47 protein-coding genes and 2 pseudogenes (2 of these 49 cut by a window edge) are annotated in these 57,671 nt (G+C 58.6%); 19 read left to right on the forward strand and 30 right to left on the reverse strand.

Annotation, left to right across the window (positions count from 1 at the left end; translation table 11 throughout):
• From LG383_RS14125 to phoB, 7 genes are all read right to left on the reverse strand, one after another.
• A protein-coding gene (locus LG383_RS14125; RefSeq protein WP_225759411.1) for a DUF3999 family protein crosses the window boundary here: on the reverse strand, positions 1 to 1,116 show its 5' portion. 270 nt of this gene lie to the left of the window's left edge; 1,116 of the gene's 1,386 nt are visible here — the first part of the coding sequence; it begins with the start codon at positions 1,114 to 1,116; its stop codon lies off the left edge, out of view.
• Positions 1,113 to 3,728: a DUF2339 domain-containing protein gene (locus LG383_RS14130; RefSeq protein WP_225759412.1), complete on the reverse strand. Its 2,616-nt coding sequence runs from the start codon at positions 3,726 to 3,728 to the stop codon at positions 1,113 to 1,115. Before LG383_RS14130 ends, LG383_RS14125 begins: the two co-directional genes overlap by 4 nt.
• A 91-nt stretch (positions 3,729 to 3,819) precedes the next feature.
• Positions 3,820 to 5,637 carry a maltodextrin glucosidase gene (gene malZ, locus LG383_RS14135; protein WP_225759413.1) on the reverse strand — a complete coding sequence of 606 codons (1,818 nt, stop codon included), beginning with the start codon at positions 5,635 to 5,637 and terminating at the stop codon, positions 3,820 to 3,822.
• Between the two features lie 131 nt (positions 5,638 to 5,768).
• Positions 5,769 to 7,142 carry a proline-specific permease ProY gene (proY, locus tag LG383_RS14140; RefSeq protein WP_225759414.1) on the reverse strand — a complete coding sequence of 458 codons (1,374 nt, stop codon included), beginning with the start codon at positions 7,140 to 7,142 and terminating at the stop codon, positions 5,769 to 5,771.
• Between the two features lie 80 nt (positions 7,143 to 7,222).
• Positions 7,223 to 8,542 (reverse strand): branched-chain amino acid transporter carrier protein BrnQ, encoded by a 1,320-nt coding sequence (gene brnQ / locus LG383_RS14145; protein ID WP_225759415.1) that lies wholly within the window; start codon positions 8,540 to 8,542, stop codon positions 7,223 to 7,225.
• Between the two features lie 409 nt (positions 8,543 to 8,951).
• A complete protein-coding gene (phoR, locus tag LG383_RS14150) occupies positions 8,952 to 10,247 on the reverse strand; it encodes a phosphate regulon sensor histidine kinase PhoR (protein WP_166181698.1) in 1,296 nt (431 codons plus the stop codon).
• 21 nt (positions 10,248 to 10,268) lie between these two features.
• Entirely contained in the window at positions 10,269 to 10,958 is a 690-nt protein-coding gene (gene phoB / locus LG383_RS14155) for a phosphate response regulator transcription factor PhoB (protein WP_032616792.1), read from the reverse strand.
• Between the two features lie 194 nt (positions 10,959 to 11,152).
• Between phoB and sbcD the strand changes: the two genes are divergently transcribed.
• On the forward strand, positions 11,153 to 12,358 hold the full coding sequence (sbcD, locus tag LG383_RS14160; RefSeq protein WP_225759416.1) for an exonuclease subunit SbcD: 1,206 nt from the start codon (positions 11,153 to 11,155) through the stop codon (positions 12,356 to 12,358).
• On the forward strand, positions 12,355 to 15,486 hold the full coding sequence (sbcC, locus tag LG383_RS14165) for an exonuclease subunit SbcC (RefSeq protein WP_225759417.1): 3,132 nt from the start codon (positions 12,355 to 12,357) through the stop codon (positions 15,484 to 15,486). Before sbcD ends, sbcC begins: the two co-directional genes overlap by 4 nt.
• A 97-nt stretch (positions 15,487 to 15,583) precedes the next feature.
• Here the strand turns inward: sbcC and mak are convergent, their stop codons facing one another.
• Positions 15,584 to 16,489 carry a fructokinase gene (gene mak / locus LG383_RS14170; protein WP_166181695.1) on the reverse strand — a complete coding sequence of 302 codons (906 nt, stop codon included), beginning with the start codon at positions 16,487 to 16,489 and terminating at the stop codon, positions 15,584 to 15,586.
• 124 nt (positions 16,490 to 16,613) lie between these two features.
• On the opposite strand from mak, the gene rdgC reads away from it, so the two are divergent.
• On the forward strand, positions 16,614 to 17,525 hold the full coding sequence (gene rdgC / locus LG383_RS14175; protein ID WP_106992793.1) for a recombination-associated protein RdgC: 912 nt from the start codon (positions 16,614 to 16,616) through the stop codon (positions 17,523 to 17,525).
• Between the two features lie 57 nt (positions 17,526 to 17,582).
• Here rdgC and ppnP read toward each other — a convergent pair whose 3' ends face one another.
• The 5 genes from ppnP to LG383_RS14200 form a co-directional block, all read right to left on the reverse strand.
• A complete protein-coding gene (ppnP, locus tag LG383_RS14180) occupies positions 17,583 to 17,867 on the reverse strand; it encodes a pyrimidine/purine nucleoside phosphorylase (protein ID WP_106992107.1) in 285 nt (94 codons plus the stop codon).
• A 72-nt stretch (positions 17,868 to 17,939) separates the two neighbouring features.
• Positions 17,940 to 18,617 (reverse strand): AroM family protein, encoded by a 678-nt coding sequence (locus LG383_RS14185; RefSeq protein WP_106992106.1) that lies wholly within the window; start codon positions 18,615 to 18,617, stop codon positions 17,940 to 17,942.
• Positions 18,618 to 18,860: 243 nt separating this feature from the next.
• Positions 18,861 to 19,052 (reverse strand): protein YaiA, encoded by a 192-nt coding sequence (gene yaiA, locus LG383_RS14190; protein WP_106992105.1) that lies wholly within the window; start codon positions 19,050 to 19,052, stop codon positions 18,861 to 18,863.
• Between the two features lie 47 nt (positions 19,053 to 19,099).
• Complete coding sequence (gene aroL, locus LG383_RS14195; protein WP_225759418.1) at positions 19,100 to 19,624, reverse strand: shikimate kinase AroL; 525 nt, start codon at positions 19,622 to 19,624, stop codon at positions 19,100 to 19,102.
• Between the two features lie 272 nt (positions 19,625 to 19,896).
• Positions 19,897 to 20,355, reverse strand: coding sequence for a YaiI/YqxD family protein (locus LG383_RS14200; protein ID WP_106992103.1), 459 nt, complete (start codon positions 20,353 to 20,355; stop codon positions 19,897 to 19,899).
• Positions 20,356 to 20,441: 86 nt separating this feature from the next.
• On the opposite strand from LG383_RS14200, the gene proC reads away from it, so the two are divergent.
• Positions 20,442 to 21,251 carry a pyrroline-5-carboxylate reductase gene (gene proC / locus LG383_RS14205; protein WP_225759419.1) on the forward strand — a complete coding sequence of 270 codons (810 nt, stop codon included), beginning with the start codon at positions 20,442 to 20,444 and terminating at the stop codon, positions 21,249 to 21,251.
• A gap of 14 nt (positions 21,252 to 21,265) precedes the next feature.
• Here the strand turns inward: proC and adrA are convergent, their stop codons facing one another.
• The 6 genes and pseudogenes from adrA to LG383_RS14235 all read right to left on the reverse strand — a co-directional run bounded on the left by adrA (position 21,266) and on the right by LG383_RS14235 (position 25,684).
• Positions 21,266 to 22,381: a diguanylate cyclase AdrA gene (gene adrA / locus LG383_RS14210; RefSeq protein WP_225759420.1), complete on the reverse strand. Its 1,116-nt coding sequence runs from the start codon at positions 22,379 to 22,381 to the stop codon at positions 21,266 to 21,268.
• Between the two features lie 90 nt (positions 22,382 to 22,471).
• Complete coding sequence (psiF, locus tag LG383_RS14215) at positions 22,472 to 22,792, reverse strand: phosphate starvation-inducible protein PsiF (RefSeq protein WP_106992101.1); 321 nt, start codon at positions 22,790 to 22,792, stop codon at positions 22,472 to 22,474.
• Between the two features lie 77 nt (positions 22,793 to 22,869).
• Positions 22,870 to 23,010 (reverse strand): annotated as a pseudogene (locus LG383_RS14220) (hypothetical protein); the annotation flags it as partial.
• A gap of 98 nt (positions 23,011 to 23,108) precedes the next feature.
• The gene (gene iraP, locus LG383_RS14225) at positions 23,109 to 23,369 is read right to left on the reverse strand and encodes an anti-adapter protein IraP (protein ID WP_106992100.1); all 261 of its coding nucleotides are present in this window, start codon (positions 23,367 to 23,369) and stop codon (positions 23,109 to 23,111) included.
• 238 nt (positions 23,370 to 23,607) lie between these two features.
• Positions 23,608 to 24,831, reverse strand: coding sequence for a multidrug efflux MFS transporter (locus LG383_RS14230; RefSeq protein ID WP_225759421.1), 1,224 nt, complete (start codon positions 24,829 to 24,831; stop codon positions 23,608 to 23,610).
• Between the two features lie 133 nt (positions 24,832 to 24,964).
• Complete coding sequence (locus LG383_RS14235) at positions 24,965 to 25,684, reverse strand: extensin family protein (protein ID WP_225759422.1); 720 nt, start codon at positions 25,682 to 25,684, stop codon at positions 24,965 to 24,967.
• A 106-nt stretch (positions 25,685 to 25,790) separates the two neighbouring features.
• Here LG383_RS14235 and ddlA point away from each other — a divergent pair, with 106 nt between their 5' ends.
• Positions 25,791 to 26,891, forward strand: coding sequence for a D-alanine--D-alanine ligase (ddlA, locus tag LG383_RS14240; protein ID WP_225759540.1), 1,101 nt, complete (start codon positions 25,791 to 25,793; stop codon positions 26,889 to 26,891).
• Here the strand turns inward: ddlA and LG383_RS14245 are convergent.
• A complete protein-coding gene (locus tag LG383_RS14245) occupies positions 26,888 to 27,106 on the reverse strand; it encodes a DUF2754 domain-containing protein (protein ID WP_106992097.1) in 219 nt (72 codons plus the stop codon). The genes ddlA and LG383_RS14245 overlap by 4 nt on opposite strands.
• A 247-nt stretch (positions 27,107 to 27,353) precedes the next feature.
• Here LG383_RS14245 and LG383_RS14250 point away from each other — a divergent pair, with 247 nt between their 5' ends.
• Positions 27,354 to 27,656, forward strand: coding sequence for a DUF2755 family protein (locus LG383_RS14250; RefSeq protein ID WP_106992096.1), 303 nt, complete (start codon positions 27,354 to 27,356; stop codon positions 27,654 to 27,656).
• On the opposite strand, the gene LG383_RS14255 is transcribed toward LG383_RS14250, so the two are convergent.
• A complete protein-coding gene (locus LG383_RS14255; protein ID WP_106992095.1) occupies positions 27,653 to 28,753 on the reverse strand; it encodes a DUF1615 domain-containing protein in 1,101 nt (366 codons plus the stop codon). The two genes, LG383_RS14250 and LG383_RS14255, sit on opposite strands and share 4 nt — an antisense overlap.
• Positions 28,754 to 28,767: 14 nt before the next feature.
• Entirely contained in the window at positions 28,768 to 29,988 is a 1,221-nt protein-coding gene (gene sbmA, locus LG383_RS14260) for a peptide antibiotic transporter SbmA (RefSeq protein WP_106992094.1), read from the reverse strand.
• A 287-nt stretch (positions 29,989 to 30,275) separates the two neighbouring features.
• On the opposite strand from sbmA, the gene ampH reads away from it, so the two are divergent.
• Positions 30,276 to 31,445: a D-alanyl-D-alanine-carboxypeptidase/endopeptidase AmpH gene (gene ampH / locus LG383_RS14265; RefSeq protein ID WP_106992093.1), complete on the forward strand. Its 1,170-nt coding sequence runs from the start codon at positions 30,276 to 30,278 to the stop codon at positions 31,443 to 31,445.
• Here the strand turns inward: ampH and LG383_RS14270 are convergent.
• Both LG383_RS14270 and LG383_RS14275 read right to left on the reverse strand, forming a co-directional pair.
• Positions 31,442 to 32,068, reverse strand: coding sequence for a helix-turn-helix domain-containing protein (locus LG383_RS14270; protein ID WP_106992092.1), 627 nt, complete (start codon positions 32,066 to 32,068; stop codon positions 31,442 to 31,444). The two genes, ampH and LG383_RS14270, sit on opposite strands and share 4 nt — an antisense overlap.
• A gap of 67 nt (positions 32,069 to 32,135) precedes the next feature.
• The gene (locus LG383_RS14275) at positions 32,136 to 34,910 is read right to left on the reverse strand and encodes an autotransporter outer membrane beta-barrel domain-containing protein (RefSeq protein ID WP_166181687.1); all 2,775 of its coding nucleotides are present in this window, start codon (positions 34,908 to 34,910) and stop codon (positions 32,136 to 32,138) included.
• A gap of 526 nt (positions 34,911 to 35,436) precedes the next feature.
• Between LG383_RS14275 and hemB the strand changes: the two genes are divergently transcribed.
• Together hemB and LG383_RS14285 are read left to right on the forward strand one after the other, a co-directional pair.
• Positions 35,437 to 36,411, forward strand: coding sequence for a porphobilinogen synthase (hemB, locus tag LG383_RS14280; protein ID WP_106992090.1), 975 nt, complete (start codon positions 35,437 to 35,439; stop codon positions 36,409 to 36,411).
• Positions 36,412 to 36,529: 118 nt separating this feature from the next.
• Positions 36,530 to 38,230 (forward strand): lysophospholipid acyltransferase family protein, encoded by a 1,701-nt coding sequence (locus tag LG383_RS14285; protein ID WP_225759423.1) that lies wholly within the window; start codon positions 36,530 to 36,532, stop codon positions 38,228 to 38,230.
• A 105-nt stretch (positions 38,231 to 38,335) separates the two neighbouring features.
• Here the strand turns inward: LG383_RS14285 and tauD are convergent, their stop codons facing one another.
• Genes tauD through tauA form a run of 4 tightly spaced genes read right to left on the reverse strand, consistent with a single transcriptional unit; the run spans position 38,336 to position 41,748 of the window.
• Positions 38,336 to 39,187, reverse strand: coding sequence for a taurine dioxygenase (tauD, locus tag LG383_RS14290; protein WP_106992088.1), 852 nt, complete (start codon positions 39,185 to 39,187; stop codon positions 38,336 to 38,338).
• A complete protein-coding gene (gene tauC / locus LG383_RS14295; protein ID WP_225759424.1) occupies positions 39,184 to 40,011 on the reverse strand; it encodes a taurine ABC transporter permease TauC in 828 nt (275 codons plus the stop codon). The genes tauD and tauC overlap by 4 nt, the downstream gene beginning before the upstream one ends.
• Positions 40,008 to 40,775, reverse strand: a complete 768-nt coding sequence (gene tauB / locus LG383_RS14300; protein ID WP_106992085.1) for a taurine ABC transporter ATP-binding subunit — start codon at positions 40,773 to 40,775, stop codon at positions 40,008 to 40,010. Before tauB ends, tauC begins: the two co-directional genes overlap by 4 nt.
• Before the next feature lie 10 nt (positions 40,776 to 40,785).
• On the reverse strand, positions 40,786 to 41,748 hold the full coding sequence (tauA, locus tag LG383_RS14305; RefSeq protein ID WP_225759425.1) for a taurine ABC transporter substrate-binding protein: 963 nt from the start codon (positions 41,746 to 41,748) through the stop codon (positions 40,786 to 40,788).
• A 290-nt stretch (positions 41,749 to 42,038) separates the two neighbouring features.
• Here tauA and LG383_RS14310 point away from each other — a divergent pair, with 290 nt between their 5' ends.
• The 7 genes and pseudogenes from LG383_RS14310 to LG383_RS14340 all read left to right on the forward strand — a co-directional run.
• Positions 42,039 to 42,668: a response regulator transcription factor gene (locus LG383_RS14310; RefSeq protein WP_166181682.1), complete on the forward strand. Its 630-nt coding sequence runs from the start codon at positions 42,039 to 42,041 to the stop codon at positions 42,666 to 42,668.
• Positions 42,668 to 44,209 (forward strand): MASE1 domain-containing protein, encoded by a 1,542-nt coding sequence (locus LG383_RS14315; protein WP_225759426.1) that lies wholly within the window; start codon positions 42,668 to 42,670, stop codon positions 44,207 to 44,209. The genes LG383_RS14310 and LG383_RS14315 overlap by 1 nt, the downstream gene beginning before the upstream one ends.
• A gap of 85 nt (positions 44,210 to 44,294) precedes the next feature.
• Positions 44,295 to 45,596, forward strand: a complete 1,302-nt coding sequence (gene uhpC, locus LG383_RS14320; protein WP_106992081.1) for an MFS transporter family glucose-6-phosphate receptor UhpC — start codon at positions 44,295 to 44,297, stop codon at positions 45,594 to 45,596.
• Between the two features lie 13 nt (positions 45,597 to 45,609).
• Positions 45,610 to 46,641: an ABC transporter substrate-binding protein gene (locus LG383_RS14325; RefSeq protein WP_106992080.1), complete on the forward strand. Its 1,032-nt coding sequence runs from the start codon at positions 45,610 to 45,612 to the stop codon at positions 46,639 to 46,641.
• 70 nt (positions 46,642 to 46,711) lie between these two features.
• Complete coding sequence (locus LG383_RS14330) at positions 46,712 to 48,790, forward strand: iron ABC transporter permease (RefSeq protein ID WP_106992079.1); 2,079 nt, start codon at positions 46,712 to 46,714, stop codon at positions 48,788 to 48,790.
• Positions 48,791 to 48,794: 4 nt separating this feature from the next.
• A complete protein-coding gene (gene fbpC, locus LG383_RS14335; protein ID WP_225759427.1) occupies positions 48,795 to 49,841 on the forward strand; it encodes a ferric ABC transporter ATP-binding protein in 1,047 nt (348 codons plus the stop codon).
• 368 nt (positions 49,842 to 50,209) lie between these two features.
• A pseudogene (locus LG383_RS14340) lies at positions 50,210 to 50,458 on the forward strand (hypothetical protein); the annotation flags it as partial.
• A gap of 168 nt (positions 50,459 to 50,626) precedes the next feature.
• Here LG383_RS14340 and mmuM read toward each other — a convergent pair.
• Together mmuM and mmuP are read right to left on the reverse strand one after the other, a co-directional pair.
• Complete coding sequence (mmuM, locus tag LG383_RS14345; RefSeq protein WP_225759428.1) at positions 50,627 to 51,559, reverse strand: homocysteine S-methyltransferase; 933 nt, start codon at positions 51,557 to 51,559, stop codon at positions 50,627 to 50,629.
• Entirely contained in the window at positions 51,546 to 52,943 is a 1,398-nt protein-coding gene (gene mmuP, locus LG383_RS14350) for an S-methylmethionine permease (protein ID WP_225759429.1), read from the reverse strand. The genes mmuM and mmuP overlap by 14 nt, the downstream gene beginning before the upstream one ends.
• A gap of 422 nt (positions 52,944 to 53,365) precedes the next feature.
• Here mmuP and LG383_RS14355 point away from each other — a divergent pair, with 422 nt between their 5' ends.
• The 3 genes from LG383_RS14355 to LG383_RS14365 form a co-directional block, all read left to right on the forward strand.
• Positions 53,366 to 54,475, forward strand: a complete 1,110-nt coding sequence (locus tag LG383_RS14355; RefSeq protein WP_225759430.1) for an AI-2E family transporter — start codon at positions 53,366 to 53,368, stop codon at positions 54,473 to 54,475.
• A 14-nt stretch (positions 54,476 to 54,489) separates the two neighbouring features.
• Positions 54,490 to 56,274: a diguanylate cyclase gene (locus tag LG383_RS14360; protein ID WP_225759431.1), complete on the forward strand. Its 1,785-nt coding sequence runs from the start codon at positions 54,490 to 54,492 to the stop codon at positions 56,272 to 56,274.
• Between the two features lie 172 nt (positions 56,275 to 56,446).
• A protein-coding gene (locus tag LG383_RS14365; RefSeq protein ID WP_225759432.1) for a DUF262 domain-containing protein crosses the window boundary here: on the forward strand, positions 56,447 to 57,671 show its 5' portion. It continues 461 nt past the right edge of the window; the window shows 1,225 of its 1,686 coding nt (coding positions 1-1,225); the start codon lies at positions 56,447 to 56,449; its stop codon lies beyond the right edge, outside the window.

The following is a 57,671-nucleotide window of genomic DNA, read 5'->3' on the forward strand; positions in this document are numbered from 1 at the left end:
CCAGGCGAGCACATACGGCGCTTTCCCCTGCGCGTTGAACACCAGCTCATAGCGGTCGCGATGCCCCATGACGCCCGGCAGGTATTCTGGCAAACGCGCATTCAGCGTCGTGATTTTTACCGCCTGCACCAGTCCCCCGTTAAGCGAAACCGGTGGAGACATTTTCCCTTCCAGACGGTAAAGGACCTCTTTTTTCAGCGGGTGCCATGCGTCTTTTTTGCTACTCCGCCACGCGATCTCCACGGGAAGGATGCCATCGCCATTCAGTGAGATGCTGACAGCACTCAGCGGCTGCGGTCGCGTCCAGTGCCACTGGACTTCACTTGTCGATAACTGTTCTCCTTCCCCTTCCAGGCTGATCTCTTCCGGGGCCGCCTGCGCAGGTGCGCTAATTGCATTTACGCCGGTCAGGGTTATCTTCTGGCTTTGCGTATTCAGCACCACCATGAGATAGCGATTCGCATCGGGAGATAAAACCATATCGGTATCGATCCGGTCGAGCTTAAGGCGATCCTGGCCGCTGACCACGTCCAGCAGAGGCATATCCTCGCGCAGGGTATACCACTGCTTAAGATCCTCGCTGTAATAAACCGACGCCGTTCCCTGCCACGGCGTCTGAGGGCTATTCCAGAGCAGCTGCAACTGGGACAGGGCCATCTCGCCCGTCGCCTGCTCCGGCAAGGTCAGCAGATAATGTTGCCCGGCTGCGGCGGCTTTTTGCCCCTCCAGTACAATCTCTACGCCGTTTCGGGAGCGGAGCAGGATTTTATCGCTATCCTCATCCCCGCGCGCAGGTGCGAGCGGCGAGGCGTCCAGAGTAAAGAGGCGAAGTGGTGTGGATTGCGCTGACGCTTGCGGACGCGTTACGGTGACCAGGCTGAAGGGAACCGACTCGCCCGACTGATTAAAGACGCGGACATCATGCAGATCGGGTGACGTGCTCTGCTCATAGACGGCGAGCGGGAGCGCGACCCGATACCACTGGGAAGGGGCGGACGTATCCAGTGAACGACCAAAGGCATAGTCCCGGGGCGATTCCGTTTGTCCCTCGTCGCAAAGCGCCGGGCCGGAAAGCACCAGCAGCGCGCTACACGCCACCGCTTTCATCCATTTCATTTTTCATCTCCTGTTTTGGGCGGCAGCGGTGAGAAATAACCTACGATCAGTACCAGGATTGCCACGCCGATAAACGCCACCGCGCGCGACAGCCCGCCTCCGCCCGCGCTGTCTACCAGCATCAGTTTAACCATCACGACACCCAGCAGCGCAGCGCCGCAGAGCCACTCCTGCCGGGAAGCCCGACGGGTGGCATGGATCATGACCACCAGCGCGCTCAGCATCCAGAACAGGGCAAAGCAGGTCTGGACAAGCCGGGAATCCCACAGCGATTCCATATTCCAGGCCACGTCACCATACCAGGCCAGCGCGCGCATTAGCGCACCGTTAAGCCACCAGAATCCAAACGCCATAAGCGCGACGGCAGGCCACGGGCGGGCTTGCGAAAGCAACGCGGGGTAGTAGCGATCCACCGCCCGATAAAAGATCACCAGCCCCAGCAGCGCGAACGCGGCCCCTTCCTCAAGCGGGTTCACCAGCGGTAGCCAGGTCTGGCGATAGACCACGCCGTCCTGGAAATTGGTCACGACCAATAACACCAGCAGCGCCACGACAACAGGGATCGGTGCCAGGCAGGCGTATAGCGCTGGCCACTCCCGGAACGGCCACCCGCGACGCCGTACCGCCGCAGAGAGCGCCATAATTAAACCGCCACCCGCGGCCATCGCCAGTCCACTGCCCCAGGCCGCCATCCCCCACGGCAACGACCGGGCAAACCAGTAAAGCTCGGCGGCCAGCGCCACTAAAACCATCCAGAACAGCGACAGATGCAGCCCCATCGCGATGCGCGGCTGGAGCCTTTTACCGTCGCGCCGCAGCAGCATCAGTGCGGCAGGAAGCGCAACGCACCAGGCCAGATTTGACCAGTCAGCGGCAAAGACCTGCTGATGCCAGAGCTGATAAGCCACCATCAGCAGCATCAGCGGCCACAGCAGCCATTTGCTGGCATCCAGCTCCCGCCACGCCAGACGAGCGGCCGCCTGCCGCCAGCCCAGGACCGAGACGGTCGAGAGCGCCAGCACGCCTGCCAGAACGGATAATTCCTGCTTCAGCATCAGCTGCGACGCCCCCAGCAGCGCCACTATCCAGAACAGCAGCCCGCCGGCCAGCAGTACCCAACTGACGGGCAGAACGATTTCCCGCCACAGCCAGGCCGCAGCCAGCCAGCAAAGGCTGAGGACGGCGAAGATAAGCAGCAGGCTCAGCGATGTCACACCGTTCGTTTGCGCCCACAGCGCGCTACCCAGTGCCAGCACCAGCAGCGCCGTCCCGCTATAGCTCATGCGCCGCTGCTGCTGTTGCACGCCCAGCCAGAGGATACCCAGCCCCTCCAGCCCCCAGGCCATCGCCGTCCAGCGAGCCGACAGCGCCAGCGGAATGGCGAGCGTGGCAAACCCGCCGCCGATCGCCAGCGCCGCCATGACCAGCGGCCGTCCGAGGGAGGGATAGCGCCGTAGCGCGAGGAACGCCAGCGAGAGGTAAAACGCACCGTACCCCAGCGCGCTGAGCGCCGGGCCGTAGGTCCAGTGCTGAGTCATGCCGTACTGCATTCCAAAACCAACCAGCGGCGGGGCAAACAGCAGCACGCCGTCAATAATCTGCTTCCCTTTCTCCTGCGCCCGCAGCGACAGCGCCACGCTCATCACGCCGAATATCAGCGTGTTGGCAATCAGGAACAGCTGGCAGATCCCATAGTCTTCAGGCCGGTAGTCGTTCAGTCCCCAAAGGCCGCCGACGCCGAATGTAAACAGCAGCCCGAGCAGATTCAGCTCGCGCCAGTGCTGCCAGATGCTGATCGCGAGAATGCCGATGGAAAGCAGAAGGTAGAAAGAGAACAGCGCCACAAAACTGCCGCCTCCGGTAGACAAGAGCAGCGGCGCAAGATACCCACCGAGACTTGCCAGCATAGCGAGGCTCAGCGCCCTCTGCAGCACCGCCAGCCCGACGCTCGCCGCGCAAATGACCACCAGCAGTGCAAAGGCCAGCGTCATCGGCAACATCTGCCAGAGCCGGAAGGCGCCAAAGACGGTCAGATAGAGGATGCCTGTCGCCCCACCCTGGAGGATCAGGGAATAGACGCGCTGTTTGTGCCGCAGCCGCCACCCGAAGACCAGCAGGACCATAGCAAACAGCGCCGTCGCGGCCAGGCGCAGCTCAAGCGGAAACAGGGAGTGCTCGACGGTATAGCGCAGGAGAAATGAAAGGCCGAGAAAGAGCAGCAGGATCCCAAGCTTCGCCAGCGGATTGCCCTGCATGAACCAGCGCACCAGCGACGTCAGTATGCCGCCAAAGGCAGAAGGCTGTTTTGCCGCGGGCGCAGGAGCCGGAGCAGGTGCTGCCGCGGCAGCGGGAATATTCGGGCGCCAGGGGTCGACAGGCGCGGGCGCGTCGTCAACCACCGGCTCGGCCACGACCACCGGCGCAGCAGCCTGTTCAGGTTCCGGCGCTTTTTCTGTCACGCCGCGCTGCTCAAGGGCCTCAATGCGCTGGCGCAGCCGGGCGATCTCCTGTTTCGCCGCCGTGCTTCGATTAAATCCGATAACCGCAAGCACGGGCGCAACCACCAGCGCAAAAATCAGGAACAGACAGCCAAGGATGTAAAGCTCGTCCATGTTTCCACCTTCACCGTTAACAATCCGTTAAGATTGACACAAATCGTTGCATTTACGCCATCTTAAAAGGTGGGAACCGTTCCGCCCGACATTAACTGCCGAACCAGACCGCAGCGGAGATCGCAGGAAGCGTGAGCACGCCGTCCTGGAACGTCGCTTTACCCTCTTTGCTCTTCCACGTTTTACCCGCCAGCAGCGGTGAATCTTCCAGCACCACCTCACAGGCATCACCCCGGTTAATGGCCACCAGCACCCGCTGCTGGTTGTAGACGCGCATAAAGACCACCACGTTGTCGTGGGCGTAGACCACCTGGCAGCCGCCGTAGCGCAGCGCCTGGCTCTGTTTACGCAGTTTGATCAGCCGCTGATAGAGCGTGAACAGCCCCTTGTCCTGCCTTTCGGCCTCCCACGGGAAGGTCTTGCGGCAGAACGGATCGTTATTGCCGTCCAGCCCCACCTCGTCCCCGTAGTAAATGCACGGTACACCGGGCCAGGTAAACAGCCAGGTCACCGCCAGCGGCAGGCGCGCCACGTCTTTGCCGAGCAGCGACTTAAAGCGGGCGGTATCATGGCTGTCGAGCTGGTTGAACATGCGTAACTGCTGCTGATGCGACAGGCTGGCGCGGTAGTTATCCATCCATTTCATGCAGGTTTCAGCGTCGATGTGCTGTGGATCGTAGGAGATATCGGTGTTGGCGAGGAAGCCCCACACCGGGAAGGTGAAACCGCGATAGTTCATCGCCGAATCTTCCGCATCGGCCTGCAGCCACTGGCGGGCATCACCAAAGTGCTCGCCAAAGACGAAGGCATCGGGCCGGGCCTGCTTCGCGGAACGGGTGATCCCGGCCACGTGCTGCAGGTTATGGCGTGCTCCGCCCCCTTCCCCGAGCATATGCACCACATCCAGCCGCCAGCCGTCCATATTCCACGGGGCTTTCAGCCAGTGGCGGACGATGCTGTCTTCGCTGCCGTAGATCTCGTCCACCAGGGTGGGTGACTGATAATCGAGCTTCGGCAAGCTGGCGTAGCCCAGCCAGTCCAGGGCCTGGCCTTCGTCGTCAAAGCTGTACCAGTCCCGCTGGGGCGAGTCCGGGTTATGGCAGGCGCCGCCCGTCCCGCGGTTATGGCGGTCGAACCAGGCGTGGGAATCGCCGCTGTGGTTGAACACGCCGTCGAGAATCAGGCGCATCCCTTCCCGGTGGGTATTTTCCCGCAGGCGTAACAGGGCCTCATCGCCGCCAAACTGCTCATCCACGTGGCGGTAATCTTCTGTGTCGTACTTATGCACGCTGGGAGCGACAAACACCGGGTTGAGGTACAGCGCCGTGACGCCGAGTTTTTTCAGATACGGCAGCTTCTCGCTGATGCCATCAAGATCGCCGCCGTAAAAGGTTGAGCCCCCCGCCTGGGCGGTGACCGGTTCATCCCATTGATGGAAGATGGTCTCGTGACCGGCGGCATGATGATAGTACGTTTTGTCCCGCTCCGGGTTGCGCTGCTGGCTGCGGGCGAAGCGGTCCGGGAAGATCTGGTAAAAGACCTGCTCGACCACCCATTCCGGCCCGGCATCCGGGTAATCGACGGCGAACTGCTCCAGGCGGGCGGGTGGGAAACGGCTGAACCCCTGCGGGGTAAACCACAGCTGGCGGTTATGCCAGAGCATTTTAAAGCTGTAGCGGTGCCGCGGCTGCCCTTTCGTTGTGTCGATAGTGGCCCGCCAGGCGGTAACGCCAGGCTGTGGCTGGCTGCGCAGCTTGTGCATCGGCAGCGAGGTCTCTTCATTATCGAATTCAGCGCGCATCGTTACCCGCTCAGGCAGGTTCTCTCCCGTCAGCCACAGCGTGATGACGAGTTTATCGTTGTTTTGCTTAACAAATGGGGCAACCGGCAGGTGCCATGCATTCAACATCTTTTATCCCCTATCCCAGAAATGAGGTCACCTTGCCACAGGGTAGTTGATGTTCACTCCTCACGATGAGGTTTATTGGGGGAGGAGGAAGGGGGAGGAGAAAAATGCCCGGCATTTGCCGGGCATTCTGATTACTGCGCTTCTGCTAACTGACGCTCGCGGCGGCGTTTAAACACCCAGCCCACCAGCAGCAGGGCAATCCACGCGAAGCCGACATACAGCGAGATGCGGGTTTCCGGGTGGTAACCAATCAGGCCGATAATAAAGACCAGGAAGATCAGGCCGACCACGGTCGTTGCCACCCCGCCCGGGACTTTAAACTTCAGCGCTTTCACCTCATCCGGCGACAGACGACGGCGGAAGCCAATCTGCGACATCAGAATCATGATCCACACCCAGACGGTGGCAAAGGTCGCAAGCGACGCAATCACCAGGAAGACGTTCTCCGGCATGATGTAGTTCAGATAGACCGACAGCAGCAGCGCCACGGTCATCACCAGTATTGTCACCCACGGCGTGCCGCGGCTGGAGGTTTTGGCGAAGGCCTTCGGCGCACTGCCCTGCTCCGCCATGCCGTGCAGCATACGCCCCACGCCGAAGACGTCGGCGTTGATGGCGGAGAGCGAGGCGGTCAGCACCACAAAGTTCAGGATGCTGGCGGCAAAGGTAATGCCCAGATGCTGGAAGGTGAGCACGAACGGGCTGCCGTTGGTGCCGACCTGGTTCCACGGATAAATGGACATGATCACAAACAGCGTGCCCACGTAGAAAATCAGAATACGCATCGGCACAGAGTTGATGGCGCGCGGAATAGACTTCTCAGGGTCTTTCGCTTCACCGGCGGTAATACCGATGATTTCGATCCCACCGTAGGCAAACATCACCATCTGCAGCGACATCACCATGCCGATCCAGCCGTTGCTGAAGAAGCCGCCGTTGCTCCACAGATTATGGATCCCGGTCGGTTGTCCGCCGTTGCCAATCCCCCAGATGATGATGCCGATACCAGCGGCAATCATGATGATGATGGTGGCAACTTTGAAGAAGGAGAACCAGAACTCCAGCTCGCCGAACACCTTCACGCTCATCAGATTGATGGCGCAGATGATCAGCACCACGCTGAGTACCCAGACCCAGTGCGGCACCGTCGGGAACCAGACGCCCATATAGATGCCGAAGGCCGTCACGTCGGCGATGGCCACAATCAGGATTTCGAAGCAGTAGGTCCAGCCGGTGATATACCCGGCCAGCGGGCCTAAGTTTTCCTGAGCATAGCGGGAGAAGGAGCTGGCTGACGGGTTATGAACGGACATCTCCCCCAGCGCACGCATGATGATGTAGGCGGCAACACCGCCAATAAGATATGCCAGCAGAACGCTGGGACCGGCCATTTTGATGGCATCTGCCGAGCCATAAAAAAGACCGGTGCCGATTGCAGAACCCAGCGCCATAAAGCGGATGTGGCGGGCGCTCAATCCACGCTTGAGTTTGTTAGTGCTTTCCATTTTTTGACTTGCCAATTGAGACTAAAAAAAACAAAAAACCACGGGGCATTACGCCCCGTGGTTTAACTTTCAGCCGTTGCTTAGTGCGCGTTCGAAGTAACCTGACGCCCTGCAGCACGATCCCAGATAATAGCCAGTACCAGTGCCACAACGGTAGGCATCAGCCACGCCAGACCCTGTTCAGACAGCGGCAGACGCTGTGTCCAGGCGGGCAGCATGGCGCTGATTGCCGATGCCTTAATGCCGTCAAGCATACCAAAAAGCAGACTGATAAACATGGCCGGGGCGATAATTCGTGTGGAATTATTCCACCAGCCGCGGGTGAAGCTCAGCACAACCAGCACGATGCACGGCGGGTAAATGGTGGTCAGCACCGGAATAGAGACCTGAATCAGGTGGCTCAGACCCAGGTTCGACACCGCCATCGAGAAGCCGCCGAGGATAAACACCAGCGTACGATAGGAGAGTGGAATGTACTGGGCGAAGAACTCTGCACAGGCACAGGTCAGGCCAACCGCGGTCACCAGACAGGCCAGGAAGATCAGGATAGCCAGCATCATGCTGCCCGCGCCGCCAAAGGTGTGCTGCACGTAGGCATGTAAAATAGCTGCACCGTTCGCGCCCTGGTCAACCAGCACGCTGCTGTCGGAACCCAGACGGAACAGCGCCAGATAGAGCAGTGCCAGACCCGCGCCCGCCATCAGGCCAGCCCAGACGGTGTAACGGGTCAGCAGACGCGCTTCGGTCACGCCACGGGAACGCGCGGCGTTAACGATCACGATCCCGAACGCCATCGCGCCCAGCGTATCCATGGTCAGGTAACCGTTCACAAAGCCGTTAGAGAAGGCCGCGTTTTGATAGGCTTCGGTAGCCGAGCTCAGCGGGCCAGCCGGCCAGACAATCGCCGCGACCGCCAGCACCACCAGCGCCAGAATCTTCAGCGGGGCGAGGAAGTTGCCCACGGTATCCAGCAGTTTACCCGGGTAGAGCGACACCAGGATCACGATAGCAAAGTAGACCAGGCTGTAGATAAACAGCGGCAGCGGGCCATCACCGGTCAGCGGGGCAATCCCCACTTCGAAGGAGACGGTCGCGGTACGAGGGGTCGCGAACAGTGGACCGATCGCCAGATAGCAGACGACGGCCAGCATCACCCCGGCCACTTTACCAATCGGCGCGCTGAGGCTATCGACGCCGCCGCCAACTTTCGCCAGCGCCACGACGGTCAGAACCGGCAGGCCCACAGCGGTGATCAGAAAGCCGAGTGCCGCGGTCCAGACGTGTTCACCCGCCTGCAGGCCAACCATAGGTGGGAAGATGATGTTGCCTGCGCCAACGAACAGCGCAAATGTCATAAAGCCCAGTGCGATGATGTCACGCGATTTCAATTGATGGGTCATAGAACCTTACTGCCTGTGGATGTGGTGTTGAAAACGTTGAATTTTTCGCTATCCCATGCGGAACAAAACAGCGGAAAAAATGTGCAATTTCAGCGGGAAATGCTCCCCTGCTGCCGTGGTCAGGAATATTTTTTCGATTTACCACGCAAATACAGTCTGTCCGACAATATCAGGAGGGCAATTTAAACGCTTATAACGTTTAAAGGCAATATGGGATCGCAAAACCAGAACAATATACCAGCCTGAAAGTCAGACCTGAAACATTACACCAATTATAAGAAAAACCCATGGCTAATCATGCGAACAAAAAAGCAACAGGCGTATAAAATTTATCCGCGCTTCGGTTGACTGCAAAGCAAACAGGCCAGCATATGCTGGCCTGTGGCAATATCTGATTACAGGTTGGCTGTCAGGCGCTGTTACTGGCAATCAAACGTTCCGGGATCACGAAACTGAAACGCGTACTTTTGCCCGGCGTGCTGACGATATCGAGACGACTGTCGTGATGATTAATGGCGTGCTTGACGATAGCCAGCCCCAGACCACTGCCGCCGGTCTGGCGGGAACGGGCTTTATCCACCCGATAAAAACGCTCGGTAAGACGGGGAATATGTTCCGGGCCGATACCCGGGCCATCATCCTCGACGCTGAACTCCGCCCCCGTGGGCGCATGCTGCCAGCGCACGGTGATGTGGGTCCCCGCCGGGGTATGATTCACCGCGTTATAAACCAGGTTGGAGATGGCGCTGCGCAACTCATCGTTACTGCCGCGCACTTTCAGGCTGTTATCCACTTCAAAGGTGATCTGGTGCTGCTGCTGACTTAAGGTTTGCGCCTCACGCTCCAACATCCGCAGCATCATCGGCACATCGATGGTTTCGTTGAGCGCTAAGGTTGGCGCGGCCTCAATACGGGAGAGGGTCAGGAGCTGTTTCACCAGCCCTTCCATCCGTTGCGTCTGCTCGCGCATGGTCTGTAACGCTTTTTCCCGCGGTGCGCCCTCCAGGGTCTGCTCCTGCATCATCTCCAGATAGCCCTGCAACACCGTCAACGGAGTGCGTAATTCATGGCTGACGTTGGCGAAGAAGTTGCGCCGCGCCCCTTCCAGCTGGTGCATCTGGGTCACATCGCGCGCCACCATCAGCCACTGTTTGTCGCTGTAGGGCATCACGCGGATCTCCAGATGGCGACCGGTGTTCAGCACCAGATTGTGCGGGCGGGTGAAATCGCGTTTTTTCAGGTATTGCGCAAACTCAGGGTAACGCAGCAGGTTGAGGATGTTCTGTCCATTATCGTCCGGCCAGCGCAGGCCCAGCAGCTGTTGCGCCAGTCCGTTACACCAGAACATCGCCCCCTCTTCGGTGGTGAGCACCACCGCATCCGGCAGGGACTCCGCACCGCTGCGAAAGCGTTTGATCAGGCTGCCCAGCTCGCGTCGGCGTTTTTTATTACGCATCTGCATCTGGTGCAGGCCATACAACAGCGGTTCCCAGCTGCCGCTTCCCGGCGGAGGGGTCATGCTTCTGTCAACCCACAGCCACCATGACAGGCGGAGCAGATTCCAGAAGTGCCAGACCAGCAGTCCAGTGACTGCCGCCAGCAAAAACCAGGGTAGATAACCGAAAAGGGCCCCGAGGATCAGGGCCGGGATACAGCAAAGAATCAGTTCAAAGCAGAGCCTTTTCCATGACAGACGTTCCAGCACGCGTCACACTCCTGTCATTGTTCAGAAACGGGTTGAGAAACGATAACCCGTGCCGCGGACGGTCTGTACCATGCGATCGTGACCGCTGGTTTCCAGGGCCTTACGCAGACGACGAATATGCACATCCACCGTCCGGTCTTCAACGTACACGTTAGTGCCCCAGACATTATTGAGCAACTGCTCGCGGCTGTAGACGCGCTCCGGATGGGTCATGAAGAAGTGCAGCAGTTTGAATTCGGTAGGCCCCATATCGAGGGGATTTTCACCGGTCATGACGCGGTGCGAGGTAGGGTCCAGGCTCAGGCCCTGCATCTCAATCACCTCTTCAACCGCCATCGGTGAAATACGGCGCATCACGGCCTTGATACGCGCCACCAGCTCTTTCGGAGAGAAAGGTTTGGTGATGTAGTCATCCGCGCCGGTCTCAAGGCCACGAACACGATCTTCCTCTTCGCCGCGCGCGGTCAACATCATCACCGGGATATCGCGGGTTAAGGCTTCACGTTTGATATGTTTGATGAATTGCAGACCAGAGCCGCCGGGCAACATCCAGTCGAGCAGGATCAGATCGGGCCAGGGTTCGTTGAGCTGATTCACCGCGCTGTCGTAATCTTCGGCTTCTACCGGTTGAAAGCCATTTTGTTCGAGCACAAAGCAGACCATTTCACGAATGGGTGCTTCATCTTCTACGACCAGAATACGTCTCGCCATACTTAGCCCTGTCTTATTTAGGTTACATGTTTGTAATACGGCGTCATTATGCGTCAGATTTATGACAGATTTATGAAAAACCTGCCCACCAATAAAGGCAAGCCGTTGTTTTCTGGCTGCCCTGATTGTAGCGGTTATCTTCCTTCCCCTGAATGTTTATAATCCCGCTTACTTTTTTTTGCCACGGATCTGTTATGCGCATACTTCACACCTCGGACTGGCATCTGGGACAAAACTTTTACAGTAAAAGCCGCGCCGCCGAACATGAAGCCTTCCTCACCTGGCTGCTTGAGATGGCAGAATCCCACCAGGTGGACGCCATCCTCGTGGCCGGGGACATCTTCGACACCGGATCGCCGCCGAGCTATGCGCGAGAGCTGTATAACCGTTTCGTGGTCAACCTGCAGAAGACCGGCTGTCATCTGGTGATTGTTGCGGGCAATCATGATTCCGTGGCCACGCTGAATGAATCCCGTGAAATTCTGGCCTTTCTTAACACCACCGTGGTCGCCAGCGCCGGTCATGGGCCGCAGATCCTGCGCAAACGCGACGGGACGCCCGGCGCGGTACTGTGTCCGATCCCGTTCTTGCGCCCTCGCGACGTGATGAAAAGCCAGGCAGGCCTCTCGGGGATTCAGAAACAGCAGCAGCTGTTAGAGGCCATCACCCACTATTATGCCGATCAATATACCGCCGCCTGCCAGCTTCGCGGCGACAGCGTCCTGCCGATTATCGCCACCGGACATCTCACCACCGTCGGGGCCAGTAAAAGTGACGCGGTACGTGACATCTACATCGGGACGCTGGACGCCTTCCCGGCACAGCATTTCCCGGCGGCGGACTATATTGCGCTGGGCCATATTCACCGCGCCCAGAAGATTGGCGGCTGCGATCACATTCGCTACTGCGGCTCCCCTATTCCCCTCAGCTTTGATGAAACCGGCAAAAGCAAAAGCGTGCATCTGGTGAGTTTTGACCAGGGTAAGCTCAGCGCCGTCGACGCCCTGGAGGTGCCCATCACCCAACCGCTGGCGGTGCTGAAGGGCGATCTGGCGGCCATCGCCGCCCAGCTTGAGCAGTGGCGCGGCGTGGTGCAGACGCCTCCCGTCTGGCTGGATATCGAAATTGCCACCGAGGAGTACCTGCACGACATGCAGCGTAAGATTCAGCACCTGACGGAAGATCTGCCGGTAGAGGTGCTGCTGGTGCGGCGCAGCCGCGAGCTGCGCGAGAAGCTCCTCGCCAACAGCCTGCGTGAAACCCTCAGCGAGTTGCGGGTGGAGGAGGTGTTTGAGCGCCGCCTGGCGCAGGAGACCCTCGATGACGCCCGGCGGGCCCGGTTAAACGAGCTGTTCAGCCATGCGCTGCACGCGCTGGATAACGAGGAGGATAACGCATGAAAATTCTCAGCCTGCGTCTGAAAAACCTCAACTCGCTCAAGGGCGAATGGAAAATTGACTTTACCGCCGAGCCTTTTCTCAGCAATGGCCTGTTTGCCATCACCGGCCCCACCGGTGCCGGGAAAACCACCCTGCTGGATGCCATCTGCCTGGCGCTGTACCACGAGACGCCGCGCCTCAACACCGTCTCGCAATCGCAGAACGATCTGATGACCCGTGACACCGCTGAGTGTCTGGCGGAGGTGGAGTTTGAGGTGAAAGGCGTCGCCTACCGCGCCTTCTGGAGCCAGAACCGGGCGCGCAACCAGCCGGACGGCAACCTGCAGGTGCCGCGCGTGGAGCTGGCCCAGTGTGAAGACGGCAAAATCCTCGCGGATAAAGTGAAGGATAAACTGGAGCTTGTCGCCTCGCTGACCGGGCTGGACTATGACCGCTTTACCCGCTCGATGCTCCTCTCCCAGGGACAGTTTGCCGCCTTCCTCAACGCCCGGCCGAAAGAGCGTGCCGAACTGCTGGAAGAGCTGACCGGGACCGAAATTTACGGCCAGATCTCGGCGATGGTGTTTGAAAAACATAAAGCGGCGCGCAGCGAGCTGGAGAGGCGTGAAGCCCAGGCCGCCGGGGTGGTGTTACTCAGCGACGAGCAGCAGCAACAGCTCCAGCAAGGTTTGCAGGTACTTACTGACGAAGAACAACAGCTGCTGGCCCAACAGCAGGCCCAGCAGAAAGCGTTTAACTGGCTGACCCGCCACGATGAACTGCTGCGCGAGCAGCAGCGATCGATGGCCGCCCGGCAGCAGGCGCAGCAGGCCCTGACCGACGCCACCCCCGAGCTGGAAAAGCTGCATCTGGCCCAGCCCGCTGCCCTGCTGCGCCCGCAGTGGGAGCGGCAGCAGGAGCAGATCGCCCGCCTGGCGCAAGCGGAACAGCAGATACTGGATGTGAATACTCGCTTACAGTCCAGCGAGGCGCTGCGCGCGCGGATCCGCAACGGAGCGCTGCGCGTACAGGATCAATTGCAGACCGAATTCACCGCCCTGACGCAATGGCTGGCCGACCACGACCGCTTCCGCCAGTGGGGTCAGGAGATGGCGGGCTGGCGGGCGCACTTCACCCAGCTAAACCGGGATAAAACGCAGCTCGCGACGTTGACCCGGCGTATCGCGGAATTACGCCACAAGCTGGCAGGACTGCCGGAAAACACCCTGACGCTTACGGCAGAACAAGCTGCCGCCGAAATGGCGCAGCAAACTCAGGCCCGCGCGGCGCGCCAGCGTCTGACCACTCTCCATGCCCGCTATCAGCCCCTGCAAAAACGGCTCAGTCAGAATAATGAGAGCGTGCAAAAGGCGCAGGGCGATCTGGCAAAACTCAATGAAACGCTGACGCTGCGCCGCCAGCAGTACAAAGAGAAAAACCAGCACTATCTCGATCTAAAGGCCTTATGCGAGCAGGAAGAGAAGATCAAAAAGCTGGAGAGCTACCGGGCGGAACTGGAGGCCGGAAAGCCCTGCCTGCTCTGCGGCTCTACCGAGCACCCTGCCATTGCACAATACCAGGCGTTAGCGCTCACGGAAAACCAGCTTCGCCGGGAGGCGATGGAGAAAGAGGTCGCCACCCTTAAAGAGGAGGGCCTGCTGGTGCTGGGCCAGGTGAACGCCCTCACCACCCAGCTGCAGCGGGAAACAGACGAGGCGCAGACGCTGGTCCGGGACGCGCAGGCGCTCACTGAAGAGTGGCAGCAGGTTTGCGCCTCCCTGAGGGTGAACCTGAATATTCAGGATGATATCGCCCCCTGGCTGGATCAGCAGGAGCAGTACGAACAGCAGCTATACCAGCTTAGCCAGCGCCTGACGCTGCAAAGCCAGCTCAACGAAGAGGAAGCCCTGCAACAAAGCTATCTCCAGCAGCTGGCGGCAGCCCGCACCGCGATGGAGCAATCTCTTCAGGCGTTGTCGCTGGCGATGCCCGAAGACGGCGCAGAGCAGGCCTGGCTCGCGGAACGTGAACAAGCGTCGCAGCGCTGGCAGGCGCAGCAGTCACAGCATAGCGCCCTGCGGGACCGCATCACTGCCCTGACACCGCTGCTGGAGACCCTTCCGGCAACGGAGTCGACTGAAGCAGAAAGCGTTATCCCGGAAAACTGGCGCGAGATCCATACCGAGTGTGTGTCGCTGCACAGCCAGCTTGCCACCCTGCAACAGCAGCGCAAACTGGAGAGCGAACGCCTGCAGCATGCCGAAGCGCAGTTTGCCGCCGCGCTGGCCGCCAGCGTCTTTGCCGATCGCGAGGCGTTTCTCGCCGCCCTGCTGGATGACGATACCCTCCACAGCCTGGAGCAACAGAAGCAGACCCTGGAGAACCAGATCCAGCAGGCGACGGCGCTGCTCCAGCAGGCCGGTCAGCGGCTGAACGAGCATCTGGAACACCGCCCCGAAGGAGTGATCTCAGAAGCCCCGGTTCTTCAGGAGCAGCTACAGCAGCTCGCGCTCCGGCTTCGCGAAAACACCACCCGCCAGGGGGAGATCCGCCAGCAGCTCAAGCAGGACAGCGATAACCGCCTGCACCAGCAGGCGCTGATGCAGGAGATTGAGGCCGCAGCCCGGCTGGCAGATGACTGGGGGTATCTCAACGCGCTGATCGGTTCTAAAGAGGGCGATCGCTTCCGTAAGTTTGCCCAGGGCTTAACTCTCGACAACCTGGTGTGGCTCGCCAACCAGCAACTGACCCGCCTGCATGGTCGCTACCTGCTGCAACGCAAGGCCAGCGACGCGCTGGAGCTGGAGGTGATGGATACCTGGCAGGCGGATGCTGTGCGCGATACCCGTACTCTCTCCGGCGGGGAGAGCTTCCTCGTGAGTCTGGCGCTGGCGCTGGCGCTCTCCGACCTGGTGAGCCATAAAACGCAGATTGACTCGCTGTTCCTCGATGAGGGCTTTGGCACCCTCGACAGCGAGACGCTGGATACCGCCCTGGATGCGCTGGACGCGCTGAATGCCAGCGGCAAAACCATTGGCGTCATCAGCCACGTCGAGGCGATGAAAGAGCGCATTCCGGTGCAGATCAAGGTGAAGAAGATTAACGGGCTGGGGTACAGCAGGCTGGATAAGGTATTTGCGGTGGAATAAATGGGGATCGGTGCGGTCTGGTGCCCTCACCCTGGCCCTCTCCCACAGGGAGAGGGTACAAACATCAAAAACAGCAACTTGCGTTGCTGTTTTGCTTTTATTCTGGCCACAACCAGGCCGCGCCGCGTACGCCGCTGGAGTCGCCGTGCACCGCTTTGCGGATAGGGGTTTCGAATTCACCGCCAAATACCCACTGCTTCACCAGCTGCGGAACGGTGGTATACAGACGATCCACGTTGCTCATTCCGCCACCCAGCACGATCACGTCCGGGTCAAGGATATTCACCACGTGCGCCAGCGATTTGGCCAGCCGCATTTCGTAGCGGCTGAAGGCCAGCTCCGCGACGGCATCCTGCTCTTCCACCAGGCGCATGATCTCATTGCCTTTCAGCGGATGCCCGCTCAGACGGCGGTAATCGGTAGCGAAGCCGGTGCCGGAGATAAAGGTTTCGATACAGCCCTGTTTGCCACAGTAGCACGGCACTTCAGCGCGGTACTTCAACTCATCCTCATCCATCCACGGTAGCGGGTTGTGCCCCCACTCCCCTGCGGTGCCGTTGCCGCCGCTATGGGCGCGGCCGCCAAAGGCCACCCCTGCTCCGCAGCCGGTGCCAATAATCACCGCAAATACCGTCTGCGCACCCGCCGCTGCGCCATCAATAGCTTCCGACACCGCGAGGCAGTTGGCGTCGTTCGCGAGGCGCACCTCACGGTTCAGCCGCTGGCTTAAATCGCGGTCGAAGGGCTGGCCGTTAAGCCAGGTGGAATTAGCATTTTTCACCACCCCGGTATAGGGCGAAATCGAACCTGGAATGCCCATGCCCACCGTGCCCGTCTGGCCGGTGGCCTTTTCGGCCATCTCCACCAGGCTGGCGATAGTTTCGATGGTCTGCTGATAGTCGTCACGCGGGGTCGGCAGGCGATGGCGGAACAGCTGTTCCCCCTGCTCGCCAAGGGCAATGACTTCTGTTTTGGTGCCGCCGAGATCAATACCAATTCGCACAGGACGTTCCTCATTTTTTTGATTATCAACAGAGTAGAAGCCTGCTACCCGATTAGCAATGCAAGCGATGCGACAATTCGCTATCATGCCCGCTGAATTAAACGACAAGACCGTGGAAATTATCATGCTGTGGTTCAAAAATTTGATGGTTTACCGTCTCAGCCGCGACATCGAGCTGCGCGCCGACGAGATGGAAAAACAGTTAGACCTTTACGCATTTACCCCGTGTGGCAGCCAGGACATGGCGAAAACCGGATGGGTTCCGCCTATGGGATCACAAAGCGATGCGCTGACCCACACTACCAATGGTCAAATCATCATCTGTGCGCGTAAGGAAGAGAAGATCCTGCCGACGCCGGTGGTGAAACAGGCGCTGGAAGCCAAAATTTTCAAGCTTGAAGCCGAACAGGGCCGTAAGCTGAAAAAAACCGAAAAAGATTCGCTGAAAGATGAAGTTCTGCACTCGTTGCTGCCGCGTGCCTTTAGCCGCTTCAGCCAGACCATGATGTGGATCGACACGGTTAACGGCCTGATTATGGTCGACTGCGCCAGCGCCAAAAAAGCAGAAGATACGCTGGCGTTGCTGCGTAAAAGCCTCGGTTCGCTGCCGGTGGTGCCGCTGACGATGGAAAACCCGATCGAGCTGACCCTCACCGAGTGGGTGCGGGGCAACAGCGTTCCGCAGGGCTTCCAGCTGCTGGACGAAGCCGAACTGAAAGCGATCCTCGAAGACGGCGGCGTGATCCGTGCCAAGAAGCAGGAGCTGGTGAGCGACGAAATCGCAGTGCACATCGAAGCCGGCAAGCTGGTAACCAAGCTGGCGCTCGACTGGCAGCAGCGCATTCAGTTCATGATGTGTGACGATGGCTCGATCAAGCGACTGAAGTTCTCCGATGAGCTTCGCGATCAGAACGACGATATCGACCGGGACGACTATGCCCAGCGTTTTGATGCTGACTTCATTCTGATGACGGGTGAACTGGCGGCGTTGATTCAGAGCGTGGTGGAAGGATTAGGCGGCGAAGCACAGCGTTAATGCTTAATGCCAGGCTTTATGCCAGAAACAGGAGCCGGGTTAACCCGGCTCTTTTTTTTACAGGTAACGACACAGATAGGACGCAGGCTCAGCTACCTGCAGATGGAACTCGCTGTGGCCGGGTACGTTAAAAACATCGCCCGGGTTATACACTTTCCACTCCGTTTCCCCCGGCAATAACACTTTCAGTGAACCGCTGACCACGGTCATCTCTTCAGGCTGCGCGGTACCGAAGGCATACTCCCCTTCCGCCATCACGCCAACACTGGCACGGCCAGTAATGCTGCTGGTAAAACCAATGGACTTCACTTTACCGGAAAAGTATTCATTACTCTGAAGCATGGACTGGTCCTTATTGTCATTGGATGTGAATCCAATATAGGGGGGACGCTCCATGCCTGTCACGCAAAATCATCAGACCAGCAATTCCGAGGCCAGCCGGGCTACCAGCACGTTTGACAGCAGCACCGGCACATCCAGCGTTTTTTGCAGTAAATCGCGGTGGCGTTGATGGAAACCGAGGCAGTCGAGCATCAGAACGTCCGCGCCGCGCTCCAGCAGATCGCGTCCGGCGTCGATCAGTTTCGCTTCGCTGTCCCAGAACGGATTCGCCACGGAAAGCAGCGGCGTTTTGACCAGCCCGCGCCACTTGTGCGACTGGTTCTCCAGCAGTTCAGGGATCGGCACGATCACCCCCACCTGATGGCTGTCGACAATCGATCCGACCAGCGGCGGGATGATCCGCATCGGCTCCAGCAGGATCGCCTTACGGGCAACGAGCCCGGTGATGGGCGCGGTACTCATCAGCAGGATGACTTCATAGTCCTGGTTATCGAGCACTTCGATAACGCTTTGCAGGGCGCGCTCGATCTTTGGCTGCGAGACATTGCCCAGCTCGCCGTCGCTGAGCAGGGTTGGCAGCAGCGCCTCCCCCGGTTCAGGGGCGTAGTCTTCCATGACCTCTTCCCGGCTCAGCGTACCGAGCAGACTGTGATGCGTGATCTGTTGTTCAGAGATATGCTCCGTTAAGAGCGGGAGTACTGCGCTTACCGGGACTACCCCAATGGTGAGGATCGCCAACGTCGCTTTCATTGTTCTCGCCTTTCTTTACTACCACTACCGTGATCGGGACACAGAGACAGGCTCGCTTCGCTGTACAGTGCGCTGTTCAGAAAAAGTGCTGAAAAGCGTAGCAGTTGATTAACGAGCCGGAATGTAAAGATCCGCGAGCCTGACAGGATGTGTCTGTTAAGCCAGTACATTACCCTCCGTTTAAAGTTATCGCTTTTTAAATAGTGTGATTAGGGTACTGTTTTTTCCGCTTTCAGAATTTGATCAGGCTTTATCGGGATCTTCATAACGCTTTTTGGCATCCTGCGCTTCCAGCTCCGTTTCGTGCTCGCTGATCAGCGAATCGGGTTTCGGGTGGTCGGCGCGCAGCTGATACCAGGTGACAGTCTGGCCCGTCGCACCTTTTTCAACGGCAACAATACGGGCTTCACGCGGATAGGGAGGTCTGGTTGGCATAGTTCATCCTTTTTTTTAAGTGGCTGAACTATCAGTATAGACATCAGTTAGCTGGCGCATGCCAGATGCAGTGCGGTTACGATATTTTGCACCACCTGAGCCGGTGGCAGAGAAGCATCCACCACGTGGTGAGCCGCTTCGCGATAGAGGGCGTCGCGCTCGGCCAGCACTGCGCTCACCTCTTCGCTGATGGGCTTGCCGGTCAGGGTCGGGCGCTGGCCCTCTTCCGGGAAGGCTTCAAGGCGTTCGACCAGCACAGGTACCGGGGCGCAAAGGTAAATCACCGTCCCCTTTTCGCGCATAAACTGCCGGTTATAAGCCGATAAAATAATGCCGCCGCCGGTGGCAATGATGCCGGAACCCGCCGTCACCGCCTCGAGAGTGGCCGTCTCGCGGGCGCGGAAGCTCTCCCACCCTTCCTGCTCTACGATCTCAGCAATGCTCTTACCGGCATGGGTCTGCAACCAGTGATCGGTGTCAACAAATTCGCTCTGGCACAGACGCGCCAGTTCCAGGCCGACGGTGGTTTTTCCACAGCCGCGGGGGCCAATTAAAAAAATAGGCTGGGTCATAACCAGGTGTTCCCCTTAAGGCCGCAGGCATGCGGTGGGTGAAGTCGAAAAGAGTGCCATGATACCATTAAGCTAGTACATAAGTAATCGTAAAAAATTTATTACATCAGGCGTGGCGTTAATATGCCATTTCAGTCAATGCCAGAAATATCAGGGGATATCCTGTAAAGAAATGATTGCACTTAACGGTGCGCTCACCTTACCTGAACCCACCCGCCGTTGACAACCCCGGAACGGGGTAATAGTGGCCGAATCATATGTCACAGTGATGATTAACCCTGGCGGCGTTTCACTTCCAGCAGCCATTTATCGAGTTCGGCAGCAAACACTTGTCTGTCGCGCTGGGACAAACTGTCCGGCCCACCGGTCTGGACGCCGCTGGCGCGCAGCGTATCCATAAAATCGCGCATCGTCAGCTTTTCGCGGATGGTGGCCGGGGAGTAACGCTCCCCGCGCGGATTCAGCGCCGCTGCCCCTTTCTCCAGCACTTCTGCCGCCAGCGGGATATCGGCGGTGATCACCAGGTCCCCGGGGCTGCACTGGCGCACGATTTCGTTATCGGCCACGTCAAAACCGGCCGGCACGCGCAGGGTGCGTATAAAGCGGGACGGCGGCACGCGCAGGGTCTGATTCGCCACCAGCGTCATCGGCATCTGCACGCGCTCGGCGGCACGAAACAGGATCTCTTTAATGACATTCGGACACGCATCGGCATCCACCCAAATCGCCATCTTCTCTCTCCGGCATATAATGCTGCGTGATAAAACCTGATAGGCTAAAGTTCCACAATCATAACAAAGTTTAAGAGGGAGACGTGATGGAGAAGAAAATCGGTTTTATCGGCTGCGGTAACATGGGCAAAGCCATTCTCGGCGGTCTGATCGCCAGCGGCCAGGTGCTGCCTGGCCAGATCTGGGTCTATACCCCGTCGCCTGACAAGGTTGCCGCTCTGCACGATCGGTATGGCGTCAACGCCGCGCAAAGCGCCCAGGAAGTGGCGCAGGTGGCCGATATCGTCTTCGGCGCGGTGAAGCCGAACATGATGGTGAAAGTCCTGAGCGACGTCACCTCCAGCCTGAATAAAGATACGCTGGTGGTCTCTATCGCCGCGGGCGTTACCCTCGACCAGCTGGCGCGCGCCCTGGGACATGACCGTAAAATTGTCCGCGCGATGCCTAACACGCCGTCGCTGGTCAACGCAGGCATGACCTCCATCACCCCTAACGCGCTGGTGACCGCTGAAGAAGTGGCCGATGTGATCAATATTTTCCGCTGCTTCGGGGAAGCCGAAGTGATTGCCGAGGCGATGATCCACCCGGTGGTCGGGGTCAGCGGTTCGGCGCCTGCCTACGTCTTTATGTTTATTGAAGCGATGGCCGATGCGGCCGTTCTGGGGGGAATGCCCCGTGCGCAGGCCTATAAATTTGCCGCACAGGCGGTGATGGGGTCAGCCAAAATGGTACTCGAAACCGGCAAGCATCCGGGCGAGCTGAAAGATATGGTCTGTTCCCCGGGCGGCACTACCATCGAAGCGGTGCGGGTGCTGGAGGAGCGCGGCTTCCGTGCTGCCGTCATTGAAGCCATGACGAAGTGCATGGAAAAATCAGAGCTGCTAAGTAAGTCCTGACCGACTGCCGGGCGTCAGGCGGCCACTTCGGTGCGGTTACGTCCGGCATTTTTCGCTTTGTAGAGCGCGATATCCGCCGCTTTAAGCCACTCCTGATAATGCACCATCGACGTCGTGAGCGGCGCTACGCCGACGCTGATGGAGATCTTTACGTGCGGCGGCCCCGGCAGTTGTAAATCTGCCAGCCGCTCATGTACCCGCGACATCGCCGCAATGGCGCTCTCCGCCGTCGTCCCGCTCATGATTACCGCGAACTCATCCCCGCCAAAACGGCCAATAATATCGCTGGCGCGTAACGTGAGCTGCAGCTGACGGGTGACGGCGACAATCGCCTGATCGCCCACATCATGGCCCCAGCTGTCATTAATCCTCTTGAAGTGATCGATATCGATCAGCAGGAGCGTGGCGCTACGCTGGTAGCGGCGACAATTTTCATACTCCGTGCGCAGCAACACTTCCCAGTGGCGACGGTTAAAGACCCCCGTCATGCCGTCCAGCGTACTCATCAACTCAAGCCGGCGCTTATGCTCCACCAGACGGCTTGTCGTATGGAAGCTCACCCAGGCAAATAGCATCGGGTAACAGACGATCACCGGCAGCGCGAGCCCGATTTCCAGCGGCGTGCTGGCATATTCCGGCGTGACGTGCGTAAGCTGCAGGGAGACCAGCGCGGCCAGCGCGGTCATTATCACTCCAGGTCCGTACAGCCGAATGCCACCCACGCCAATCAGGTTCATGCTCATCATCATCACCAGCGCCGCGCTGGGCATGGCGTTAACCCCCATCACCCCAATCCAGACCCCGGCCATAATGGCGTCGACCTTGAGGTTAAACATCTCACCGTTCCAGGGATTGGTCGAACGCGCTGCTAATTGCCAGGCCAGATGGGGCCAGACAAACGCCCAGCCAACCAACAGCAGCCACCAGACACCGTTGACTGGCTGCGCAACCAGCACGCTGGCAATCGGGAAAAAGAGAATGGCCAGACCCGCTGTACGCGGCCAGCGCAACTGACGCGCCAGGCGGAGACCCGAGCGGTGATGCTCATCCGCCGAATATGCCTGACCGATTCCTTCCCGGGAAAAGATTTTGCTGTAAAAGTTTTCATCATTCATGGTTTTTGGGAACACTCAAAAGCATTTTCCCAAATTATAGAAAGGCTTACTTTAGGCTAAGTATGATATTTCGGGTGAGCGTCCGGGCTCGCTCACCCGTTTGAACTAGCCGGTTTTCTTCAGACAGGCGCTCATAAACTTATTTCGATCGTCGCCTTTGAGGGATTGTTGGGTCGCCTGGCTATTACATTCGCGCATCTTTTGTTGCTGAGGATTCAGGCTTTTTTCGCCCGGTTTCGAGGAGGCGTTTTTCAGGCAGTCGCTCATGTAAGTCTTGCGGGAATCGCCCTTCAGAGCCTGGGCGGTCGCCTGTTGATTGCAGGTGGTCATTCGTTGCTGCTGCGGGGTGAGCTGTTTATCCTGTGCCCCTACCGGGGTAAGAGAAAACAGGCCGACAAGCAGGGTAACCAGCAGGGTGATTTTCATAGCACTATCCTTCTGTGGATGATCACAGTAAGTCTGGTTCGTGCTGCTGAAAAAACCACCCGTCAGGTGTTTTTTTCCTGCCGGTCAGCGGCAGGCTGGGTGATATCACCCTGGGCGGCACGATTATCCAGAACTCTGGTCGATGCCACAGTTTCAGCATAAATCGCAGGGGTAAATAACAGGGGAAGTAATGCAATATAACGTGCGCTCTGTTTCACTTATTTTCTTCATGGAGAAATAGATAAAAAATAAAACAGAGCGACTATAGGCAACCGATATGGCGGGTCTATGACACAAACTTATGTCATATGACCGTTCAGCTGCGCGGGTGCCGTAACAGCTTTTTTACGTATTGCTGCAGCATTTCGCTGTCCTGGGCCGATACCTGCGTAGCCGGTCGGGCCTCATCCAGCGCGCCTTCCACGCTGTCGATCAGCGCCTGCTGCTCACTTTTCGCCATCTGGCGTAACAAGGCAGTCACCACAATTTCCAGGGCTTCGACCTGGGCCACCAGCTCTTTCGACTCTTCTTCCTTTTGGGCAAGCTTCAGCAACAACTCAGCAATGAGATTTTTCACAGCGCTATTTCCTTATCACGTTTTTTCCGACGTTATCATTATGCCAGAGGCTTGCAAAGTAGTTAAAAGTACTATTTTTAGCCAAACGCCACACGCCTCATAAATTAATCTGGCTGGCTGCGGGGAAAGTGGGACTTAAATTAAATTCAAACTGAGTTCACAATGCAAAATAAAAGCAGAACCGCCATTTCAAATAAAGGATAATGACAGCCCGGCTTAACTCTATTCTACAGCAGCGCTACAACCTTTTACTCGCACGCGTCCGGGTTTCCTGCTGGCGTCGACGACGCATGGCCCATGCCAGCTGGATTATATTGAGCAATACCACCACCGCGGTGGCGGCAAACACCCAGCGGAATCCGGCCATCGCAGAGACCGCCGCCCCCATCAGCGGACCGGCGACATTCCCCAGATACATAAACGACTGGTTATAGCCGAAGATCCGCCCGGTCACCCGATCGCTGGAGTACTTAATCAGCAGCGTTTGCACCGCAGGCAGCATGGCGCCATCGGCAAAGCCCAGCAGGAAGCGCAGCACCCCGAGCTGGAAGGGGGTGGTGACAAAGGACATGGCGAAGAAGAGCACCACCGCCACGATAAGCGTCGCCATCAGAATGCGGCCGGTGCCGATGCGATCCCCCAGCTTACCGAGACGCGGGGCAGACATCAGCGCCGAGACGCCCGGCACGGCGGCAATCATCCCGCTCAGGAAGGCGATATTGGTGCTCTCCGGTGCCATCGACTGGATAAAGAGCGCGAGGATCGGCCCTACCGAACCGTTGCAGAGCTGGATCACCATGGTGGTGATAAACAGGCTGATCATCAGCCATGGATAAGGTAGCGAGGCAAAGACCGCCTTACCGCTGAGGCGCTCCGCCTTGCTCACGCTCGGACGCGCCCCCTCTTTAATCAGAAACAGCGTCACCAGAAAACTGATCACCAGCAGGACGGCGGTGATGAGGAACACCGCTCGCAGACCGACGTGGTCAGCGAGAAAACCGCCCATCAGTGGCCCGCCAATCACACCGCTGATCTGCGCCGTCGACAGCGTGCTGATGGCCCAACCGCTGCGGTCCCGGGGTACCTGGGATGCCACCAGCGCCATGGCGTTTGGAATATAGCCGGAAGTCAGCCCCATCAGCGCACGCAGCAGAAACAGCTGCCAGACGTTGGTGGCAAAGGCCTGGAGCAGGATCGCAATTGCCATTCCCAGGGAGGCGCGCAGCAGCATCAGCTTGCGCCCTTTACGATCGGCAAGGCTGCCCCACATCGGCGAGACGATAGCGGAAACCAGAAAAGTGACGCTGAAGGTCAGGCCTGACCACATCGATAAGGCCTCGTGGGACGAGACGCCAAGCTGGGACACGTACAGCGGCAAAAAGGGTAAAATCTGGCTGATGGCAAGGCCGGTGAAAAAACATCCAAACCAGACCGAAATGAGGTTAACTTTCCAGGATTCCATAGGCGGATACTGTCTACATTTTGCGTGAATTCACTATCAGATTAGCAAGTTACACTGCGCCGAAAGTTGTCAGGGATGCGCCAGCCGTGACTTCGGTGTTTTATCTTCCCAGTCATCATATCTGTGAAACATGTCACATATTTTGGCCTTTTGTCTGGTGATTTATGCTTTGCGGGCAGTAGCCAAATCCCCGCATCCCCAGATGAAAATGGTTGGCGTGGGCGGCATTGTAGTCCGGCCCGAGGGCATTACCGAAATAGCCGCAGCTGGCACCCAGCAGCGCCCGCAGCCACGGCCCGGAAGCGTCATTTTTCCAGCCGCGCAGAACCGAGATCCGCTGGCCGTTCTCCAGCGTAAAGCCGCTGATATCCAGCGCCTGGGCGGTAGCATGTTCGCTGCGCCGGGCATTGGGCCGATGATAGATATTCCGGCAGGCAAAGCTGCCGAGATGATCAATGCGCGACAGGCTGCTGCCCATCATGGTTTGGGTCAGGGGCCGGGCCTGCTGATTGACGAACAGCGCCGAGCTGAGTGCCAGCGGGCAGCTGGCGAGGAAACTGCTGCTGAGACTGACCTGGCCGAAACTGCGCACGCGCACCACATCACTCAGCGGGCACTCCCCGGTGCTATCGGCCACCGTCTGGGTGCGGATCAGCTGGCGCGCATTGGCCTGCGCCAGCAGGATTTCACAATGCTCAGGGGTCAGGCGACGCAGCTTAAACTGGGTCAGAGTGCCGGGGGGATCGTCGAGGGAAAGCGGTGCAAAGGGGTTGTAATACGACGGCAGCCAACGGTAGCCCGCGATGGCCGTAGCAATGACTGCAATACAGATAATCAGGCTTTTCCCTTTCACTCATCCTCCTGAAACAATGTGCCAAAACATTATGGCAGAAGGCGGCGAATCCCGCCGGGCATCGTGATATGGTAAGCGTTTTGAGTCAGAGTGGATGAGCGAAGTGATGGCGAAGTTGCGGGTAGGTATTGTCTTTGGGGGAAAATCAGCCGAGCACGAAGTGTCGCTGCAATCGGCCAAAAATATCGTTAACGCGATTGATAAGAGCCGCTTTGAGGTCGTGCTGTTAGGGATCGATAAACAGGGCCAGTGGCACATTAACGACGAGCAGGGCTATCTGCTCAATGCCGACGATCCGGCGCGCATTGCGCTGAACCCGTCTGAGATTAGCGTTGCCACCGTACCGGGGGTAATGCAGGGCCAGCTGATCAATGCCAGCACCGGACAGACGCTTTCGCACCTCGACGTCATTTTTCCGATCGTCCACGGCACGCTGGGCGAAGATGGCTCCCTGCAGGGGATGCTGCGGATGGCTAACCTGCCGTTCGTCGGCTCCGACGTCCTCGGTTCCGCCGCCTGCATGGATAAGGACGTGACCAAACGCCTGCTGCGCGATGCCGGGCTGAACGTGGCACCTTTTGTCACCCTCACCCGTGCCAACCGCGACCAGCATACCTTTGCCGATCTCAGCGCCCGCTTCGGCCTGCCGCTGTTCGTTAAACCGGCAAACCAGGGCTCCTCCGTTGGCGTCAGCAAAGTAAACAGCGAAGCGCAGTTCAGCGAGGCGGTGCGTCTGGCCTTCACCTTCGATCATAAAGTAGTGGTGGAACAGGGAATTAAAGGCCGTGAGATCGAGTGCGCGGTATTGGGGAATGATTTCCCGCAGGCCAGCACCTGTGGCGAAGTGGTCCTGAACAGCGAGTTCTACTCTTACGACACCAAATACATCGACGACCAGGGCGCGCAGGTTGTGGTGCCTGCCGTGCTGGATGCTAAGGTTAATGACGCGATCCGCGCCATTGCCATCGAAGCGTATCAGGCGCTGGGCTGTCGCGGCATGGCGCGTGTTGATGTCTTCTTAACGGCGGATAATCGCGTTGTTATCAATGAAATCAACACCCTGCCAGGCTTCACCAACATCAGCATGTACCCGAAACTGTGGCAGGCCAGCGGCCTCAGCTATCCGGATCTGATCACTCGTCTGATTGAACTGGCGCTGGAGCGACATGCCGCTGACAGCGCGCTTCAGATTTCGGTAACAGGTTAATCCGCCTCGTTTGCCGTCGTCTCTTCCGGGCGACGGCGAATGATAAACCCAGCCAGCCAGAAACTGACAACCCAGGTCACCAGCCCTACCGCATAGGTTTGCCAGCCCTTCGCTTCAAAGCCCAGCAGCCCCACCACCCCATTCAGAATAAAGATAAGCCCAATAGCAAAGGCGTAGAAATGCCAGTCACGGCGGATTTTGGCAGGCAGTTTCATGGTCGCTCCAGAAGAAAAAATCTATCCTCGCACAGTTTTGTCGTCAGGTCTGTGGCGCATGCGGAAAATCTGAAATGAGAGTGAATTTCACTTAAGTAAAAAATCTGTGATGTGCGGCAAAATTCGCACATCCAGGAGAATTCTCCAGGCCAAATTACCATCATTCCGATATTGACATCTGCCATGTGCTGTCAAACTCAACGTGTACAACAGGCATTTAGCCAGACAGAACATACCGGAGGTAGTTATGGCAGACTTTACTATGTCGAAGCCGATTTTCAGCACCAGACAACCTAAGACCTCCACGGCAGGAAATATCGCTTACGCTCTGTTTGTGCTGTTCTGCTTCTGGGCAGGCTCACAGCTGCTGAACATCCTGGTGCATGCGCCCGGCGTGTATGAACACCTGATGCAGGTCGAAGATTCCGGGCGGCCGCGCGTGGAAATTGGGCTGGGCGTCGGAACCGTCTTCGGGCTGATCCCGTTCCTGGTGGGGCTGGTGGTATTGGGCGCCGTTGCGCTGGTCGTACGCTGGCGCCGCTACCGTTAATTCAAGGCCATGCACTTCGCCCGGCGATCGTCTACGCGCTGGGCAAACCAGGCGGTAGTCAGATTGCGGGTGATTTTCGGGCTCTCAAGCTGGATCCCTGGCAGCATCGCTTTCGGTAATGTCTTACCGCTCTTCTGCTCCGCCAGTTTATACACCTGCTGATAGAGTTCGGTTTTCTCAAACGCCAGACTGTCGCCTTTCCCCAGCTGCTGGCGGATCTCGCTATCGCTCATGTCCAGCTTGCCTTTCAGCTTACGCACCGCCAGCTCTGTCTTCCCTGCCTCGCTACTGCCATAGGCAATCAGATCCCCGTCCAGCGCCAGCTTCACGCCACTGGCGCGGCTGACCGCATTCTGGAATGCTGCATTGCGGCTGGCGTACCAGCCAGCGTTGAAATCAGCAAAGCGGTAGAGCGGCACATCGTAGTTGGCGGGATAGTTCAGCAGATGGTAGGTGCCGAACCACAGCCCGCCGCGCAGGGAGAAGACCTCCTGACGCACCGTATTCTCGATTTTCCACGGATAGCCGTCGGTATGCTTTTCCGCGAAGGCGATACTGACCTGCATCGGCCCGCCGGTATGCACCGGATTCAGGGAGCCAAACAGGGTCTGGCCCATCGGCACCGTCCCGATCATATCGTCGAAGATGGCGCTGAGCTGTTTCTCGGTTTTCACCGTATCCAGCCGCTCGCTATAGCTTTTCCCGTTCGGCGAGGTGATTTTCAGCGCCGTGTGGACCAGAAACGCCGGAATGTGCAGCTTTTCTGCCCGACGGTCGATCTCTTTCCAGGCGATCTTATTCAGCCCCGGCACCGCCGGATCGGACTGATACAGCGACTCCTGCTGCGCCACCGCCAGTACTGAGCAGATATTCTCCTCGGTAGGGGCGATCTTCTGGCTTTCGAAGGTTTTCGCCAGCGCCGAAGCCCACTGATCCCGGTCTTTCACCGAGGCAGGCATTTTTTGCCGCACGACGCTTGCCACATCGACGGGCTTTTCGCCCTTTTTCAGTGGCGCAGCCCCCTTCTCTGCACACCCGGCTAACACCAGGGCGGCAAGCAACGACAACGGTAACGCACGCGGTACGGTAAAAGACATAACGACTCCCTGTATTAGCTCAACGTATGGGTCACTTCCTGTAGATCCTGACCATCCAGCTCATGTTCGAAACTGCGTAAACGTTTATAGATGGACATCAGTTCCACCAGCGTAGTCCAGGAGTTGATCAGGTACTGGAACGAACCGCGTACCCGGTCAAAAACGTTGGTGATTTGGGTCATCAGACCGAGCGTAATCGTACCGGCCACAATCGAGGGGAACAGCAGGATTATGCCGAAAACGTTATCCGCCTGCAGATAAAGGATGCGGGCGATATTGAAGTACATGTAGTGGAAATAGAGGCGGAAATAGTTGCGACGCACCGCGCCGAACAGCTCGCGTACCGTCGGCGGCGAGGCGCGGCTGGCATCGTCTTCGCCATAGACCAGCTCTTTACGGTAAGCCGCCTCAACGCGCTGGTTTTTAAACTCCAGCCCCGGCAGCTTGATCCCCACCACTGCCAGCAAACCGGTGCCCATTACCGACCAGACAATAGCAGCGATCACCAGGCCGTACGGCAGATGACCGACGACCGGCAGCTCCGGCACGTGCGCCGACAGTGTTACCAGCACCGGCAGGAAGGCGATCAGCGTCATGACGGCGTTGAGGAAACTCACCCCCATATTCTCCAGGGTAGAGGCGAAACGCATGGTGTCTTCCTGCACACGCTGGGCCGCCCCTTCGATATGGCGCAGCTGCTGCCAGTGCGCCATATAGTATTCGTTCATCGCGGTACGCCAGCGGAACACATAGTGGCTGACAAAGAAGTTATTCAACACGCCAATAACAACGGCGATCAGGGCGATGCCGAGGAACGCGCCCACTTCATGATAAAACTGGTTGAGGGTGACTTTATGCGGCGCGCTGAGGGCGGTCTGGATCAGGTCATAGAAAGGGGCATACCAGGCGTTGATCGCCACCCCCACTTCCACCAGAAACCAGGTGACGAACACGATCAGCGAGGTGCCGAGAATAGACCAGTACTGCCAGCGGTGCGGCGACCAGATAAACCAGAACAGGGCAAACGCCCCGACGCAGAGGGCGTAATACGCATAGAAAAGCAGATTGCCCGGCGACCAGAAACGCGCCGCGCTAATGGGTACATCGCCCGTGATGCTGAACAGGCGCTCTAACCAGGCACCACCACCGGCCTGCCAGAAAATGACAGCGATCAGAGCCCAAATAAAGGCCGAGAGAAAAAAGGGTCCCGGTTTTGGGAAAAACGACTTAAACATAACGCTTCCTTCTTGTAGTTATCGCTACTGCTGTGGACGACGGATTATCAGACCTGCCGGCCCGATTTTAGTTCGTCGTCAACCGCCACCTGAGCGGAAAAGTAAGTGAACCTGACAGGTATCATAAGCGCAATGTCACAAAACATGAGATCGCTAATAACGAAATTGTTTGTATTTACCCATGGTTACGTTTTTCACGCTATCGTTATGCTGTTCAGGCCTTTGCAATACGCCGTTTAGTAGTATAAATACGCATACTTTTTTCATTCACTTCATGGATGCTTTCGTTGAAACGTAGTCTGTTACTCTCCGCCGTGCTGTATACGGCCAGCCTCACCTGCGTGCAGGCTGCCCCTGCCCAGCCGATTGCCGATCCGGCTTTCGCCTCCGATGTGGTCGATCGCTATGCGAACCTGATTTTTTACGGCAGCGGCGCAACGGGGATGGCCCTGGTGGCGATTGACGGCAATCAGCGTGTATTTCGCAGCTTTGGCGAAACGCGTCCAGGAAACAACGTTCACCCGCAGCTGGATTCGGTGGTGCGCATTGCCTCCCTGACCAAATTAATGACCAGTGAAATGCTGGTGAAACTGCTCGATCAGGGCGTGGTGAAGCTGAACGATCCGTTAAGCAAATATGCCCCGCCGGGGGCACGGGTGCCGACTTACCAGGGCGCGCCGATTACCCTCGTCAACCTGGCGACCCATACCAGCGCCCTGCCACGCGAACAGCCGGGCGGCGCCGCGCATCGTCCGGTATTTGTCTGGCCGACCCGGGATCAACGCTGGAACTGGTTATCCACCGCTACCCTGAAATCATCGCCGGGCTCGCAGGCCGCCTACTCAAACCTGGCCTTTGATCTGCTGGCCGATGCGCTGGGCACCGCGGCGGGCAAACCCTATGCCCAGCTGTTCGACGAGCAAATCGCCCGTCCGCTGGGGATGAAAGACACCACCTTTACCCCCTCCCCCGATCAGTGCAAGCGTCTGATGGTGGCGGAGAAAGGAGCCAGCCCGTGTAACAACACCCTGGCAGCGGTGGGCAGCGGCGGAGTTTACTCCACCCCGGGCGACATGATGCGCTGGATGCAGCAGTTCCTCTCTTCTGATTTCTATGCGCGTAGCAATCAGGCCGACAGAATGCAGACGCTGATTTATCAGCGCAGCCAGTTAACGCGGGTGATTGGCATGGATGTGCCAGGCCGCGCGGATGCGCTGGGCCTCGGCTGGGTCTATATGGCACCGAAAAATGGTCGTCCGGGCATTATCCAGAAAACCGGCGGTGGCGGTGGATTCATTACCTATATGGCGATGATCCCGCAGTCTAACGTGGGCGTATTCGTGGTCGTGACGCGCTCGCCGCTCACGCGTTTCGTCAATATGAGCGACGGCGTCAACCAGCTGGTGGTTGAACTGAGCGAGAACAAGCCGCGGGCGATCCCCGCGTCCTTAGACTAATATTCAGCGGGCAAATGGTTGACCCTAATCAGTTTGCCCCTTTCCATAATGATGTAGTTTCCCTGCCGTAACGCCGCCAGCACCTCTGCCACCACCGAACGTGAAATGCGCGTGCGCCGCTGAATGTAGCTCATCACCCCCACCCGCATCCGTAAGGATTCATCCCACTGGGCCATATCCAGCAGCGTGGCGCGGATCTGGCTGTAGGAGTTATTGCCCACCAGCTGCTTATCGCGGATCTCCATCACCCGGTGGTGCCAGGAGAGCCAGCAGAACGCATCAGACCATAAACCGGCCTGTTGGATCAGATGGCGGGCGCCAGAGGCGGGGAGGTAGAACCCGGAACAGGGGGATTGTGTTACCAGCAGGTACTCTGTGCTGCAGCCCATCATGCCGGCGTTGATCCCGAAGATGTAGGGTGCGGCGACAATCTCAACCAGCAGGTCATCCTGCTGTCGGTGAATACTGAGCGATCCTGACTGCAGTACGACCGCGTAGTACTCTTCTTCATTGCGCTCCGCAAACACCGGAAGCTGGGCAGAGAGTTTGAACGGCGTGCTGTGCGCAGAGAGGCACTTTTCGAGCCGGGAGAATTCAGAAATGGGTTTTGCATACCGGTTCATGCAGATCTCGAGTCATCTTAACTGACGCAAAAAAAGCGGGGAGATAATCCTCCCCGCATCAGGCGTGTTACCAGGTGTATTTCACACCGAGGTTGGCACCCCAGTTTTGATCAACATCACCACCACCAAGGTAAGTGGCATCAGTGTAGGCACTGAAGTTTTTGGTGAAGCTAAACTGCGTACCCAGGCCCACACGTACCGCGGAACCTTTCACACCGTTATCGATGTTGTCACCGTTAACGCTGGCATCTTCACCGGCGTCGTCATAAACGTAGGCCAGTTTGAAGAACGGTGTCAGCGCCTGATCGTCGCCGTAACCGAAGGTGTAGCCCGCGTCGAAACCGGCTTCATAACGCATGCTGTCGTAAGACTGGCTGCCCACGCGCAGATCGTTGCTCAGGCGGTAATCATCACCTGACTGGAACAGGCCGGAGATGGCAGCATACGGCGTGAGGTAACCGGCAGTATTCGGTTTCCAGTCGTAGCCCAGCTTCAGCCCAAAGCCCCAGGCGTCAGTCGTGGTGTTGCCATCAACGTATTCGCCCGTGCTCATGTTGGCAGAGAGATCGTTATTGAAGCGTGAGTAGCTCAGGGAGCTGTCGATGAAAACATCGTTAGCAAAGCGTGCCGCGGAGTAGAGCATCGCGGACTGGCTGTCCTGATCCACCTGGCCGCTGCGATCGTTCATATCGCCTTTGGCAAAGCCGGCTGCCGCACCGAAGATCCAGTCGGCGTTGTTGCCATCAATATGGGTATCGAGACCCACCATGATGCCGCTGACGTCCTGATCGTAGTGGATAGTGCCGTTATCGCCGTCGAAATTGCCGCCGAAGACATTCACCCATGCGCCACCGTTGTCCGCCAGGCCGTGACGGCTGTTGGTCAGACGGTTAGCCAGTGCATCCTGCTGCAGATGCCAGATATTGGTGTTGGCAGACGGAATGCTCAGCGCCATGTTGGCGTAATCGGTCAGGCGCTCCTGATGCAGCACCACGGTGTCGCCCTGCTGCTGCGCCTGGTAAGTGTAAGCCCCGAGATCCGCTTTGTTGGCCGCGGTGAAGCTGGCCTGGGTATCAGCGTTGTTATCGTAAATACGAACGATCTCTTTGTTTTTATAGTCGGCAACGGAACCGGCCCCGGTCGCATTATCCAGACGGACTTTGTAGTTACCGGAGACTTCACCGTTCACCGCCAGATGACCATCCGAGTTCAGGGCGATGGTCCCGAAGTCGTACTCTGCCTGGTGGATATCGTTGGTGATATAGCGGGCATTGTTCAGATCGGAATTGAACACGTAATCGCGGCTGGCCACGTTCAGCACACCGCCGTCGGTCAGCACCAGTTTATGGGTGTCGACCTGGCCCAGACCCAGCGCCAGCTCTGCACGGTTATCCACGGTAATGGTGTTGGCGTACAGCTCCGCTGTTTCCTGAGTCAGGGTGGTCAGACTTGAACTGTCGAGATACAGGCTGTCGGTTGCCACACCGCCGGCATCGCCGATATTCATGGTGGAGGCGTTGGTCAGCGTGATGCTGTCAGCCAGCAGGCTGGAGCTCTCTACGTTCACCTGCGAACGGTTGTTGACGGTCAGGGTGTCGATGTTGGACTGCTTACGGGTATCCCATTCGGAACCGTTATCCAGCGCAACGTTGAAAATCCCGCTCTGATAAACCTGGTTGCCCACCAGATGGCCGTTGCTGTTGAAGGTGGAGCCTGGCCAGATGCTGTTCGGTACCAGGCTGTGCCAGTCGACGCTGCTATAGCCGAGGCCATACATATCAGCAGGTCCAATCGCTTCGACGCTGGAAACCGCCGCACCGACCCACTTGCTGCCGTTGGTCAGGGTCAGATCCAGTCTGTCAGTCCCGTCCCAGCCGTTGGTGGTTGGGTTGTAGACGCCGTCAGCGGTGGTGTCGGTGGCCGGATCGCCATCCGGATAGAAGTTATTGTCGAAGGTGCTGCTGAACAGCACATCACCGGTCAGGGTGGAGTGATCGAAGGTAGCCGTGGTGCGCATGGCGTTATCCGCGCTGCCGGCCGCCACGATCAGCGCCGCATCATCCAGGGCGGTGGCTGCGCTTTCGCCGTAATCGCTCGGTTTCGCCGACTGGCCATAGAAACCGCTGGTGCCCAGATCGCTATAAGCACCGGAAGTGACCACGGAATCGTTCACCTGCAGGGTATTGGTGAAGACATGGCTGTTATCTTCGATGCCGGTGACCGCGTCATATGGGGTGTTATCCAGCTGGTGATAGCCCTGAGTCAGGGTGATCCCGGCGATGCGGGAGTTGTTCTGGATAACGATGTCAGATTCCACGTCGAGGGTAATGGCGTTGCCCAGCGCGTGAGTGTCCCAGTACTGGGTGGTAGTGGTGGAGCCGTTCACCACGTCATAAGCATAATGCTCATAGGTGTCGTTGATGGTGGTGTTGTCCACCGTCAGTGCAAAACGATCGTACTGTTGATGCGTCGTGCCGTCGGTATTCAGGCCGCCGGCACATTCGGTGGTCATGCACTCGGAGGTGATCATCCCGTTAATGGTGCTGTTGGCGATCGACAGGGCGTTGGCCCGACCGCCTGCGCCATCATCCAGGTAATAGGCTGAAATCACGCCGTTCACCGTCGACTTATTGATGACGGGATAGATATCGCCATCATGGGCCGCAGAAGAGTAATTCCAGTCGGTATATCCGTTATACCAGGCCGAGGTGGCAGTATTATCGTAACCGAAGGTGTTGTAAGTGCTACCAGAAATATCTTTTGCATTGGCCTGAGAAGCGATAGCCAGCGTGCAGGCTAATGCAAGTTGAGATACAACAAGTTTCTTTTTCCATGTTTGCATTGGGTCATCCCTCCTCAGGGACGTAAGCAAGTTTGTCCGTAAATACAGTGCAAATATATTGCGAGGCGAATTATGCAGCCTCAAAACAAAATGGTTCAATGAATCCAGCAATTATGTCCGGAAACAGACGGAATAAGTTAAATACTTTTTGAAATATAAAAAATAATAAAAAAATAAACCAAATACAATAGGTTATACCCATTCGAAAGCAAACATATTGGAGGTGAAAGATCATTGAAAGTTATAAAACAAAAGCAAATAAGAGATTAAATAAATAAGTAACAACGCGCACATAAAAATAGAATCCCGCCAGGTTAGGATGTTACCTGGTCCCGATATATCTTTGGGGCAGATTTATCTTAGGTAAATAGAGCGTAAAGTTATTTCAGACGATAAAATGAAACCCGGAAATAAGGCCAGACTATCCTGCCCCGCATTCTGCGGGCTAAACGACAACTTTAGTAAAACAGTCGACGGGCGTTTCGGGTACACTGGCCCTCTTTGATTCACACTCGTCAGGCATATCATGAACGATTTAATTGCTCGTCCCCGTCGTCTGCGCAAATCCCCGGCTCTGCGCGCGCTTTTTGAAGAGACAACACTGACCTTAAACGATCTGGTGTTGCCGATTTTTGTTGAAGAAGAGATTGATGACTACAAAGCCATCGAGGCCATGCCGGGCGTCATGCGTATCCCGGAGAAACACCTGGCGCGCGAAATTGAGCGTATCGCCAACGCCGGTATCCGGTCGATCATGACCTTCGGCATCTCCCACCACACCGACGCTACCGGCAGCGATGCCTGGAAAGAGGACGGTCTGGTGGCGCGCATGTCGCGCATCGCCAAAGAGACGGTGCCAGAGATGATCGTCATGTCCGACACCTGCTTCTGCGAATACACCTCCCACGGCCACTGCGGCGTGCTGTGCGATCATGGCGTGGATAACGACGCAACCCTGCTTAACCTCGGCAAACAGGCCGTGGTGGCCGCCGCCGCAGGTGCTGACTTTATCGCCCCGTCTGCCGCAATGGACGGCCAGGTGCAGGCCATTCGCCAGGCGCTGGACGCCGCGGGCTTCACCGATACCGCGATCATGTCCTACTCCACCAAATTCGCCTCCTCCTTCTACGGCCCGTTCCGTGAAGCAGCGGGCACCGCGCTGAAAGGCGATCGCAAAACCTACCAGATGAATCCGCTGAACCGTCGGGAAGCGATCCGTGAATCGCTGCTCGACGAAGCCCAGGGCGCCGACTGCCTGATGGTGAAACCGGCCGGCGCCTATCTGGACATCCTGCGTGATATCCGCGAGCGCACCGATCTGCCGCTGGGCGCCTATCAGGTGAGCGGCGAGTACGCGATGATCAAATTCGCCGCCCAGGCGGGAGCGATCGACGAAGAGAAAGTGATCCTCGAAAGCCTGGGGGCGATCAAACGCGCGGGCGCGGATCTGATCTTCAGCTACTTCGCGCTGGATCTGGCCGAGAAGAAAATTCTGCGTTAATCCGTAGTGCCGGGTGGCGGCTTCGCCTTACCCGGCCTACGACAAACCTTCACCACACTGCAATACCACCGACATCTGGCGCTTCTACTGTCTGAACAGGACAGCAGGAGGTGCCACTATGTTTAGTCTCGACAGCGTTCTCGATGACCTTTGGCCGCAGGCGAGGCCTACACCCTGGCAAAAAAGGCTGTTAAAGAAGTTATTCCACGAAGAGGAGTTCCGGCAGTTTGCCGCCGACCACCGCCACCTGAAAGGGCTGGATATGGTGGAACAGGTTCTGGACCATCTCGATATCCTCTGCACCATTCCCGCTCACGACCTCGAACAGATCCCCGCTCACGGCCCGTTAATTGTTATGGCTAACCACCCTACCGGTACGCTGGATGGACTGGCGTTGCTGTATGCCGTCTCCCGGGTGCGCCGGGATGTGAAAGTGGTGACCAACCGCATGCTGACGCATCTGGAGCCACTGAGCTCGCTGTTTATTCCGGTGGACAACATGGGCGGGCGGACGGCGAAATCCTCGTTCACCCTGATGGAGCAGCACCTGCAAAACGCCGGGGTGCTGATCTTCTTCCCGGCGGGGGAAGTCTCCCGCCCGACGCGCACCGGGATCCGCGATAAAAAGTGGCACCCCGGCTTTATCAAGCTGGCGGGCAAATTCCGCGCGCCGCTGCTGCCGGTCAATATCGACGCCCGCAACAGCCTGCTGTTCTATGCCAGCACCCTGCTCTCCCCGAACCTGTCGATGCTGCTGCTGATGCAGCAGATGTTCCGCCGCCGCCACAGCCGCCTGCCGGTGAAAATCGGGCAGCAGATCGGCTGGCAGAACGGGTTCAGCCCCACGCTCTCCCCGCGGGAGATGGCCGAGCAGTGCCGCCAGCACGTGCTGCGTCTCGGTAAGGGGCTTCCGGGGGTATTCAAAACCGAATCCGCCATTGCCCGGGCGGAAGACCGGGCGATCCTGAAGCGCGAGCTGGCGCAGGCGGAATCGCTGGGCACCACCGCCGATGGCAAAACCATCTATTTGTGGCAGCGTAACGGCCAGGAAGAGGCACCGATCCTGCGCGAGCTGGGACGTCTGCGGGAGATCGCTTTTCGCGCGGTGGGAGAAGGCAGCGGCAAGCGTCGGGACACCGACAGCTTTGATGATGACTATCTGCACCTGATTTTGTGGGATGACGAGGATCTGGAGATCGTCGGCGCCTACCGCTTTATCCCGACGGCAATGCGGGAGCCGGAGGGGCTCTACAGCTACAGCCTGTTCCACTACGACGATAAAATGCAGGACATCCTTGAGCACGGCATTGAACTGGGGCGCAGCTTTATTCAGCCGCGCTACTGGGGACGGCGCGGACTGGATTACCTGTGGTCCGGGATTGGTGCTTATCTGGCGCGCTATCCGCACTATCGCTACCTGTTCGGGCCGGTCTCCATCTCCGGTGGGTTACCGCCCGCGGCGCGGGATCTGCTGGTGGCCTTCTACCGGCTGTGGTTCCCGGCAAGCCATCCGCTGGCCGCCTCGCGACGCCCCTATCCCGCCTCGTTACCCGAGGTGCTGGCGCAGTTTGGTGGGGAAGATTACGTGGAGGATCTGACCCGGCTGAAATCGCTGCTCGGCAATCTGGGGTGCGGCATCCCGCCGCTCTACAAGCAGTATTCCGAGCTGTGCGAGCCCGGTGGGGTGCAGTTTATCGATTTCGGCAGCGACCCGGCGTTCAACAACTGTGTGGACGGGCTGGTGCTGGTGGATCTCTGTTATCTGAAAGCCAGCCGTTATCAGCGGTATATCGAAGCGCATTTAACACCCTCACCCTAACCCTCTCCCTGAAAGGGAGAGGGGACAGTCAGGTGCCGTATGTGAAGATGAGCACGTACAGCTTTTCTCCCTCGCCCCTTTGGGGAGAGGGCCGGGGTGAGGGGATCAGCCCGCACGGAAGAAAGGTTTATCCCCCAATATCGTTGCCCGGTGCATAATCCGTCGCTGCGGCAAGTAATCGGCATTGGCGTAATGCTGCGTTACCCGGTTATCCCAGATCGCCAGATCGTTCTCCTGCCAGCGCCAGCGCACCTGGAACTCCGGTTTGGTAACGTGGGCAAACAGGAACCCCAGCAGCGCCTCGCTCTCTTTCTCGCTCAGATCCACAATCCGCGTGGTGAAGCCCTCGTTGACGAACAGCGCCTGCTTGCCGCTAACCGGATGGGTACGCACCACCGGGTGCAGCAGCGGCGGATGTTTCGCCACCGCCTCCAGCCAGCGCTGGTGCTCCTCTTCCGTTTTACGGTACTTGTACTCCTGGAAGGATTTTTTGAAATCATGCTCCGCCCGCAGGCCGCTCAGCAGCTGCTGGAACGGCGCGGATAACGCCTCAAACGCCGCTATCCCGCTGGCCCACAGAGTGTCTCCCCCGCTCTCCGGCAGCTGTTTGGCCGCGAGGATCGCCCCGGCGGGCGGCGTCTCAATAAAGGTCACATCGGTGTGCCAGTTATCGTTGTCCGGCGGATTATCGTTGTGGGTATCGAGGACGATGATCTCCTCCACCCCTTCCGCGTGCGGATAGACCGGGTGGATATGCAGATCGCCGAAACGGAGCGCCAGGGCGCGCTGCTGCTGCGGGGTGATCGCCTGCTCGCGCAGGAACACCACCTGATGGCGCAGCACCGCATGATAGAGCTGCTCAAACTGGTTATCGCTTAATGGCCGGGTCACATCCAGGCCAGAAATCTGTGCGCCAATGTACGGCCCCAGCGGGGTAATGGTCAGACGTTCACTCATTGTATCTCTCCATGCCAGGGCGTCAGGCGACGCTGAAGTGCGCGCAGCCCCAGTTCTAATCCGAAGGCGATCACGGCGATCACCATGATCCCTGCCAGTACCACGTCCGTCGCCAGGAACTCCCCCGCCGACTGGACCATAAAGCCTAACCCGCGCGTGGCGGCGATCAGTTCTGCCGCCACCAGCGTTGACCAGCCGACCCCGAGCCCGATCCGCAGCCCGGTGAGGATCTCCGGCAGCGCGCCGGGTAAAATCACAAACCACAGCACCTGGGTGCGGCTGGCACCCAGCGACTGTGCCGCGCGGATCCGCATCTGCTGGGCGCTTTTAACGCCGGCTACCGCCGACATCGCCACCGGGGCGAAAATCGCCAGGTAGATCAGCAGGATCTTGGAGGTCTCGCCGATGCCAAACCAGATCACCATCAGCGGCAGATAGGCCAGCGGCGGTACCGGACGATAAAGCTCAATCAGCGGATCGAGGATCCCGCGCACCGTCGGGCTTAAGCCCATCGCAATCCCCACCGGAATACCGAGGATCACCGCCGCCAGCAGCGCTACCAGAATGCGCCCGAGGCTGGCCGCCAGATGCTGCCACAGGGTGGCATCCATAAACCCTTCCGGACCGGCAATGGTGAACAGTTTCACCAGCACCTGACCCGGCGGCGGCAGGAACAGGGGGCTGATCCACTGCGCCGCCGCTACGGCCCACCACACGGCCAGCAACACCAGCAGGGTGCTGACGCTGAGGGTTAACTGGCGGGAAAAGGGCCAGCGCAGGGTCAGGCGTTTGCCCGCCGTTTTGTCATTCACCACAATGCTCATGAGAAGGCCTCCCGCTGTTCAAACACGCGGCTCAGGACGTATTCACGTCGGGCGATAAAATCAGGATCGGACTTAATGCTGCGCACCGGCTCCCCGGCGACATAGCGGCGGGCAAAGTTGAGCGGCAGACGCTCCAGCACCCGGCCCGGCCCCGGCGAGAGCAGCACCAGCTCGGTGGCCATAAACACCGCTTCTTCGATGTCATGGGTGATCAGCAGCACCTGCTTGCCGGTCTCGTGCCACAGGCGCAGGAGCAGGGTTTGCATCTGCTCGCGGGTAAAGGCGTCCAGCGCGCCGAAGGGTTCATCCAGCAGCAACAGCTGCGGATTCGCCGCCAGCGCCCGGGCGATGCCGACCCGCTGACGCTGGCCGCCGGAAAGCTGCCAGATAAAGCGTTTTTCCGCCCCTTCAAGGCCCACTTTTTTCAGCATCTCCCGGGCGGTGGCCAGCCGCGCTTCCCGCGAGGTGCCCGCCAACTGCAGGCCGAAGGCGACGTTCTCCTGCACGTTACGCCACGGCAGCAGCCCTTCGTTCTGGAAGACCACGCCGCGCTCGGCACCGGGCCCCTCCACCTTTTTGCCTGCCAGTTGAATGGTGCCGTGCTGATAGGGTACAAACCCGGCGATCAGATTCAGCAGCGTGGTCTTCCCGCAGCCGGACGGGCCGAGGACTACCAGCAGCTCGCCGCTATCCAGCGTCAGGTTGATATCCTCCAGCGCAGGCTTGCCAGCGTAATCAGCGTACAGATTTGTAATATTCAGCATCCGCTCCCCCTTACTTCACAAAGCGATCGGTCACGTACTGGCTGTAATCCGCCGCCACCGCGGGCACTTTGCCCTGCTCTTTCAGGAAGCCAGCAGTATCAACAATCGCTTTATTCACCGGGCCCGCCAGCTGTTGCAACTGCTGGGCAGGCGTCAGGTAGGTATTGCCCTTCACCAGCCCCGGCACGTCGGCCTCCGGCACGCCGCTCAGGCGGGCGAGTTTCTCCAGGTTGGCAGGCTGTTTCAGCCACTCATCCGGGTTGGCAATGTAGGGCTGCTGGGCGTCGATGGCGCTTTTGGCGAAGGCTTTCACGATCTCCGGATGCTTCTCGGCAAAATCTTTGCGCACCACCCAGACGTCGAGGGTTGGCGAGCCCCACTGGCCCACCTGGGCGGAGTCGGTCAGCACGCTGCCATCTTTCTGCAGTTCATTTACCGCAGGCGACCAGACGTAGGCCCCGTCAATATCGCCCCGCTGCCAGGCGGCGATAATCGCCGGGGGCTGCAGGTTAATGATTTCCACCTGCCCCGGCTTGATCCCCCAGTGTTTCAGGGCGGCGAGCAGGCTGTAGTGGGTGGTGGAGATAAAGGGCACCGCGATGCGTTTGCCGATCAGATCCTCGGGCTTAGTGATGTTTTTCTTCACCACCAGCGCTTCGGAATTGCCGAGCTGGGAGGCCAGCAGGAAGACTTCGATCGGCACCTGCTGACTGGCAGCCACCGCCAGCGGGCTGGAGCCGAGGTTGCCAATCTGCACGTCGCCGGAGGCCAGCGCCCGCACGATGCTGGCGCCGCTGTCGAACTTACGCCAGTCGACTTTCGCGCCGCTCGCTTTTTCGAAAGTGTTATCCGCCTGCGCCACTTTTGCTGGCTCAGCGGAAGTTTGATACGCGATGGTGACGTCCACCGCCTGCGCCTGAACGGCCCACAGCGCCAGTGCGCCAAATAAGGTAAAACGCGATGAAATTGCCATAATGTCTGCTCCCCGAGTTGTTATGGGGGCAGTATTTCCGGCGGCGGAATTTTGATAAAGGAATTAAAAAGCATCGTTAATGCCGAATCGTTTTTAGAAAAAAAGTGGCAATAGATAGTGAATTTTGTGCGGTCAGCATTGCCCGGCGGCGCTGCGCTTGCCGGGCCTACAAAATCGCCACCCGGCATTTATTGCAATTTTGTTACATCCGTTACATAACCGCAGCCGCACAATTGCCAGCCCGACGCGGACAGGCATCATAGAGACACTATTCCGCAAAGGTATCTGAGATGATCAAAGTGGTGCTGGTAGACGATCACGTGGTGGTGCGGTCCGGGTTCGCCCAGCTGTTAAATCTGGAAGACGATCTGGTGGTCGAAGGCCAGTACAGCAGCGCCGCCGAGGCCTGGCCCGCCCTCACCCGCGATGCCGTCGACGTGGCGGTGCTCGACGTTGCTATGCCCGATGAGAACGGCCTGAGCCTGCTCAAACGCCTGCGCCAGCAGCGCCCGGGGTTTCGCGCCATCATCCTCAGCATCTACGACACTCCCGCCTTTGTGCAAAGCGCGCTGGACGCCGGGGCCAGCGGCTATCTCACCAAACGCTGCGGGCCGGAAGAGTTAGTGCAGGCCGTGCGTTCCGTCGGGATGGGCGGCCATTATCTCTGTGCCGATGCGGTGAAAGCCCTGCGCGGCGGCGAGCCGGTGTCCCAGGCGCTGGCCGCCCTGACCCCGCGCGAGAAAGAGGTGTTTGAGCTGCTGGTCAAGGGTGACAGCGTGAAGGAGATTGCCTTCAAACTCGAACTCAGCCACAAGACCGTTCACGTGCACCGCGCCAACGTGCTGGGCAAACTGCAGTGCAACAGCACCATCGAGCTGGTGCATTTTGCCCTCGACCACCAGCTGCTGACCGGCCACTGATGCGGCGCTCCCTGCGGCACATCATTCTCTCGCTGTTTATTATGCTGGCCTGGGGCACCGGCTGGCTGATGCTCTGGACGCTCAGCTTTTACCTCACCCAGAACGGACAGCAGGCGGCGCTGTTTTTACCCCAGGGCGTCTATCTGGCGCTGCTGATCGTGCTCTCGCGCCGCTTCTGGCCAGCGCTGATCCTTCCCCCGCTGGCGGCGATGCTCTGGCTGCACAGCGAACAACTCCTGACCCATCACCTGATGCTGGTGGTGCCCCTGGTGGGCACCCTCTGTGCGTGGCTGGCGCAACATTTCTGGCACCGCTTTCCGCTCTACTGGCAGCGCCTGTCGCTGCTGATCGCCGCAGTGAGCCTTAATGCCCTGCTCCAGACCCTGATCCTGGCGCCCTTTCTCGACAGCCCGACTACGCTACTGGCGCTGGCCTCCTTTACCGGCGGGGTGCTGCTGACCCCGTTCGTCTACCTGGTGTTTGAGTTTTTACGCCAGCAGCACCGCTATCATCTGCTCGGGCTCGACACCAGCAACCCGCCCCTGCGTACCTCGCTGATCATCTGGTGCAGCCTGTTTTTTATTATCGGCATCGGCACCCAGATGGTGCTCTCCCCTGCCCTGGAGCGGCTGCTGCTGATCGTGGTGTTCCTGCCCAACGTGGTGATGGCGTGGAAGTTCGGCTGGCAGGGCGGCGTGCTCTCCGGCCTGCTGGGCAGCATGATGATTACCATTGCCCGCCAGGTGGGCGTAGGGTTCAGCGACTTGCTGGAGCTGGAGATTTTCCTGGCCACCCAATCGCTGCTGGGGATCGGGCTGGGGATCGCCATCAGTCGCCAGCAGCATCTGGCGATGAACCTCGATCACTACCGCCGTCGGCTGGAGGCGGAGTTGCAGGCCCGGCGCGCGCTGGCGGAAAAGCTGATCCACACCGAAGAGGATACCCGCAAGCACCTGGCCCGGGAGCTGCACGACGAAATTGGCCAGAACATTACCGCGATTCAGATCCAGTCCCAGCTGGTGAAGCGGGCGAGCGATACCCCGCAGGCGCTGGAGGCCGCCGGGCAGATCAACGAGCTGGCGCGGCGCATCCATCACTCCACCCGTCAGCTGCTGCGTCAGCTGCGCCCCCCGGTGCTGGACGAGCTGTCACTCAATGAGGCCCTGCACCATCTGGTGAACGAGTTCGCCTTTGCCGAGCGCGGGATCCAGTGCCGGTTTGAGTACCAGCTGGCGGCCCCGCCCCAGAGTGAAACCCTGGTCTTTACTCTCTATCGCCTGCTGCAGGAGCTGCTGAATAACGTCAGCAAACATGCCGATGCCAGCGAGGTCAGCATTCTGCTCTGCCAGCACCACGACCAGCTGCGCCTGGAGGTGCGGGATAACGGCAGCGGCATCAGCCCGCAGCAGATGCCCGGTTTTGGCATTCAGGGGATGCGTGAGCGCGTGCATGCTCTCGGCGGGGAGTTAACCCTGGAGTCGCAGGGCGGCACGCGCGTAATTGTTAACCTGCCCACAGTTTTGCAACAAACACACCGCTAACCAGGAAAAAGTCTTAGTCACGCCAGACTTTCTCTCATCCCTTTTTCGTCGCGCTTTCATACAGTCATCTCAAACGGAGAACGCCATGCCCGCACTGTCAGCTGACCAGGTTACTCAACGCTATCGTCGGCTTCGTCCGCGACTGCTGATCTGCATGGTGATTGGTTACGCCGCGTTTTACCTGACGCGCAAAAGCCTCAACTACGTCCTGCCTGCATTGCAGATGGATCTGGGGCTGAGCAAAAGCGATATCGGCCTGATCGGATCGCTGTTTTACCTGAGCTACGGCCTGTCGAAATTTGCCGCCGGACTGTGGCACGACAGCAAAGGCCAGCGGGCGTTTATGGGCATCGGCCTGATGGCCACCGGGGTACTGAACGTGCTGTTCGCCTTCGGCGACTCCCTGCCGCTACTGCTGTTTATCTGGACGCTGAACGGCTTCTTTCAGGGATGGGGTTGGCCGCCCTGCGCCAGACTGCTCACCCACTGGTATTCGCGCAACGAGCGCGGCTTCTGGTGGGGGTGCTGGAACACCTCTATCAACATCGGCGGGGCCATTATTCCGCTGATCTGTGCCTTCGCCGCCCATCGCTGGGGCTGGCAGGCAGCGATGCTGACACCGGGGATCATCAGTATCGTGCTCGGCCTGTGGCTGACCACACAACTGCGGGGCACACCGCAGGAAGAGGGTCTCCCGACGGTCGGGGAGTGGCGCAACGATCCGCTGGAGTTGCGCCAGCAACAACAGAGCCCGCCGATGGGGCTGTGGCAGATGTTGCGCACCACCATGCTGCAAAACCCGATGATCTGGCTGCTCGGGGCGTCCTATGTGCTGGTCTATCTGATCCGCATCGCCCTCAACGACTGGGGCAACATCTGGCTGGCGGAGAGCCACGGGGTCAACCTGCTGAGCGCCAACGCCACGGTGATGCTGTTTGAGGTCGGCGGCCTGCTCGGGGCGCTGTTCGCCGGCTGGGGCTCAGATCTGCTGTTCAGCGGCCAGCGGGCACCGATGATTTTGCTGTTCACGCTGGGATTAATGGTGTCGGTGGCGGCCCTGTGGCTGGCTCCGGTTCATCACTACGCCCTGCTGGCGATGTGCTTTTTTACGGTGGGATTTTTTGTCTTTGGTCCGCAGATGCTCATCGGCCTTGCCGCCGTGGAGTGCGGACACAAACAGGCAGCAGGCTCGATTACCGGTTTTCTTGGCGTGTTCGCTTATCTGGGGGCGGCGCTGGCCGGGTGGCCGCTGTCACAGGTTATCGAACGCTACGGCTGGTCGGGGATGTTCAGTTTGCTCTCGATTGCCGCCGTGCTGATGGGTTTACTCCTGATGCCTCTGCTGATGGCGGGCATCACCGCTTCTCGCAGTCACATAACGTCATAACAAGGGCTGAATAATGAAAACAACGCTTCTCTCTACCCTCATTGCTTCCGGGATCGCGCTGGCCACCTTAACCGGTGCCGCCCAGGCCAAAGGCCGTCTGGTGGTCTACTGCAGCGCCACCAACGAAATGTGCGAAGCCGAAACCAAAGCGTTTGGCGATAAGTACGACGTCAAAACCTCGTTTATCCGCAACGGCTCCGGCAGCACCCTGGCGAAGGTCGATGCCGAGAAGAAAAACCCGCAGGCCGACGTCTGGTACGGCGGCACTCTGGATCCGCAATCTCAGGCCGGTGAGATGGGGCTGCTGCAGCCGTACAAATCCGCCAACCTCGAGCAGATCATGGAGAAATTCCGCGATCCGGCGAAGGTGAAAGGCAACCTCTCCTCGGCGGTCTATGTCGGCATTCTGGGCTTTGGCGTTAACACCCAGCGCCTGAAAGAGAAGAACCTGCCGGTGCCACAGTGCTGGAAAGATCTGACCAAGCCGGAATACAAAGGCGAGATCCAGATTGCCGATCCGCAAAGCTCCGGCACCGCCTATACCGCGCTGGCGACCTTCGTCCAGCTGTGGGGTGAAGATCAGGCCTTCGACTACCTGAAGCAGCTGAATGGCAACGTCTCCCAGTACACCAAATCCGGTATTGCCCCGGCGCGTAACGCCGCCCGCGGCGAAACCGCCATCGGCATCGGCTTCCTGCACGATTATTCGCTGGAAAAAGAGCAAGGCGCCCCGCTGGAGCTGATCTCTCCGTGCGAAGGCACCGGGTATGAAATCGGCGGCGTCAGCATTCTGAAGGGCGCGCGTAACGAAGAGAACGCGAAGCTGTTCGTGGACTGGGTGCTATCGAAAGAGGCCCAGGAGCTGGCGTGGAAACAGGGCAAGTCCTATCAGATCCTGACCAACACCACCGCAGAAACCTCCCCGAACTCGCTGAAGCTGGATGACCTGAAGCTGATCAGCTACGACATGGACAAGTACGGCTCAACGGACGTGCGCAAGGCGCTGATCAACAAGTGGGTCAGCGACGTGAAGATGGGTAAATAAGCCCGCTCCTGCGAACTTTTGCCGGGTGGCGGCGTAAACGCCTTACCCGGCCTACAACACCGGAATACCTATGTCACAGACACTCGCTCTTCATCCCGTGAAAAAACGGGATGCGGTCTTCCTTTGGGTTTTCGTTGGCTGGCTGGCCTTTGCCCTGCTGCCGAGCTGGAGCCTGGATTATGGCCTGCTGGAATCCACCGGGGACGAAATCCTCGCGGCCTACAGCTGGTCGCACTTCAACATCAGCTGGCTGTGGTATCTGCTCCCGAGCCTGCTGCTGGTGCGCCCGTTTAACGAGGCAAAACGCGAACAGCGCAGCCGCCACTACCTCGACGCCGGCTGGGCGCTGCTGTGCATGGCCTTTATCGTCATCAGCGCCACGATCGAAGGGCGCGGTTTAGGCTACGCCACGATCGTGCTGTTTGTGGCGCTGGGGGCGATCATGACCCTGGCCCTGACGCGCCTTGAGTGGCTGGGGGGCGACCGCTTTGTGATCGGCTCGCTGATCGCCATCGTCGCGCTGATCGGCATCTTTATCGTCTGGCCGAGCATCGCCATCTTTATTCCGATGTTCACCAACGACGCGGGGGAGTTCGCCCCGCTGGCGTTTATGAATGTGCTGTCGCAGTCGCACATCATTCAGGTAATCATCAACTCGATCCTGCTCGCCATTGCGGTGGGGATCGGCTGCACCTTCTTCGGCCTGGTGCTGGCGATCTACACCACCCGCATCGCGAAACGCAGCGCCATCATTGGTCGCATCTTCTCGATCCTGCCGATCGTCACCCCGCCGTTCGTGGTGGGTCTGGGCGTGACGCTGATGATGGGGCGCTCCGGCTACGTTACCGAGCTGATGGTCGACTGGTTTGGCCTGACCAACACCAACTGGCTGTACGGCTTTACCGGCATCTGGCTGGCGCAGGTGCTGGCCTTCACCCCGATGGCGTTTATGATCCTCGACGGGGCGATCAAGACCATTCACCCATCGCTGGAAGAGGCCTCCTATACCCTGCGCGCCAGCCGCTGGCAGACCTTTAACGGCGTCTTTGTCCCGCTGCTGAAACCGGCGCTGGCCAACGCCTTTTTGATCGTCATCGTCCAGTCGCTGGCGGACTTCAGTAACCCGCTGGTGCTCGGCGGTAACTTCGACGTGCTGGCGACGCAGATCTACTTCTACATCACCGGATCGCAGCTCGATTACCAGGCCGCCAGCACCCTCGGGGCGTTCCTGCTGCTGTTCTCGCTGCTGGTGTTCTGCATCCAGTACATGTGGATCGGCAAACGCTCCTACGTGACGGTGTCCGGCAAGTCCTATCGCGGCGACGTCCAGCCCCTGCCGGTGACCCTGGTGTGGGGCGTCGTGGCCCTGCTGACGGTGTGGATCGCCTTTAACGCCCTGCTCTACGGCAGCATTTTCTACGGCAGCTTCACCGTCAACTGGGGGGTGGATTACACCCTGACGCTGGATAACTTTATCAAGCTGTTCGGCCAGGGGATGAGCGACGGCGCATGGCCTTCGCTGTTGGATACCCTGCTGTACGCCGGGATCGCCGCACCGATCACCGCCGGGTTTGGTCTGCTGATCGCCTGGGTGGTGGTGCGCCAGCAGTTCAGGGGCAAAAAGACCATCGAGTTCACCACCATGCTGTGCTTCGCCGTACCGGGCACCGTGGCGGGCGTCTCCTACATTCTGGCCTTTAACAGCGCCCCGGTGTACCTGACCGGCACTGCCGCCATCGTCATTATCTCGATGGTGATGCGTAACGTGCCGGTGGGCATTCGCGCCGGGATCGCGGGCCTGGGCCAGATCGACAAATCGCTGGATGAGGCCTCGCTGAGCCTGCGTGCCGGGTCGCTGCGCACCATTACGCACATCCTGCTGCCGCTGCTGCGCCCGGCGATTCTGTCGGCGCTGATCTACAGCTTTGTGCGGGCCATTACCACCGTCAGCGCCATTGTGTTCCTCGTCACGCCGGATACCCGCGTGGCTACGGCCTACATCCTGAACCGCGTGGAAGACGGCGAATACGGCGTGGCGATCGCCTACGGCTCGATCCTGATTGTGGTCATGCTGGCGATCATTTTCCTCTTTGACTGGCTGATCGGTGAGGCACGTATCTCCCGCTCCAAAGCCAAAAACCAGGCGTAACACTATGACTCAGAAACATTTCGTTGAACTGCGTAACGTGACCAAGCGCTTTGGCGCGAACACGGTGATTGAAAACATCAACCTGGCGATCCCGCAGGGGCAGATGGTGACCCTGCTCGGCCCGTCCGGCTGCGGTAAAACCACGGTGCTGCGTCTGGTGGCCGGGCTGGAAAAGCCCACCGACGGGCAGATTTTTATCGACGGCGAGGACGTGACCCACAGCTCCATCCAGCAGCGTGATATCTGCATGGTGTTCCAGTCCTACGCCCTGTTCCCGCACATGTCGCTGGGCGAGAACGTCGGCTACGGCCTGAAGATGCTCGGCGTGCCGCGTGCAGAGATCAAAACCCGCGTCAAAGAGGCGCTGGCGATGGTGGATCTGGAGGGCTTCGACGATCGCTATGTGGATCAGATCTCCGGCGGCCAGCAGCAGCGCGTGGCTCTGGCCCGGGCGCTTATCCTCAAACCGAAAGTGCTGCTGTTCGATGAGCCGCTGAGTAACCTCGACGCCAACCTGCGCCGCAGCATGCGCGACAAGATCCGCGAGCTGCAAAAGCAGTTCAACATTACGTCGCTGTACGTGACCCACGATCAGAGCGAGGCCTTTGCGGTCTCCGACACCGTGCTGGTGATGAACAAGGGCAACATCATGCAGATTGGCTCGCCGCAGGATCTCTATCGCCAGCCGGCCTCGCGCTTTATGGCGAGCTTTATGGGGGATGCCAACCTGTTCCCGGCCAACTTCAGCCACGAGTCTGTGGCAATTCACGGCTACCGTCTGCCGCGCCCGCTGCACTTTGCTGCGCAAGGTACTGGCACCGTCGGTGTGCGCCCGGAGGCGATCACCCTGAGCCAGCACGGCGAAGAGAGCCAGCGCTGCGTGATCCGCCACGTCGCCTATATGGGGCCGCAGTACGAGGTGATTGTGGAGTGGCACGGGCAGGAGATTTTGTTGCAGGTGAACGCCACAAGGCTGCAGCCGGACGTCGGGGAAGCGTATTACCTGGAGATCCACCCGTACGGGATGTTTGTTTTAGGTGATGCGGCGTAAAACGGCACTGTTTTGCTCCCTCTCCCTGTGGGAGAGGGCCGGGGTGAGGGCACCAGACCGCACCCTCTAATTTCTTGTTTTGCGAGGCCGCTTCCGGGAATAACCCTTGTTGCAACAGGGCTATCACAGTATCGTTTTCCCACGCCTGCAAAATCAGGCGTCGGGATTAGCCTCCTGGACTTCATACTGGCGACATGTGTTTAATATGTCGTGCGTACGGTTACACCTCAATGGTGGGCCGGACGGGGGCATCGTAAGATGCGCCGGTTTCCAGTATGGCCGGTAAGGCTAACTCCGTTCGGCACCACCACCCGCGAGATTAGCCTCTCCGGTGGTGGTTCAAACACTACATACTGGAGGATGCCTTTATGGCGACGACCCTAACCCATACTCATGCGTTATTAACCCTGCCCTTCAATCACAGCACCGTCTTTACAGAGCTGGCGGACAACTGCGAGCGCTTTATGGATGCGCTGCTGGAGTGCGATGTGCCCGCAGAGAAAATCGCCCTGTACGGACGGCTTGCGGCCTGTCTGGCACTGCTGCAACCCACGCTGCTTGAACCCATCCCGGAGGCGTTAAAAGCGAGCCTGACGGTAGAGGATTTCCCGATACGCTCAAGATGCCGCGCTGGCTCAGAACCGATGAAGGAGTGATTGAACTGCTGGCGTAAGCAGTGGTGCGGTGATTGATGCCCGGCGGCGCTGCGCTTGCCGGGCCTACGGTTCGTGCATTTTGTCGCCTTTCGTAGGCTGGGTAAGGCGTAGCCGCCACCCGGCACAAAATCAGCGCTGCGCGTTCAACTCCGCAATATCCTTCGGCGTCGTGCGGCAGCACCCGCCGATCAGCTTCGCGCCTGCTGCTAACCACTGCGGCAGATACCCCGCCAGCGTTTCGCACGCTTCACCGTGGTGATGCCAGGTTTTGCTCACCGCATCGTAATGCTCGCCCGAGTTCGGGTAGACCACCAGCGGCAGCGCGGTCAGGCTTTGCAGATGTTGCAGCGCGGCGGTGGTGTTCTCCAGCGCGATACAGTTAATGCCCAGCGCAACAACCTGCGGATAGTTCGCCAGCACCGACACCACGTCCCGCAGCGGGGTGCCATCGCTCAGATGCTCGCTGTCGCGCAGGGTGAACGAGAACCACGCCCGGGCACGCGGGTATGCCACCAGCAGATCCGCCAGAGCCTTAATCTCAGCAAACGACGGCAACGTTTCGCAGGCCAGCAGGTCGGCACCGGCATCCAGCAGCGCTTCCACCCGCGGACGGTGAAACGCAGCAAACACCTCAGCGCTGCGCACATAGTCGCCGCGGTATTCCGACCCATCGGCCAGATACGCGCCATAGGGCCCGACCGAACCGGCGACCAGCAGCGCACCGGCCTGTGGGTTTTCAGAGAGATACGCTTCCCGCGCCTTGCGCGCCAGCTCCACGCTTTTACCGATCAGCGCCCGGGACTGGGCCTCGTCAAGCCCACGGGCGGCAAACCCGTCCGGCGTGGCCTGATAGCTGGCGGTGATCGCCACCTGCGCCCCGGCGCGGAAGTAGTCGAGATGCACGTCGCGGATCAGCGCCGGGTTTTCCATTAACACTTTGGCCGACCACAGGCTGTCGGCGAGATTGCAGCCGCGCGCTTCCAGTTCCGTTGCCATCGCCCCGTCCAGCACCACAAACGGCTGGGTCTCAAGGAGGGCGGTAAGCGGATTATTCTGCGACATGTTCAGGCTCCTGCGTTTTCATATTTTGAGTAAAGTAGTACGCACCGTAGCACAGCGCCACAAACGGCAGGCCACAGTAAAGGGCGATGCGCTGGCTCGGGTCAAAGGCCAGGCCAATACAGGCCACCAGACACAAGACAAAGCCCAGCACCGGCACCAGCGGGTACCAGGGGGCGCGGTAGTGCAGATCGCTAAGGGGCTTACCCGCCTGCAGATGACGACGGCGGAAGACAAAATGCGAGGCGCAGATGCTGATCCACACCGCCACCACCGCAAAGCCCGAGATCGCCGACAGGGCGACAAACACCGTGTCCGGGGCCACTACGCTTGAGAAGAGCGCCAGCACGCCGCCGAGCATCGACACCGACAGCGCGGTGAGCGGTACGCCGTTTTTATTCACTTGGGCAAAGCAGCGCGGCAGGGTGTTCTCGTTCGACAGCGACCACAGCATGCGCCCGGAGGCGTACAGCCCGGAGTTGGCCGCCGAGAGGATCGCCGTCAGGATCACGAAGTTGACGATATCCGCGGCATACGGAATACCGACCTTCTCAAACACCAGTACGAACGGGCTTTTTTCCACCCCTGCCTGCTGCATCGGGATCAGCGCCGCCAGCACAAAAACGGTGCCGATAAAAAAGATAATCAGGCGGGCAATGGTAGTGCGAATGGCGACAGGGATCACCTTGTGCGGGTTTTCGGTTTCACCTGCCGCTATGCCAATCAGCTCGGTGCCGGAGAAGGCAAAGTTGACCGCCACCATGGTCATCAGGATCGGCAGCCCGCCGTGCGGGAACCAGCCTTCGGCGGTGATGTTGCTCAGCCCCGGCGCGGGGGAGCCGTCCTGCATCGGGATAAAGCCAAAGATAGCCGCCCCGCCGAGGATAATAAAGGCGATGATGGTGATGACCTTCACCAGCGAGAACCAGAACTCCCCTTCAGCAAAGAAGCGGGTCGAGATGACGTTGAGGGCGAAAATGACCGCGCAGAAGACCACGCACCACACCCAGACCGGCACCTGCGGGAACCAGTACTGCATGCAGAATCCGGCGGCGGTAAAGCTCGATCCCAGCGCCACCGTCCAGGTGAGCCAGTAGAGCCACGCCACGGTGTAGCCGGTCGCCGGGCCGAGATAGCGCGTGGCGTAGACGTGAAAGGCGCCGGTCTCCGGCATCGCCACGGAGAGTTCGCCGAGGCACTGCATCACCAGCCAGACCACCAGCGCGCCAATCAGATAGGCCAGCAGCGTCCCCGCCGCCCCGGTGGTGGATATAATGTAACCCGTATTGAAAAACAGCCCGGTGCCGATCACGCCGCCGAGGGAGAGCATGATCAGGTGGCGGGTCTTCATGGTGCGCTGTAGCTGCCCGTTTTGTTCTGTTTGCATATCACCTTCTATACGTATGGACATCTAAACATCCAAAAGAAGGTGTTTTTATACCGCGATTGTTAACAAATTGCTAGCCATGCACCAGACGAAGTCGAGCGCGACGAGCGCTCAGCCGGGGTCGAGCCGTGTAAATAACGTATAGATAGGGTCGCCATGCCATAAGAGACCTCCTGCAAGCCGATACGTAAAGCATGTACCGCGCCGGTCGCCCCGTCGGTCAAACGAAAGTGGTATCTGTTTTCTCTCACTAAACTTTAGAGAGCGTCGCGGCCTGTTGCCCGGCGGCGCTGCGCTTGCGCGGGCCTACTAATCCACGTAGGCCGGGTAAGGCGCAGCCGCCACCCGGCGTAACAGCGCAATATGTTAAATTACGTAAAACACTCTATAGTCGTAGTGTTTATTACATAAAGGATGAGCTAATGCGATTTAACGGACTGACCAAAGGGTTTTTCATACTCATACTCCTGCTCGTCACCTGGGCGTTTTTTGATGTGTTGTCACCCTACTTCTCGGCGATCCTGTGGGCCGCGATCCTGGCGGTGATTTTCTACCCGGTCAAAAACACGCTGCGTATCAAAATGGGCGATCGCAACGGGCTGGCGTCGCTGTTGAGCGTGCTGCTTATCTGCCTGATCGTCTTTATCCCGTTGATGGTGATCTTTTCCTCTTTAGCCTTTGAACTCAATATCGTCTACACGCGCCTGCAGCAGAACGATACTCAGTTTTCCGGGGTGTTCGCGAGCCTGTTCTCTCATCTGCCCAGTTGGCTGCGCGCGCTGCTGATTGAGCATGACCTGGATACCGCCTCGCAGATCCAGCAGAAGCTTTCTGATGCGGCGTTAAGAGGCGGGCAATACCTTGCCGGCAGCGCCTTCCTGATTGGTAAAGGCACCTTTGGCTTCGCCATCAGCTTTGGCGTGATGGTCTATCTGCTGTTTTTCCTGCTGAAAGATGGCCCCTGGCTGGTGCGCCAGATCCTCGACAGCCTGCCGCTGTCGAATTTCGCCAAACAGCATTTGTTTGCTAAATTCGCCGGGGTCGCCCGGGCGACGGTAAAAGGCACGGCGGTGGTGGCCATTGTCCAGGGGGTGCTGGGCGGGCTCGCCTTCTGGTTCGTCGGTATTAACGGCAGCATCCTGTGGGGTGCGTTAATAGCGTTCCTGTCGCTGATCCCGGCGGTCGGCTCGGCCATTGTCTGGGTGCCGGCGGCCATTTTCCTCTTCGCCACCCATCAGCTGTGGCAGGGCCTGTTTATCGTCGGGTTCTTTGTGCTGGTGGTCGGCCTGGTGGATAACCTGCTGCGTCCGCTGCTGGTGGGGAAAGACACCAAAATGCCCGACTATCTCATTCTGATCACCACCCTTGGTGGGATGGAGATTTACGGCATCAACGGCTTTGTAATTGGTCCGCTGATCGCCGCGCTGTTTATCGCCTGCTGGAATCTGCTCTCGGGTCGCGATCATGCCGGTAATGCCGAGGAGATTGACGATGCAATTATCGAAGAAGGGAGAAATTCACCTGATCTTTGAAGAAGGAATAAGCCGTGCGTATCGCCACTATCACTAACTGGGCATACGGCGCCACGGTCTGTCTGACCCTCGCTTCCGGCGTGGCCATGTTGATGGCCTCCAGCGCCGAAAACGTTGAGCGGCAGGCCGTTGAACAGCGCTACGTATTCGATCAACTCACCGAAGAGGTGGAGGTTGACGCCTGGGCGCTCTCCGACCTGGCGCGGCTGTACGTCATCAAGCAGGATCCTGCGGTGGCGGACGCGTACCGCCAGAAAGCGCAAGCGATGGTGAAGATCGAGCATCGCCTGCAAAAACTGCAAGACGCGGGGGCCGGTGAGGAAGAGCTGGCTTTGCTGCATGAAGGTTTGCAGGTGGCCGATGCGCTGCAGGATGAGCAACAGCGCGCTATCGCCAGCGTGGGGCGCGGGCAGCAACCCCAGGCCATCGAGCTGATTTATGGTGAGCGTTACGAGCGCGAGCTGGAGCAAGTACAAAATCAGCTCGACCATTTCCGGCAGATGCTGGACAGGCGCACCGACGCGGCGATTGACGATGCCACGGTCAAATCCCGGGCGCTGCGTACGCTCTCGGAGGTGATGGTTGGCCTGACCGCGCTGATGTTTTTGTTTGTGCTCGGGTTTATCCTCAAACGCCGGGTGCTGCGCCCGGTGGTGCGCCTGAGCGATGTAGTCAACCGGCTGGCGTCGCAGGATTATGCGGTCGAAGCGCCGGACTACCGCCAGATCGATGAGATTGGCGATATGGCGCAGGCGATCCGCATCTTCCGCGAAAACGGCCTGGTGCGACAGCGGCTGGAGCAGGAGCGTGATGCCGACTGGGCGATCCGGGAGCTGCTGGCGCGCATGACCCAGCGGCTGCAGGGCTGCGAATCCGTCGAGGATGTTCTGAACGTGGCGCGGCTGTTCGCGCCCGGCATTGCGCCGGGCATCCCCGGACGGCTATGGCTCCTCGAACGGGATCCGTGGCAGATGCACTGTGCCGCCGAATGGCTTGACCCGCAGGACGAGCCTGTGCCCTTCCACCCCGACCAGTGCTGGGCGGTGCGCCGCGGGCAGAGCCATCCGCCAGTGACCGGTGAGCCGGATATTACCTGCTATCACCTGCCAGACACCTGCGCCAGCCATTCCCTCTGCGTGCCCCTGATTGCTCAGGGCGAGACCATCGGTCTGCTCTCGTTCCAGAACGTAACCCCGGCGATGGCTCCCTCACGCGCCTATCTGGAGCTGATGGCCGAGGCGCTTGGCCTGGCGCTGGCCAACCAGCGCCTGCGCGATGCTCTGCTGGAGAAAGCGTTGTTCGATCCGCTGACCAATCTGCGCAATCGTCATCATCTTGAGGATGCCCTGCGCACTCAACTCAGCCAGGCGCAGCATACCGGTCAGCCGGTAAGCTGTCTGATGATCGATATCGACCATTTCAAAGCCATTAATGACAAATTTGGTCACGATGCTGGCGATCTGGTGATTAAAAGCGTGGCGACGGTGGTGCAACGCGCGGTAGGCGACAAGGGGATGGCGTTTCGCTATGGCGGGGAGGAGTTTTTGATCCTGCTCCCGGGGGCAGACGACGCTGCAGCCTTTGCCTGCGCCTCGGAAATCCATACCAACGTGCACAGTCTGGCCCTGCGTTATGAGCTGGCGGAGATTGGTACGGTGGATGTGTCGATCGGCATTGCCAGCTATCCGCAGCACGTCCAGAGCGACAACCTGCTGCGCGCCGCCGATGTGGCGCTGTATCGGGCCAAGGAGCTGGGGCGTTCACGCATTGTCAGTTTTGGGGGGCTGGAGGCAAGTTAGCCCCTTATCCGCATGAAAACATGCGGATAACTTCTTTTCACTTGCAGAGAAACAGCGAACATTTTGCCGCCAACATGCTAAATATTATCCTCCTGCTGCCGATAACTCTCCTTGATGTCCTTAAGCCAAATTCAGCGCCGCATTCCCGCGCGCGACGACAAGGAAGAGTGCAATGCCCAGTAAATCAATCAAGGCAATGATTCAGGAAATTAATAATAACGAGGCCGACGGTGGTGGGCTTTGGTTGCCAAATATTCAGCGACAGTTTGTCTGGAATACGGATCAAATAGCCCGACTGTTTGACTCAGTAATGCGACAGTATCCCCTCTCCTCTATGCTGTTCTGGAAAACCCGCGAAGAAATTAAGCACCGTAAATTTATCGAAAACTTCAACGACGGCAAGGTCGATTTAAAGGATCACTATCACCATGGCAAATCCAGGTCGAAATGGCTGGTGCTGGACGGTCAGCAGCGTTTACAAAGTTTCTACTTGGCGCTGAAAGGCAGTATTGACGGTAAGGTGCTGCATTTCAATTTGCTGAGCGGCACGCCAACAAGCAACGAAGAAATTCGCTACCAGTTTGAGTTCCAGGACCCTGATACGGCCACCTGGCCCTGGATGTCGATGGCCAACATTATCTACAACAAAAAATTACCCGAGCAGATCCTTAGCCAGCTCGTGAAGGATCAGGCTCTGGAACTGAGCGAAGAGGAACGCGAACAAGCGACAATCAATCTCAGCCGTGCAGATAAAGAGTTCAGCAATGATGGTAAACTGCTCTATCACGTGATCGACAGTAGCGAAGACGATAGTGAACTTAATTTTGATGATGTGGTTGAAGTCTTTATTCGTGCTAACTCAGGCGGTACGCGGTTAAGCAAATCTGACCTGATGTTTACGCTGCTCTCAACCGAGTGGGCTGATGCTGATGTGATCTTCGAAGATTTTCTGGAGAAAATTAATGATAACGGCCGCTTCAACTTCTCCCGCGATTTCTTAATCAAACTCAGCACTACACTGCTGGGCTTTGGTGCCAAATATGATGTGGATAAACTGCGTGATGATAATGTCCGCTGCCAGATCAGTGAAAACTGGCCGGAAATTGCCAAAGCGCTGCTGTTTGTAAAAGATGAAATTGTCACTAAAACCTATATTCGCTCCGGCAAAGCGCTCACCTCCTATAATGCGCTGATCCCACTGGTGTATCTGCAATATCATTTCCCGGGGAAATTAGCGAAATCGCACGCGTTAAAACAGTATCTTGTCCCTGCCCTACTGAACGGCGTCTTCTCGGGACAACCGGATGGCGTTATCGATAAACTGGTAAAAGTAATTGAAGAGCAGCAGAGTTTCGATCTGAAAAAGATTCGCGCTGCGATCGTTTCCGCAAACCGCA

Source organism: Leclercia sp. Marseille-Q4284, assembly GCF_916618945.1.
In the GTDB taxonomy this organism is placed as follows: domain Bacteria; phylum Pseudomonadota; class Gammaproteobacteria; order Enterobacterales; family Enterobacteriaceae; genus Enterobacter; species Enterobacter tamurae.

What these genes read in the sequence shown, in the direction of transcription:
- LG383_RS14130 (WP_225759412.1), bottom strand. Translation starts at nt 3,728, where the DNA reads ATGGACGAGCTTTACATCCTTGGCTGTCTGTTCCTGATTTTTGCGCTG.
- malZ (WP_225759413.1), bottom strand. Translation starts at nt 5,637, where the DNA reads ATGTTGAATGCATGGCACCTGCCGGTTGCCCCATTTGTTAAGCAAAAC.
- proY (WP_225759414.1), bottom strand. Translation starts at nt 7,142, where the DNA reads ATGGAAAGCACTAACAAACTCAAGCGTGGATTGAGCGCCCGCCACATC.
- brnQ (WP_225759415.1), bottom strand. Translation starts at nt 8,542, where the DNA reads ATGACCCATCAATTGAAATCGCGTGACATCATCGCACTGGGCTTTATG.
- phoB (WP_032616792.1), bottom strand. Translation starts at nt 10,958, where the DNA reads ATGGCGAGACGTATTCTGGTCGTAGAAGATGAAGCACCCATTCGTGAA.
- sbcD (WP_225759416.1), top strand. Translation starts at nt 11,153, where the DNA reads ATGCGCATACTTCACACCTCGGACTGGCATCTGGGACAAAACTTTTAC.
- sbcC (WP_225759417.1), top strand. Translation starts at nt 12,355, where the DNA reads ATGAAAATTCTCAGCCTGCGTCTGAAAAACCTCAACTCGCTCAAGGGC.
- rdgC (WP_106992793.1), top strand. Translation starts at nt 16,614, where the DNA reads ATGCTGTGGTTCAAAAATTTGATGGTTTACCGTCTCAGCCGCGACATC.
- ppnP (WP_106992107.1), bottom strand. Translation starts at nt 17,867, where the DNA reads ATGCTTCAGAGTAATGAATACTTTTCCGGTAAAGTGAAGTCCATTGGT.
- LG383_RS14185 (WP_106992106.1), bottom strand. Translation starts at nt 18,617, where the DNA reads ATGAAAGCGACGTTGGCGATCCTCACCATTGGGGTAGTCCCGGTAAGC.
- yaiA (WP_106992105.1), bottom strand. Translation starts at nt 19,052, where the DNA reads ATGCCAACCAGACCTCCCTATCCGCGTGAAGCCCGTATTGTTGCCGTT.
- aroL (WP_225759418.1), bottom strand. Translation starts at nt 19,624, where the DNA reads ATGACCCAGCCTATTTTTTTAATTGGCCCCCGCGGCTGTGGAAAAACC.
- LG383_RS14200 (WP_106992103.1), bottom strand. Translation starts at nt 20,355, where the DNA reads ATGGCGATTTGGGTGGATGCCGATGCGTGTCCGAATGTCATTAAAGAG.
- proC (WP_225759419.1), top strand. Translation starts at nt 20,442, where the DNA reads ATGGAGAAGAAAATCGGTTTTATCGGCTGCGGTAACATGGGCAAAGCC.
- psiF (WP_106992101.1), bottom strand. Translation starts at nt 22,792, where the DNA reads ATGAAAATCACCCTGCTGGTTACCCTGCTTGTCGGCCTGTTTTCTCTT.
- LG383_RS14230 (WP_225759421.1), bottom strand. Translation starts at nt 24,831, where the DNA reads ATGGAATCCTGGAAAGTTAACCTCATTTCGGTCTGGTTTGGATGTTTT.
- ddlA (WP_225759540.1), top strand. Translation starts at nt 25,791, where the DNA reads ATGGCGAAGTTGCGGGTAGGTATTGTCTTTGGGGGAAAATCAGCCGAG.
- LG383_RS14245 (WP_106992097.1), bottom strand. Translation starts at nt 27,106, where the DNA reads ATGAAACTGCCTGCCAAAATCCGCCGTGACTGGCATTTCTACGCCTTT.
- LG383_RS14250 (WP_106992096.1), top strand. Translation starts at nt 27,354, where the DNA reads ATGGCAGACTTTACTATGTCGAAGCCGATTTTCAGCACCAGACAACCT.
- LG383_RS14255 (WP_106992095.1), bottom strand. Translation starts at nt 28,753, where the DNA reads ATGTCTTTTACCGTACCGCGTGCGTTACCGTTGTCGTTGCTTGCCGCC.
- sbmA (WP_106992094.1), bottom strand. Translation starts at nt 29,988, where the DNA reads ATGTTTAAGTCGTTTTTCCCAAAACCGGGACCCTTTTTTCTCTCGGCC.
- LG383_RS14270 (WP_106992092.1), bottom strand. Translation starts at nt 32,068, where the DNA reads ATGAACCGGTATGCAAAACCCATTTCTGAATTCTCCCGGCTCGAAAAG.
- LG383_RS14275 (WP_166181687.1), bottom strand. Translation starts at nt 34,910, where the DNA reads ATGCAAACATGGAAAAAGAAACTTGTTGTATCTCAACTTGCATTAGCC.
- hemB (WP_106992090.1), top strand. Translation starts at nt 35,437, where the DNA reads ATGAACGATTTAATTGCTCGTCCCCGTCGTCTGCGCAAATCCCCGGCT.
- LG383_RS14285 (WP_225759423.1), top strand. Translation starts at nt 36,530, where the DNA reads ATGTTTAGTCTCGACAGCGTTCTCGATGACCTTTGGCCGCAGGCGAGG.
- tauD (WP_106992088.1), bottom strand. Translation starts at nt 39,187, where the DNA reads ATGAGTGAACGTCTGACCATTACCCCGCTGGGGCCGTACATTGGCGCA.
- tauC (WP_225759424.1), bottom strand. Translation starts at nt 40,011, where the DNA reads ATGAGCATTGTGGTGAATGACAAAACGGCGGGCAAACGCCTGACCCTG.
- tauB (WP_106992085.1), bottom strand. Translation starts at nt 40,775, where the DNA reads ATGCTGAATATTACAAATCTGTACGCTGATTACGCTGGCAAGCCTGCG.
- tauA (WP_225759425.1), bottom strand. Translation starts at nt 41,748, where the DNA reads ATGGCAATTTCATCGCGTTTTACCTTATTTGGCGCACTGGCGCTGTGG.
- LG383_RS14310 (WP_166181682.1), top strand. Translation starts at nt 42,039, where the DNA reads ATGATCAAAGTGGTGCTGGTAGACGATCACGTGGTGGTGCGGTCCGGG.
- LG383_RS14315 (WP_225759426.1), top strand. Translation starts at nt 42,668, where the DNA reads ATGCGGCGCTCCCTGCGGCACATCATTCTCTCGCTGTTTATTATGCTG.
- uhpC (WP_106992081.1), top strand. Translation starts at nt 44,295, where the DNA reads ATGCCCGCACTGTCAGCTGACCAGGTTACTCAACGCTATCGTCGGCTT.
- LG383_RS14325 (WP_106992080.1), top strand. Translation starts at nt 45,610, where the DNA reads ATGAAAACAACGCTTCTCTCTACCCTCATTGCTTCCGGGATCGCGCTG.
- LG383_RS14330 (WP_106992079.1), top strand. Translation starts at nt 46,712, where the DNA reads ATGTCACAGACACTCGCTCTTCATCCCGTGAAAAAACGGGATGCGGTC.
- fbpC (WP_225759427.1), top strand. Translation starts at nt 48,795, where the DNA reads ATGACTCAGAAACATTTCGTTGAACTGCGTAACGTGACCAAGCGCTTT.
- mmuM (WP_225759428.1), bottom strand. Translation starts at nt 51,559, where the DNA reads ATGTCGCAGAATAATCCGCTTACCGCCCTCCTTGAGACCCAGCCGTTT.
- mmuP (WP_225759429.1), bottom strand. Translation starts at nt 52,943, where the DNA reads ATGCAAACAGAACAAAACGGGCAGCTACAGCGCACCATGAAGACCCGC.
- LG383_RS14355 (WP_225759430.1), top strand. Translation starts at nt 53,366, where the DNA reads ATGCGATTTAACGGACTGACCAAAGGGTTTTTCATACTCATACTCCTG.